This window comes from Leclercia sp. Colony189, from assembly GCF_009740165.1.
GTDB lineage: Bacteria > Pseudomonadota > Gammaproteobacteria > Enterobacterales > Enterobacteriaceae > Enterobacter.
Genome location: NZ_CP046557.1, coordinates 170,482 through 228,152, shown reverse-complemented (window position 1 = coordinate 228,152; position 57,671 = coordinate 170,482). Strand labels below are relative to the sequence as shown.

Sequence of the window (57,671 nt, the reverse complement as noted above, 5' to 3'; positions counted from 1 at the left end):
CGCGCCGATAAAGTCCTGGGCGTAGTTATTGTGCTCTTCAATCCCGGTGGCGACGGCAAAGATGTTCGGGTCAAAGATGATGTCTTCCGGCGGGAAGCCCACTTCTTCGGTCAGGATCTTGTACGCACGGCGGCAAATCTCAATTTTGCGCTCGCGGGTATCCGCCTGGCCCACTTCGTCAAAGGCCATCACCACCACGGCGGCACCGTAGCGGCGCACCATCTTCGCGTGATGGATAAAGGGCTCAACCCCCTCTTTCATGGAGATGGAGTTAACAATCCCCTTACCCTGAATGCACTTCAGCCCTTTTTCGATCACTTCCCACTTCGAGGAGTCGATCATAATCGGCACGCGGGCAATGTCCGGCTCACCGGCGATCAGGTTGAGGAAACGCACCATCGCCGCTTCGGCGTCGAGCATCCCCTCATCCATGTTGATATCAATAATCTGCGCCCCGCTCTCAACCTGCTGGCGGGCAACGTCCAGCGCTTCGCTGTACTTCTCTTCTTTGATCAGGCGTTTGAACTTCGCGGAGCCGGTCACGTTGGTACGTTCGCCAACGTTCACAAACAGGCTCTCATCGCCAATGTTCAGCGGCTCAAGACCAGACAGTCGACAGGCCACCGGCAGGTCGGGGAGCTTACGTGGTGCCAGGCCCGCCACCGCGTTGCTCATGGCAGCAATGTGCTCTGGCGTGGTGCCGCAGCAGCCGCCGACGATATTCAGGAACCCGGATTCAGCCCACTCGCGGATCTGCGCCGCCATGGTGGCGGCATCGAGATCGTACTCACCAAATGCGTTTGGCAGACCGGCATTCGGGTGGGCAGTGACGTAGCACTCCGCGATGCGCGACAGCTCCTGCACATACTGGCGCAGTTCGTCCGGCCCCAGCGCACAGTTCAGACCAAAGGTCAGCGCATCGGCGTGGCGCAGGGAGTTATAAAAGGCTTCGGTCGTCTGCCCGGAAAGGGTACGGCCAGAGGCATCGGTGATGGTGCCGGAGATCATAATCGGCAGGTCGACACCCAGGGCTTCGAACTCCTCTTTCACCGCGTAGATGGCGGCTTTGGCGTTGAGCGTATCGAAGACCGTTTCAATCATGATCAGATCGACACCGCCTTCCACCAGCGCTTTGGTGGACTCGCGGTACGCGGTCACCAGCTGGTCAAAGGTGATATTACGAAAAGCCGGATCGTTCACATCCGGCGAGATAGAGGCGGTGCGGTTGGTCGGGCCAAGTACGCCCGCCACATAGCGCGGTTTCTCTGGCGTGCGGGCCGTCCACTCATCGGCGCAGGCGCGGGCCAGCTTCGCTGCCTCGTAGTTGATCTCCGCCGACAGGGATTCCATCTCGTAATCCGCCATGGCGATGGTTGTCGAGTTAAAGGTGTTGGTTTCAACGATATCCGCACCCGCCTCGAAATAGGCGTAGTGAATGGCGGCGATAATCTCTGGCTTGCTGAGTACCAGCAGGTCATTGTTACCTTTCAGATCGCAGGGCCAGTCGGCGAAACGGTCGCCGCGAAAGTCGTCTTCACTCAGACGATAGCTCTGGATCATGGTGCCCATACCGCCATCCAGTACCAGAATGCGTTCATTTAACTGCGCACGCAGTTGATCTACTTTGCTGCTCACACTTGCTCCCGACAACGCTCAACCAGGCCAAAAGGCCAGCAGTCCATACTGGCATAATCTTGCTAAGGGGAAAAGTCACACCGCGGTAACATGAGACATGTTCAGCATGACTCATCCGATCAGTCAGGATAACGGTTGCAAAACATCCAAATAAAACGAAAATGATTTCCACGATACAGAAAAAAGGAGCCTGCCATGGTCGCCACCGTTCCCGCTAAACGCGGCAGAAAACCCGCCGCCGCGACCGCCCAGGCGGGCGGTCAAGTCCAGTCCCTGACACGGGGGTTAAAGCTCCTTGAATGGATAGCCGAGTCGCACAGCAGCGTGGCGCTAACGGAGCTGGCCCAGCAGGCAGGTCTGCCAAACTCCACCACCCATCGCCTGCTGACCACTATGCAGCAGTTGGGCTTTGTTCGTCAGGTGGGCGAGCTCGGGCACTGGTCCGTGGGTGCCCACGCGTTTATTGTCGGCAGCAGCTTTTTGCAGAGCCGTAACCTGCTCGCCATTGTCCATCCGATCCTGCGCAAGCTGATGGAAGACTCCGGCGAGACGGTCAACCTGGCGGTGCTCGATCAGAGCGATCACCAGGCGATTATTATCGACCAGGTGCAGTGTACCCAACTGATGCGCATGTCAGCCCCGATTGGCGGCAAGCTGCCGATGCACGCCTCCGGGGCGGGAAAAGCGTTTTTATCCCAGCTCAGCGAAGAGCAGGTAACGGGTCTGCTGCACCGCAAAGGCTTACACGCCTATACCCATGCCACGCTGGTATCACCGGTCCATCTGAAAGAAGATTTAGCCCTGACGCGCAAGCGCGGCTATTCCTTCGATGATGAAGAGCATGCTCTCGGCCTGCGCTGTATTGCCGCCTGCATTTATGATGAGCACCGCGAGCCGTTTGCCGCTATCTCCATCTCCGGGCCGATCTCACGCATGACCGACGACCGGGTGACAGAGCTGGGAGCGCTGGTGATTAAGGCGGCGAAAGAGGTGACGCTGGCGTATGGTGGGATTCGTTAAGTCTTCAATGCCCGGCGGCGCTACGCTTGCACGGGCCTACAAAACTCTGTAGGCCGGATAAGGCGCAGCCGCCACCCGGCGTTAAGCCGCATACTTCACGCTAAACCGCTGCTTACGCCGGTAAGCATAAACATCTTCCACATGCCCGTTCTTAATGCGGGTCTGCAGGCCACGCCAGTAATCGGCGCGAAACAGATCGGCATGCATCTCTTCAAACAGAGCTCCGATACGCGGGTCAGCGCATAACCAGTGGCGAAACTCCTCCGGGAAGACATCCCCCGGCGAGACGCTGTACCACGGCTCGCTGGCGAGCTCATCTTCCGGGTAGCGCGGCGGCGGGATTTCACGAAAATTCACTTCCGTCATGTAGCAGATTTCGTCGTAGTCATAGAATACGACCCGCCCGTGACGGGTGACGCCAAAGTTTTTAAACAGCATGTCGCCCGGGAAGATATTGGCTGCCGCCAGCTGCCGGATGGCATTGCCGTACTCTTCAATCGCATCGTGCAGCGCCTGCCCCTCTGACTGCTCCAGCCAGATATTGAGCGGCACCATGCGCCGTTCAATGTAGAGATGGCTGATGACGATTTTATCCCCCAGATCGCTGATTTTTTCTGGCGCTTCCTGGAGCAACAGCGCCATCAGCTGCGGCGCAATCTGTCGCTTATCGAGAACAAAATTCTCAAACTCCTGGGTATCCGCCATGCGCCCGACGCGATCGTGCTCCTTAACCAGCTGGTAGCAGGCGCGCACATGGGCGGCAGACATCTCTTTCTGCGGGGCGAATTTATCCTTTATCACCTTAAACACCCGGTCAAAACCCGGCAGGGTAAAGACCAGCATCACCATGCCGCGAATGCCTGGCGCCTCGATAAACTGCTCATCCGCATGGGTGATATAGTGCAGATATTCCCGGTAGCTCTCGGTTTTCGCATGTTTCTGGCACCCTATCGCCATATACAACTCAGCGGTGGTTTTACCGGGCAGGATCTCACGCAGCCACTCCACCAGCGCGCCTGGCAGGGGGGCGTAAACCATAAAGTAGGAACGGGCGAAGCCGAAAACAATGCTCGCTTCGGCGCTGGTAGTCAGGCAGGTATCCACCACCAGTTCACCTTCATCGCTGCGGTGAATGGGCAGTAAAAACGGCAGCGTGGCGCCCGGGGTAATCAGTTTCCCCACCAGCCAGGCGGCTTTGTTGCGGTAGAAAAGTTCGTTAGCCACCTGCAGATGGCAGTTGCGCAGGTTGTCTGCACCGAGCGTTTCGCAAAGATGGGCGATGATATACCCGACATCTCGAGGGCGATTTTGCCACGGCAGGCGCAGGGGAAGGTCGGCTAACACTTTGGTTAACAACGCCTCCCATCCCTGTTCAGGATAGAAATCTTTCGCCAGCGGACGCGGCAGGGTGCGGAAACGTTGCCCCGGCTGAGAGCTGAAAATAAAAAGCCGCTCCGGTGACAGCGAGCGGTGATCAAACAGCCGACAGTAGACGGAGTTAAAAAAGCTTTCTGCAATCTCATAGCGCGGATAGTCCGGCATAAGCTGGGTGTAATGGCTTTTCACCCGCAGCAAAAAAGCGGCATTGATATCGATGCTGCCGGTGATGCAGCGCAGCTGCTCTACCACCAGACCCACATGATGATCGTAGAGATGAATACGCTGTTTCATGGCCTGCTGCACGGCGTGCCAGTCTGCCTGCTCGAAGCGCTGCTGCGCCCCGCCCGTCACTTCCAGAAAACGGCCATACTGAGCATCAAAGCCCTGCAAAATGGTCTGCGCAATCAGCAATTCCAGGCCACGCGACATAGATGTCCCTCACCCCAGGAAACAGAACCGTAGGCCCGGTAAGCGCAGCGCCACCGGGCGTTTCCGTTATCAGAACTGCGCTTCTTCGGTCGACCCGGTCAGGGCGGTGACGGAGGAGGCACCGCCCTGAATGATGGTGGTCACTCTGTCGAAGTAGCCTGTTCCCACCTCCTGCTGGTGCGAGACGAAGGTATAGCCCTTTTGGCTTGCCGCGAACTCCGGCTGCTGGACCTTCTCGACGTAGTGCTTCATGCCCTCGCCCTGCGCGTAGGCGTGCGCCAGGTCGAACATGTTGAACCACATGCTGTGAATGCCGGCCAGGGTGATGAACTGGTATTTGTAGCCCATCTCCGACAGTTCCTGCTGGAAGCTGGCGATCGTTTTATCGTCCAGGTTTTTCTGCCAGTTAAAGGAGGGCGAGCAGTTGTAGGCCAGCAGCTTGCCCGGGTATTTCGCATGGATGGCATCGGCAAAGCGTTTCGCCAGCGCCAGATCCGGGGTGGAGGTTTCGCACCACACCAGGTCAGCATAGGGAGCATACGCCAGACCGCGGCTGATCGCCTGCTCAATGCCGGCATGGGTACGGTAGAACCCTTCGCTGGTGCGTTCGCCGGTAATAAACTGACTGTCGTAAGGGTCGCAGTCGGAGGTGATCAGATCTGCGGCATCGGCATCGGTACGGGCAATCACCAGCGTCGGGACGCCCATGACGTCAGCGGCCAGACGGGCAGCTACCAGTTTCTGGATCGCCTCCTGAGTCGGAACCAGCACTTTGCCGCCCATGTGTCCACACTTCTTCACGGACGCCAGCTGATCTTCGAAATGGACAGCCGCTGCACCGGCTTCAATCATCGATTTCATCAGCTCAAAGGCATTCAGAACCCCACCAAAGCCCGCCTCGGCGTCGGCCACAATCGGCAGGAAGTAATCTACGAAGCGCGGATCGTTTGGCTCAATACCGGATGCCCACTGGATCTGATCCGCACGACGGAAGGTATTGTTGATTCGCTCCACCACGGCCGGGACGGAATTCGCCGGATAGAGGGACTGATCCGGGTACATGCTGGACGCGAGGTTGGCATCTGCCGCCACCTGCCAGCCTGACAGATAGACCGCTTCAATGCCCGCTTTCGCCTGCTGCAACGCCTGGCCACCGGTCAGCGCGCCGAGGCTGTTGATGTAGCCTTTCTTCGACTCGCCGTGCAGCAGACGCCACATTTTGGCGGCACCCAGCTGCGCCAGGGTGCATTCCGGGTTTACCGAGCCGCGCAACTTCACCACATCCTCAGCGCTATAAGGGCGTTCAATGCCTTCCCAGCGCGGCTGAGTCCACTCGTTCTGTAATGCTTCGATCTGTTGGGTACGGGTTTTCATGTGCAGATGCTCCATATTGTTATGTGGTGAAATCAGGCCAGCAGGCGGTAGCCCGGCAGCGTCAGGAAGTCGATTAAGTCATCTGAGGTGGTGATCTGTTCCATCAGGCGCGCGGCGGCGTCGAAGCGGCCGCTGCTGAAGCGGTGCTCGCCCAGCTCTTCCTGAATGTTCAGCATCTCTTCCGACAGCATCTGGCGGAACAGGGCTTTGGTGACGGGCTTGCCGTTGCTGAGCGTTTTCTGATGATGGATCCACTGCCAGATAGAGGTGCGGGAGATCTCGGCGGTGGCGGCATCCTCCATCAGACCGTAAATCGGTACACAGCCGTTACCGGAGATCCACGCTTCGATGTACTGGACGGCCACGCGGATGTTGGCGCGCATCCCCTCTTCGGTGCGCTCGCCCTCGCACGGCTCGAGGAGCTGTGCAGCGGTAACGGGCGCATCATCTTCGCGGGTTACGTGCAGCTGGTTTTTGTTATCGCCCAGGATGCGGTTGAACACCTCCATGGCGGTATCTGCCAGGCCGGGGTGCGCCACCCACGTGCCGTCATGGCCGTTGCTGGCTTCCAGCTCTTTATCGGCCTTCACTTTATTCAGCACCTGGGTGTTACGTTCGCTGTCTTTGCTGGGAATAAACGCTGCCATTCCGCCCATCGCGAAGGCGCCGCGTTTGTGGCAGGTTTTGATCAGCAGACGCGAATAGGCATTGAGGAAAGATTTATCCATCGTCACCACCTGACGATCGGGCAGAACGCGATCCGGGTGGTTCTTCAGGGTCTTGATGTAGCTGAAGATGTAATCCCAGCGGCCACAGTTCAGGCCAACAATGTGGTCACGCAGGGCATGCAGAATCTCATCCATCTGGAAGACCGCAGGCAACGTTTCAATCAGCAGCGTGGCCTTGATGGTGCCGCGCGGCAGTTCAAAACGGTCCTCAGTGTAACTAAAGACCTCACTCCACCAGGCCGCTTCCTGCCATGACTGGGTTTTTGGCAGATAGAAGTAAGGTCCGCTGCCTTTTGCCAGCAGGTTTTTATGGTTATGGAAGAAGTAGAGCGCAAAATCGAACAGGCTGCCGGGGATCGCCTCATTGTTCCAGGTGACATGCTTTTCCGGTAAATGCAGGCCACGTACGCGGCAAACCAGTACCGCCGGGTTGGGCTTAAGCTGGTAGATTTTGCCCGCTTCGTTGGTGTGGCTGATGGTGCCATCAACCGCATCACGCAGGTTGATCTGCCCATCAATCACTTTATTCCAGTCGGGTGCCAGTGAATCTTCAAAATCGGCCATAAAGACCTTCACATTGGCGTTCAGCGCGTTGATCACCATCTTGCGTTCTACCGGGCCGGTGATTTCAACGCGTCGGTCCTGTAGATCCTGCGGGATACCGCGGATCGTCCAGTTTCCTTCTCGAATGGAATCGGTTTCCGAAATAAAGTCAGGCACCTTGCCGTTATCAATGTCTTGCTGCTGCTGAATGCGTGCCGCCAGTAATTTATTGCGTTTTGGCGTGAAGCGGGTCACCAGCTCGGTGAGGAACTCTACGGCATCGGCGGTCAGGATCTGCTTCTCCTGCTCACCATGCGGTTGAGTAAAGGACAGTTCATCGATAATGGTTGCCTGTTGATTCATTGCGCTGCTCCTCGTCATTGATCCGAATTTATTTCCCCCACGCGAACGAAAGATCCTTGTGTAGTTTTCGTTCAGCAGAGTTAAGACTATCTCGCTCTACGATAAAATCAAAAACAATTTCCATTTTTAATTAAAATGCTATGTAACTTACTGATAAAGATGGGTTTAAAAATATATCTACAGACGGAGTTAATTTCGGAAATAAAAAAGGCACCCAAAGGTGCCTTAACTGGAGAGCTGAAACGCTACAGGATGAGGATCGTCAGAAGATTAATCCAGGGTCGGATTCATGTGGCGCAGATCGTACGGCGTGATCTGATAGACGTAGTAGTTAAGCCAGTTGGTAAACAGCAGATTGCCGTGGCTGCGCCAGGTGGCACGCGGTTTGTTTTGCGGATCGTTTTGCGGGAAATAGTTGTACGGTACGTCCGGATTTAAACCCGCTTCCACATCGCGGAAATATTCGCTCGCCAGGGTATCGGGATCGTATTCCGGATGACCGGTGACAAAGGCAATACGCTTGTCTTTGCTGGCAAACAGATAGGCATCGCCCTCTTCGGTTTCCGCGAGGATCTCAAGATCGGTGTAGTCACGAATCAATGCAGCCGGGAAATCGGCATAGCGCGAATGCGGCGCCAGGAAGGAGTCATCAAACCCGCGAGTCAGCAGCGCATGAGGATGCAGAATATGATGCTCATAGACACCAGAGAGCTTTTCGGTACGGGTTTGTTTAGGGATGCCGTACAGAATGTTGAGCGCCGCCTGGACCGCCCAGCAGACGAACAGGGTTGAAGTGACATGATCTTTGGCCCACTCCAGCACCTGCTTGATTTGCGGCCAGTAGGCCACGTCGTTGAATTCAACCAGGCCAAGCGGCGCACCGGTAACGATCAAGCCATCAAAGTTCTCGTTACGGATATCTTCAAAGTTGCAGTAGAAGTTATTGAGATGCTCAGAAGGCGTATTACGGGACTCGCGCGCATCAATACGCAGCAGCTGAATATCGACCTGCAGCGGGGAGTTTGAGAGCAAGCGGAGGAACTGATTTTCCGTCTCAATCTTCTTTGGCATCAGGTTCAGGATAAGCACCTTCAAAGGGCGAATTTCCTGACCTGTAGCGCGCGAAGCCGTCATGACAAAGACATTTTCTTCACGCAAGAAATTGACGGCTGGTAGCTCGTCCTGCACCCGAATCGGCATAACCTTACATCCTCACAGCATACGTATAAACGTTTAGACATCCAGATAGCTGACAATAACCAGGAATCGGGCAAATGTCGAGTCTGCATGTGAAAGGTGAGAAAGTTTCAAGAAAGGGATAGCCGTAGGCCGGGTAAGGCGAAGCCGCCACCCGGCTTTTTTAACGCCCAACGCAAAAAGCCCATCCGTGAGGATGGGCTTTCGGCTTTAATTGATGCCTGGCAGTTCCCTACTCTCGCATGGGGAGACCCCACACTACCATCGGCGCTACGGCGTTTCACTTCTGAGTTCGGCATGGGGTCAGGTGGGACCACCGCGCTACAGCCGCCAGGCAAATTCTTGGTGCTCTGTACGCAATACTTTATCGCATCAGCCGCGTTGGCCGCGCTCGTAAAGTCAGTCACATACTTCAGTATGCTCCTTCCTTTCCTTCGCTTGCCGCCTTGCTGCTGCGCAAACTATTGTGTACTTAACTCTGAATCAATGCTGAAAATCTCTCAAATCCACCGAAACAGCTTCGGCGTTGTAAGGTTAAGCCTCACGGTTCATTAGTACCGGTTAGCTCAACGCATCGCTGCGCTTACACACCCGGCCTATCAACGTCGTCGTCTTCAACGTTCCTTCAGGACCCTCAAAGGGTCAGGGAGAACTCATCTCGGGGCAAGTTTCGTGCTTAGATGCTTTCAGCACTTATCTCTTCCGCATTTAGCTACCGGGCAGTGCCATTGGCATGACAACCCGAACACCAGTGATGCGTCCACTCCGGTCCTCTCGTACTAGGAGCAGCCCCCCTCAATTCTCCAGCGCCCACGGCAGATAGGGACCGAATGTCTCACGACGTTCTAAACCCAGCTCGCGTACCACTTTAAATGGCGAACAGCCATACCCTTGGGACCTACTTCAGCCCCAGGATGTGATGAGCCGACATCGAGGTGCCAAACACCGCCGTCGATATGAACTCTTGGGCGGTATCAGCCTGTTATCCCCGGAGTACCTTTTATCCGTTGAGCGATGGCCCTTCCATACAGAACCACCGATCACTATGACCTGCTTTCGCACCTGCTCGAGCCGTCACTCTCGCAGTCAAGCCAGCTTATGCCATTGCACTAACCTCCTGATGTCCGACCAGGATTAGCTGACCTTCGTGCTCCTCCGTTACTCTTTAGGAGGAGACCGCCCCAGTCAAACTACCCACCAGACACTGTCCGCAACCCGGGTAACGGGTCTACGTTAGAACACCAGCCATTAAAGGGTGGTATTTCAAGGACGGCTCCACGCAGACTGGCGTCCACGCTTCAAAGCCTCCCACCTATCCTACACATCAAGGACCAGTGTTCAGTGTCAAGCTATAGTAAAGGTTCACGGGGTCTTTCCGTCTTGCCGCGGGTACACTGCATCTTCACAGCGATTTCAATTTCACTGAGTCTCGGGTGGAGACAGCCTGGCCATCATTACGCCATTCGTGCAGGTCGGAACTTACCCGACAAGGAATTTCGCTACCTTAGGACCGTTATAGTTACGGCCGCCGTTTACCGGGCTTCGATCAAGAGCTTCGCGTTGCCGCTGACCCCATCAATTAACCTTCCGGCACCGGGCAGGCGTCACACCGTATACGTCCACTTTCGTGTTTGCACAGTGCTGTGTTTTTAATAAACAGTTGCAGCCAGCTGGTATCTTCGACTGATTTCAGCTCCACCCGCAGGGGCTTCACCTACATATCAGCGTGCCTTCTCCCGAAGTTACGGCACCATTTTGCCTAGTTCCTTCACCCGAGTTCTCTCAAGCGCCTTGGTATTCTCTACCTGACCACCTGTGTCGGTTTTGGGGTACGATTGATGTTACCTGATGCTTAGAGGCTTTTCCTGGAAGCAGGGCATTTGTTGCTTCAGCACCGTAGTGCCTCGTCATCACACCTCAGCGTTAACAAGGTACCGATTTACCTGGAACCTCCGCCTACATGCTTAAACCGGGACAACCGTCGCCCGGCCAACATAGCCTTCTCCGTCCCCCCTTCGCAGTAACACCGAGTACAGGAATATTAACCTGTTTCCCATCGACTACGCCTTTCGGCCTCGCCTTAGGGGTCGACTCACCCTGCCCCGATTAACGTTGGACAGGAACCCTTGGTCTTCCGGCGAGCGGGCTTTTCACCCGCTTTATCGTTACTTATGTCAGCATTCGCACTTCTGATACCTCCAGCATGCCTCACAGCACACCTTCGCAGGCTTACAGAACGCTCCCCCTACCCAACAACACATAGTGTCGCTGCCGCAGCTTCGGTGCATGGTTTAGCCCCGTTACATCTTCCGCGCAGGCCGACTCGACCAGTGAGCTATTACGCTTTCTTTAAATGATGGCTGCTTCTAAGCCAACATCCTGGCTGTCTGTGCCTTCCCACATCGTTTCCCACTTAACCATGACTTTGGGACCTTAGCTGGCGGTCTGGGTTGTTTCCCTCTTCACGACGGACGTTAGCACCCGCCGTGTGTCTCCCGTGATAACATTCTCCGGTATTCGCAGTTTGCATCGGGTTGGTAAGCCGGGATGGCCCCCTAGCCGAAACAGTGCTCTACCCCCGGAGATGAATTCACGAGGCGCTACCTAAATAGCTTTCGGGGAGAACCAGCTATCTCCCGGTTTGATTGGCCTTTCACCCCCAGCCACAGGTCATCCGCTAATTTTTCAACATTAGTCGGTTCGGTCCTCCAGTTAGTGTTACCCAACCTTCAACCTGCCCATGGCTAGATCACCGGGTTTCGGGTCTATACCCTGCAACTTAACGCCCAGTTAAGACTCGGTTTCCCTTCGGCTCCCCTATACGGTTAACCTTGCTACAGAATATAAGTCGCTGACCCATTATACAAAAGGTACGCAGTCACACCCCGAAGGATGCTCCCACTGCTTGTACGTACACGGTTTCAGGTTCTTTTTCACTCCCCTCGCCGGGGTTCTTTTCGCCTTTCCCTCACGGTACTGGTTCACTATCGGTCAGTCAGGAGTATTTAGCCTTGGAGGATGGTCCCCCCATATTCAGACAGGATACCACGTGTCCCGCCCTACTCTTCGAGTTCACAGCATGTGTGCTTTCGTGTACGGGAGTATCACCCTGTACCCTGCGACTTTCCAGACGCTTCCACTAACACACAAGCTGATTCAGACTCCGGGCTGCTCCCCGTTCGCTCGCCGCTACTGGGGGAATCTCGGTTGATTTCTTTTCCTCGGGGTACTTAGATGTTTCAGTTCCCCCGGTTCGCCTCGTTAGCCTATGTATTCAGCTAACGATAGTGCAACGGATTGCACTGGGTTTCCCCATTCGGACATCGCCGGGTCAAGGGTTCATATCACCTCGCCGGCGCTTTTCGCAGATTAGCACGTCCTTCATCGCCTCTGACTGCCAGGGCATCCACCGTGTACGCTTAGTCGCTTAACCTCACAACCCGAAGCTGTTTCACTTCGTGTTGTGAAAATTTGAGAGACTCGAACACACCTTCATCTGTTCTTATTACGGAGAACAGACACAGTGTGTCGTTTCAATTTTCAGCTTGATCCAGATTTTTAAAGAGCAAAACTTCTTAATGCACTCAAAAGTACATTCAGAAGTTCATCATTCATCAGACAATCTGTGTGAGCACTGCAAAGGCAGGTTCTTTAAGGTAAGGAGGTGATCCAACCGCAGGTTCCCCTACGGTTACCTTGTTACGACTTCACCCCAGTCATGAATCACAAAGTGGTAAGCGCCCTCCCGAAGGTTAAGCTACCTACTTCTTTTGCAACCCACTCCCATGGTGTGACGGGCGGTGTGTACAAGGCCCGGGAACGTATTCACCGTAGCATTCTGATCTACGATTACTAGCGATTCCGACTTCATGGAGTCGAGTTGCAGACTCCAATCCGGACTACGACGCACTTTATGAGGTCCGCTTGCTCTCGCGAGGTCGCTTCTCTTTGTATGCGCCATTGTAGCACGTGTGTAGCCCTACTCGTAAGGGCCATGATGACTTGACGTCATCCCCACCTTCCTCCAGTTTATCACTGGCAGTCTCCTTTGAGTTCCCGGCCGGACCGCTGGCAACAAAGGATAAGGGTTGCGCTCGTTGCGGGACTTAACCCAACATTTCACAACACGAGCTGACGACAGCCATGCAGCACCTGTCTCAGAGTTCCCGAAGGCACCAAGCCATCTCTGGCAAGTTCTCTGGATGTCAAGAGTAGGTAAGGTTCTTCGCGTTGCATCGAATTAAACCACATGCTCCACCGCTTGTGCGGGCCCCCGTCAATTCATTTGAGTTTTAACCTTGCGGCCGTACTCCCCAGGCGGTCGACTTAACGCGTTAGCTCCGGAAGCCACGCCTCAAGGGCACAACCTCCAAGTCGACATCGTTTACGGCGTGGACTACCAGGGTATCTAATCCTGTTTGCTCCCCACGCTTTCGCACCTGAGCGTCAGTCTTTGTCCAGGGGGCCGCCTTCGCCACCGGTATTCCTCCAGATCTCTACGCATTTCACCGCTACACCTGGAATTCTACCCCCCTCTACAAGACTCAAGCCTGCCAGTTTCAAATGCAGTTCCCAGGTTGAGCCCGGGGATTTCACATCTGACTTAACAGACCGCCTGCGTGCGCTTTACGCCCAGTAATTCCGATTAACGCTTGCACCCTCCGTATTACCGCGGCTGCTGGCACGGAGTTAGCCGGTGCTTCTTCTGCGAGTAACGTCAATCACTGCGGTTATTAACCACAATGCCTTCCTCCTCGCTGAAAGTACTTTACAACCCGAAGGCCTTCTTCATACACGCGGCATGGCTGCATCAGGCTTGCGCCCATTGTGCAATATTCCCCACTGCTGCCTCCCGTAGGAGTCTGGACCGTGTCTCAGTTCCAGTGTGGCTGGTCATCCTCTCAGACCAGCTAGGGATCGTCGCCTAGGTGAGCCATTACCCCACCTACTAGCTAATCCCATCTGGGCACATCCGATGGCAAGAGGCCCGAAGGTCCCCCTCTTTGGTCTTGCGACGTTATGCGGTATTAGCTACCGTTTCCAGTAGTTATCCCCCTCCATCAGGCAGTTTCCCAGACATTACTCACCCGTCCGCCACTCGTCACCCGAGAGCAAGCTCTCTGTGCTACCGTTCGACTTGCATGTGTTAGGCCTGCCGCCAGCGTTCAATCTGAGCCATGATCAAACTCTTCAATTTAAGTTTGATGCTCGTGAATTAAACTTCGTAATGAATTACGTGTTCACTCAGAGACTTGGTATTCATTTTTCGTCCGAGGACGTTAAGAATCCATGTCACTTTGAGTGCCCACACAGATTGTCTGATAAATTGTTAAAGAGCAGTGCAACGTGGCTTTCGCTCACCGTTGCGAGGTGGCGTATATTACGCTTTCCTCTTTCAGAGTCAAGCGATTATTTTCGCTTTTCTCCTCAACCGGCCCGGCTGTTAGTGTGAAGTGATTCACATCTGCCGTGTCGATGGAGGCGCATTATAGGGAGTTCTCCGGCGCCCGCAACCCTTAAATGTCATAAAAATGACTGACTGCTGCATTCCCCAGCAAAAGCCCGCCTTATACCTGATTACACACAGACTTATCCACAACGTGACGAAAAAGTGAAAATGTGCGAGCGTTGCGCAAACGTTTTCGTTAAAATGCTCGCGCTAAATAAAGCGCCCCGCCAGGTGTGTTAGTTGAGTTTTTATCGGGAAAATTCACCTAACGCTCTCTGTAATCGTCAAATCCAGGGGATTTACCATGCAACAACGTCGTCCAATCCGCCGCGCTCTGCTCAGTGTTTCTGATAAAGCCGGTATCGTTGAATTCGCTCAGGCACTTTCTGCACGTGGCGTAGAGCTGCTGTCCACAGGCGGTACTGCTCGCCTGTTAGCAGATAAAGGCCTGCCGGTAACCGAAGTGTCTGATTACACCGGCTTCCCGGAAATGATGGATGGACGCGTCAAAACCCTGCACCCGAAAGTCCACGGCGGCATTCTGGGACGTCGCGGTCAGGATGACGGCATTATGGATCAGCACGGGATTGCGCCAATCGACATGGTGGTTGTTAACCTTTATCCATTCGCCCAGACCGTTGCCCGTGAAGGCTGCTCTCTGGAGGATGCGGTAGAGAATATCGATATCGGTGGGCCGACCATGGTGCGCTCCGCCGCCAAGAACCATAAGGATGTGGCCATCGTCGTAAAGAGCAGCGACTACGACGCCATTATTAAAGAGATGGATGCCAACGAAGGCTCACTGAATCTCGAGACCCGTTTCGACCTCGCCATTAAGGCCTTTGAACATACCGCCGCTTACGACAGCATGATCGCCAACTACTTCGGTAGTCTGGTCCCTGCCTACCATGGCGAAAGCAAAGATCCCTCTGGTCGCTTCTCCCGCACCTTAAACCTCAACTTCATTAAGAAGCAGGATATGCGCTACGGCGAGAACAGCCACCAGCAGGCTGCCTTCTATATAGAAGAAGAGGTAAAAGAAGCCTCCCTTGCCACTGCGCAGCAGGTGCAGGGTAAAGCACTCTCCTATAACAACATTGCGGATACCGACGCGGCACTGGAGTGCGTGAAAGAGTTCAGCGAGCCCGCCTGCGTTATCGTGAAGCATGCGAACCCATGCGGCGTCGCGGTAAGCACCTCTATTCTGGATGCTTACGATCGTGCGTACAAAACTGACCCGACCTCAGCGTTTGGCGGCATTATCGCGTTTAACCGCGAGCTGGATGCCGAAACCGCTCAGGCGATCATCTCCCGTCAGTTTGTTGAAGTGATTATTGCCCCTTCGGCCACCGAAGACGCCCTGAAAATCACCGCGACAAAACAGAACGTGCGCGTGCTGGTCTGCGGTCAGTGGGCGGAACGCGTTCCGGGTCTCGACTTCAAGCGTGTGAACGGTGGCCTGCTGGTTCAGGATCGTGACCTGGGCATGGTCAGCGAGAAAGATCTGCGTGTCGTCACCAAACGTCAGCCTACGGAGCAGGAGCTGCGTGACGCGCTGTTCTGCTGGAAAGTGGCGAAGTTCGTGAAATCCAACGCCATCGTCTATGCGAAAGAGAACATGACCATCGGTATAGGCGCGGGCCAGATGAGCCGCGTTTACTCTGCGAAAATCGCCGGGATTAAAGCGGGCGACGAAGGTCTGGAAGTTAAAGGCTCCGCCATGGCGTCCGACGCGTTCTTCCCGTTCCGTGACGGTATCGATGCAGCTGCGGCAGTGGGCATCACCTGCGTGATCCAGCCTGGCGGCTCAATCCGCGACGACGAAGTCATTGCCGCCGCCGATGAACATGGCATCGCGATGATCTTCACCGACATGCGTCATTTCCGCCATTAATTCCCGGAGCAGAGAATGAAAGTATTAGTGATTGGTAACGGCGGGCGCGAGCACGCCCTGGCGTGGAAAGCGGCGCAGTCTGCGCAGGTTGAAACCGTCTTTGTGGCACCGGGTAACGCCGGTACCGCCCTGGAGCCTACCCTGCAGAACGTCGCTATCGGCGTAACCGATATCCCGGCGCTGCTGAGCTTTGCCCAGAGTGAAAAAATCGATCTGACCATTGTGGGTCCGGAAGCGCCGCTGGTCATTGGCGTGGTAGACGCATTCCGTGCCGCGGGCCTGACCATCTTCGGCCCGACCGAAGGCGCCGCGCAGCTCGAAGGCTCCAAAGCCTTCACCAAAGATTTCCTCGCGCGTCACAACATTCCGACCGCGGAATATCAGAACTTCACCGAAGTGGAGCCCGCGCTGGCCTACTTACGTGAAAAAGGCGCGCCGATTGTGATCAAAGCCGACGGTCTGGCAGCGGGTAAAGGCGTTATCGTGGCGATGACGCTCGAAGAAGCAGAAGCTGCCGTTCAGGATATGCTGGCAGGTAACGCTTTTGGTGATGCAGGCCACCGTATCGTTATCGAAGAGTTTCTTGATGGCGAAGAGGCGAGCTTTATCGTCATGGTCGACGGCGAGCATGTGCTGCCGATGGCCACCAGCCAGGATCATAAGCGCGTTGGCGATGCCGATACCGGCCCGAATACCGGCGGGATGGGGGCTTACTCCCCTGCTCCTGTGGTGACGGATGAAGTTCACCAGCGCACCATGGACCGCATCATCTGGCCTACCGTTAAAGGAATGGCGGCGGAAGGCAATACCTACACTGGTTTCCTCTATGCTGGCCTGATGATCGACAAACAGGGCAACCCGAAGGTTATCGAGTTCAACTGCCGCTTTGGCGACCCAGAAACGCAGCCAATCATGCTGCGCATGAAATCCGATCTGGTGGAGCTGTGCCTGGCGGCCTGCGAAGGCAAGCTGGACGAAAAGCGCTCGGAGTGGGATGAGCGTGCTTCTCTGGGCGTGGTAATTGCGGCGGGCGGTTATCCGGGCAACTACAACACCGGCGATGAGATCCACGGCCTGCCGCTGGAAGCCATCGAAGGCGCGAAGGTATTCCATGCGGGGACTAAGCTCTCCGATGACGAACGCGTGCTGACTAACGGTGGCCGCGTCCTGTGCGCCACGGCGCTGGGCAACACCGTCGCAGAAGCGCAGCAACGCGCCTATGCCCTGATGGCGGATATTCACTGGAACGGTAGCTTCAGCCGTAACGATATTGGTTACCGCGCCATTGCGCGCGAGCAAGGGAAGTAACTCCCCCCTTCACCAGTCCCTCTCCCGCAAGGGAGGGGGATTTTCAGAAACTCTTCTCTGTCGGCTGCCAGGTACAAAAATCTTCGTTCGCCACCAGCAGCAGCTGTGATCCTTCAGGCGCTTCCAGCCACGCCACGCTCACTGCCATGGAGGAGTGACTCTGCCGGCGTGCAATATGTTCCGTTGCCCAGCTATCGAGATCCGGCTTCAGGGTCTGGCCTTCACACGTTGTCACGGAGCCGTCAACATGCCAGCGCCCCTGATGTAGCACGACCCTTCCCTGTCGCAGCGCGTCGCTGGTCTGGCGAATCTGCGCGGCGCGGTAGCGGTAAAGCTCGATTTGATCGGTAGAGAGTTGCTGTTTAAGGCCACCGGTTTCGTGCTGCATAAAGCTCAGCTCACCGTGGTCGTCAAAGCGTACCCGCACATGCTCGGGGACTTTGCTGTAGATGTTTACGTCGATCCAGACGAGCGTATCGCCCTGCCAGCGATATTCACTGGTGGTGGTACTGCCGCTGTGCCAGGGGCTAAACGCGGAGAGGAGATGCACTTCGTCATCTGAATCTTTACGCCAGACGCGTACCGCGCCCTGATCGTCAGCGTAGCCGCTGGCGGTAAAAGGCGGCAGGGAGGAGTCATGGCTACAGGCGGTTAATACAAATATGCCTGCCAGCACCGTCACCTGGCGCCAGACAGACAAAAGGGGCGAAACCGCCCCCTCGATAAAACTGTTCACTGCTACGCGGCTTACTTAACTGCGTCTTTCAGTGCTTTGCCAGAAACAAATGCTGGCACGTTAGCTGCAGCGATTTTGATTTCGTTACCGGTCTGCGGGTTGCGGCCAGTACGCTCAGCGCGGTGGTTCACTTTGAAGGTACCGAAACCTACCAGTTGTACAGCATCGCCTTCTTTCAGAGACTCAGTAATTGCAGCCAGGGTGGATTCCAGAGCAGCTTTAGCCTGTACTTTAGACAGGTCAGCTTTGTCCGCAATTACATCAATCAGTTGAGTCTTGTTCATAAGTTATCCTTTCAATGTGTTTATCGCTTGCTAAGCATCGAGTGCGACGAAAATGCCAAAAAAGCACTCTCCTGCATACACGCACCGATAGCCACTTTTTTTCGCCCCCCAAATGTAGACCAGACGGGGGGCAGAAGGGAAGAGTAGAGGCATGACAAAACAGGCGTTAAATCACGTTTTGTTGTCTCACTGGTTAAGATTTATACCAATGTTACTCTCGCCTGCCTCACGCAAGTCTGCGCGTAGACCTTTAATCAGTTCGATATCGCGTTCTTCGCACTCCGCCAGCAAACGGAAAATTTCCCACTGGATGTCCCATTCCTGCTCAATGGCCGGGTTCAGACGGAGCTCTTCATCGGTCATTTCACGCCCTTCCTGGGTCATCTCCAGCATCGCTACGGTAGTAATAGAGGCCTTACTGACTTCGATGGCATGTTCCAGCGTTTCACCACTCAGACGCGAGTGAATCAGTTCACTTAGCGCTACACAGGCATCAATTGCCGGATAGACGCCATAGACATCATAGTCATCGGCAACCGGGATCGCCTCTTCCAGCTTATCGAGCTGGGAGTCGAAGTTTACCTTCGCATCTTTAACCGTCAGCGTTTCCCACACCAGATCGAGAATACGACGATAGAGTTGACCATCACCAAATTCGGTCTGCTTGCAGAACATGGCATAGTTCGGATACATACGTTCGCACAGACAGGCCATAAATGTGACGTGCTGCCAGCTTTCCAGCTTCTCAAGGCGCAGGTGAATCGGGTTTTGTAACATGATGATGTCTCGAATCGAAAATTGGCCGCAGTTTACCTGATTCAGCGCTGAATTTCCTGCCAACGAACAAACGCCGGACGCCCGGACGCTACCGCATCGGCCCAGCGGGTCGGCTCCGGTAGCCGGTAGCCCCGCATACAGCGCTGCACCCACGCCAGCGCGGTGTCGGTACTGACGCGATGGCCGGTGGCGACGAACAGTGGATTACACCGGGCTTTGCTGCGCCAGACCCACGCCAGCTGTTCGCCTTTATCCATTAACGGTGCCAGCGCGCCGGGTTCGGGCGACAGGGGATCAAACTTACCGCAGAGGCGTTTTTTCGCCACGCCGATGGTCGGGACATCCACCAGCAGCCCAAAATGGCTGGCGACGCCGAGACGGCGCGGGTGGGAGATGCCATGCCCGTCAACGAACAGCAGATCGGGTCTTTGCGAGAGCTGATCCCACGCCGCCAGCAGCGCGGGATATTCACGAAAAGAGAGGAAGCCGGGGATATACGGCATGGTAGTGGCGATCCGCGCTACCTGATACTCAACCAGTTCCAGGTCGGGGTACGTCAGCAGCACTATCGCCGCCCGCGTCACCTCTCCCCCCTGCTCAAACCCCACATCGGCCCCCGCAATCAGCGAGGGTGGGTCTTTATCCAGACGATCCTCACGGGATACAGACGCAGCGAGTTTAAGTTGTTGAGCGCGAAGTGACGCAAGATCCATAACGACTCCTTACGGGTGGTACTGGGCAGAAAGTCGGTGCACCGCCTCCACAAACACGCCTGCATGCTCTGGCGGTACATCCTGATGAATACCGTGCCCCAGGTTAAAGACATGGCCCTCGCCCTGACCGAAGCCCGCCAAAATGGTCGCGACTTCTTCTTCAATTCGGGCGGCCGGAGCATACAGCATAGACGGATCCATGTTGCCTTGCAGGGCGACTTTGTCACCCACGCGGCGGCGGGCATCGGCAATATCGGTGGTCCAGTCGAGGCCCAGCGCATCACAGCCGGTTTCTGCCATCGCCTCCAGCCACTGGCCGCCGCCTTTGGTGAACAGCGTTACCGGCACGCGACGGCCTTCGTTTTCACGCAGCAGGCCATCAACGATTTTATGCATGTAGTAGAGCGAGAACTGCTGATAGTCGCGACCCGTCAGTACCCCACCCCAAGTGTCGAAGATCATCACCGACTGAGCGCCCGCTTTGATCTGGGCATTCAGATAGAGGGTGACGCTTTTCGCCAGCTTGTCGAGCAGAGCATGGAGCGCCAGCGGATCGGCGTACATCATCTTCTTGATCACGGTAAAGGCTTTGCTGCTGCCCCCTTCGACCATGTAGGTCGCCAGGGTCCACGGGCTGCCGGAGAACCCAATCAGCGGCACGTCGCCTTTCAGCTCGCGGCGAATGGTGCGCACCGCGTTCATCACATAACCGAGTTCCTGCTCCGGGTCCGGGACAGGCAGGTTGTCGATCTCCGCTTTGCTCTTAATCGGCGAGCTAAAGCGCGGGCCTTCGCCGGTTTCGAAGTACAGGCCAAGCCCCATCGCGTCCGGGATGGTCAGGATGTCGGAGAAGAGGATCGCCGCGTCCAGCGGGTAGCGGCGCAGCGGCTGAAGCGTTACCTCACAGGCCAGCTCCGCGTTTTTGCACAGGGACATGAAATCGCCTGCCTGCGCCCGGGTGGCTTTATATTCCGGTAGATAGCGACCCGCCTGGCGCATCATCCATACCGGGGTGACATCAACGGGTTGGCGCAGCAGCGCACGCAGATAACGATCGTTCTTCAGTTCGGTCATTTTTGCAGTTCCTTAAGCGTCTTGTCCCCAGTGTATCACGTCATTCATAGTCGGCCCGACACATTGCCACGGTATCTTCTATCAGGCGACGCGCCACGGTGCCTGGCGGCGGGAGCAGCGGTAAATCGTCGTAGCGATACCAGTCGGCTGACAGCAGCTCTTTCGGGTCGATGACGATCTCGCCGCTGTCATATTCGGCCATAAAAGCGGTCATCAACGACTGCGGGAACGGCCACGGCTGGGAGGTGACATAGCGCAGGTTCTTCACCTTGATGCCGCTCTCTTCCATCACTTCCCGGGCGACAGCCTGCTCCAGCGTTTCGCCCACTTCGACAAACCCGGCCAGCACGGTATGCACCCCGTTACGATGACGCGTGTGTTGCGCCAGCAGGATAGTCTCTTCACGACGAATGGCGACGATGATGCACGGCGCGATTTGCGGGTAGTAACGTTCGCGGCAGTGGCCGCAGAGCATGGCCCACTCGGTTTTGCTTGGGTGCATGGTGTGACCACAGTAGCCGCAGTATTTATGCGAGCGATAAAACTCGGCCAACTGCACAGCACGTCCGGCCAGCTGGAACAGACCCACATCAAGATCGAGCACCTGGCGTACCGATCCCATATCGTGACGGCGATTTTGTTGGATCAACCACACAGGATCGCCCTGCCACTCCCCGATATTAAGTGCGGGTTGACCCGCAAGATCGAAATTTCCGGCCTCGCCATGTGGTAATTCACCACCGGGCAACCATAATTTTTGTTCATGGCTGACTAACCACCAGCCGCGATCCGATTTTTCAATTATACGATCCATATCTATTGCACTACCTTTGCTTCACAGGCATGTTGGTAACAATACTATTACATTTTGGGCGGGCAGAATTTAATCTTAACCTTGCGGAGTCAAACATGCTAAACCAGCTAGAAAACCTGACAGAACGCGTTGGCGGATGTAACAACCTGGTCGATCGCTGGCTGCACGTGCGGAAACATCTGCTTGTTGCCTACTACAACCTTGTTGGCATTAAACCGGGCAAAGAGTCCTATATGCGCCTGAACGAAAAAGCGCTGGACGATTTCTGTCAGAGCCTGGTCGATTACCTTTCTAACGGCCATTTCAATATTTATGAGCGTATTATCGGTGAAATGGAAGGTAACAGCCCGTTTTTAGCGGCCACCAAACTCTATCCTCTGCTGGAAGCCAATACCCAGCAAATCATGGATTATTACGACTCCACGCTCGAGAATGCCATCGATCAGGATAATTATCTGGAATTTCAGCAGGCCCTCTCTGATATCGGCGAGGCGCTGGAGCAGCGGTTTACGCTGGAAGACAACCTGATCGCCCTTGCGCTGGATCACAATTTGAAAGCGAGTAACGAAGATAACGTCACCCGACCGGCTTGAGTTATTTATCGTTAACGCGTAATTTACATTTACTGCTCCCGCTGTAGGGGAGCACATTCTTGTCGGAGTGCCCAGTGCGAAAGCCGGGCTGAGACCGTTAATTCGGGATCCGCGGAACCTGATCAGGTTAAAACCTGCGAAGGGAACAAGAGTCAATCTGTTCATGTATCGCCGCCGGGCGATCCTCTCTTGCTTCATCCGTCGTCTGACAAGCCACTTCCTCACTTTCTGGAACGAGCTATGTCTGCCACAAAATTGACCCGCCGCGAACAGCGCGCACAAGCCCAACACTTTATCGACACCCTGGAAGGCACCGCTTTCCCTAACTCAAAACGCATCTATCTGACCGGTTCCCGGGAGGATATTCGCGTGCCCATGCGCGAGATCCAGCTCAGTCCGACGCTCGTCGGCGGCAGCAAAGAGGCTCCCCAGTTTGAAGAGAACGAAGCAGTGCCGGTCTACGACACGTCCGGCCCGTACGGCGATCCGGCGATAACCATCAACGTGCAGCAGGGGCTGGCGAAACTGCGCCAACCCTGGATTGACGCACGTAACGATTGCGAAGCGCTAACCGAACAAAGCTCAGCTTACACCCGGGAGCGCCTGGCCGATGATGGTCTGGACGAGCTGCGCTTCACCGGCCTTCTTACGCCGAAACGTGCCAGAGCGGGCAAATGCGTCACCCAGCTGCACTACGCCCGTCAGGGGATCGTAACCCCGGAGATGGAGTTTATCGCCATTCGCGAAAACATGGGCCGCGAGCGCATCCGTACCGACGTGCTGCGCCACCAGCATCCGGGCGAAGGGTTTGGTGCCCGCCTGCCGGAGAACATCACCCCGGAGTTTGTCCGTGACGAAGTCGCTGCCGGGCGCGCCATTATCCCGGCCAACATTAACCACCCGGAGTCGGAGCCGATGATTATCGGCCGTAACTTCCTGGTGAAAGTGAATGCCAACATCGGTAACTCAGCGGTCACCTCGTCTATCGAAGAGGAGGTGGAGAAACTGGTCTGGTCGACCCGCTGGGGCGCGGACACGGTGATGGACCTCTCTACCGGGCGCTATATTCACGAAACCCGCGAGTGGATCCTGCGTAACAGCCCGGTGCCCATTGGTACGGTGCCCATCTACCAGGCGCTGGAGAAAGTGAACGGCATCGCCGAAGATCTCACCTGGGAGGCCTTCCGGGATACCCTGCTGGAGCAGGCCGAGCAAGGCGTCGACTACTTCACCATCCACGCCGGCGTGCTGCTGCGCTACGTGCCGATGACGGCTAAGCGCCTGACCGGTATCGTCTCCCGCGGCGGTTCAATCATGGCGAAATGGTGCCTCTCCCACCATCGGGAAAACTTCCTCTATGAACACTTCCGCGAAATCTGCGAGATCTGCGCCGCGTACGACGTGTCGCTGTCGCTGGGCGATGGCCTGCGTCCGGGCTCCATTCGCGATGCCAACGACGAGGCGCAGTTTGCCGAGCTGCACACCCTGGGCGAGCTGACCAAAATCGCCTGGGAGTATGACGTGCAGGTGATGATCGAAGGCCCGGGCCACGTGCCGATGCAGATGATCCGCCGCAACATGACCGAAGAGCTGGAGCACTGCCACGAAGCGCCGTTCTATACCCTGGGGCCGTTGACCACCGATATCGCACCGGGTTATGACCACTTCACCTCGGGGATTGGCGCGGCGATGATCGGCTGGTTCGGCTGCGCCATGCTCTGCTACGTCACGCCGAAAGAGCACCTCGGCCTGCCAAACAAAGAGGATGTAAAGCAGGGGCTGATCACCTACAAAATTGCCGCCCACGCTGCCGATCTGGCGAAGGGCCATCCGGGGGCGCAGATCCGCGATAACGCCATGTCAAAAGCGCGCTTCGAGTTCCGCTGGGAAGATCAGTTCAACCTCGCCCTCGACCCGTTCACCGCCCGCGCCTACCACGACGAAACCCTGCCGCAGGAGTCCGGCAAAGTGGCGCACTTCTGCTCCATGTGCGGGCCAAAATTCTGCTCGATGAAAATCAGCCAGGAGGTACGTGACTACGCCGCCGCGCAGACCATCGAAGTGGGCATGGCCGATATGTCGGAAACCTTCCGCGCCCGGGGCGGCGAAATCTACCTCAAAAAAGAGGAGGCGTAATGTATCAACCCAACTTTCCGCCGGTGCCCTTTCATCTGGGGCTCTATCCGGTGGTCGACAGCGTGGCGTGGATCGAACGCCTGCTCGCTGCGGGCGTAAAGACGATCCAGCTGCGCATTAAAGATAAACAGGACGATGAGGTAGAAGCCGACGTCATCACGGCCATTGCTCTGGGGCGTCGCTACGACGCCCGCCTGTTTATCAATGACTACTGGCGCCTGGCGATCAAGCACCAGGCTTACGGTGTCCATCTGGGCCAGGAGGATCTGGAGACCACCGAGCTTGAGGCCATTCGGGCTGCCGGGTTGCGTCTCGGCGTGTCGACCCACGACGATATGGAGATCGACGTGGCGCTGGCGGCGCGTCCCTCCTACATCGCGCTGGGGCACGTTTTCCCGACCCAAACCAAGCAGATGCCATCGGCCCCGCAGGGGCTGGAACAGCTGGCCCGCCATATCGACCGGCTCGGGGATTACCCCACCGTCGCCATCGGCGGTATCAGTCTCGAACGCGCGCCCGCGGTTCTGGCGACCGGTGTAGGGAGCATCGCGGTGGTGAGCGCCATTACTCAGGCCGACGACTGGCAGGCGGCGACAACACAGCTATTGCAACTGGCGGGGGCGGGCGATGAATGACCGTGACTTTATGCGCTACAGCCGCCAGATCCTGCTGGAAGATATCGCCATCGACGGGCAGCAAAAGCTGCTCGCCAGCCGGGTGCTGGTGGTCGGCCTGGGCGGGTTAGGCGCCCCGGCGGCGCTCTACCTGGCCGGCGCCGGGATCGGCACCCTGGTGCTGGCCGACAATGATGAGGTGCATCTGAGTAATTTGCAGCGCCAGATCCTCTTTACCACCGACGATATCGCCCAGCCAAAAGCGCAGGTGACAGAGCGTCGCCTGCAGCAGCTTAATCCCGACATCCGGCTGATCGCCCTGCAGACCCGCCTGGCAGGCAGCGCGCTGCAGGAGGAGATTGCTCGCGCCGACGTGGTGCTGGACTGCACCGATAACATGGCTACCCGTCAGGCGATCAATGCCGCCTGTGTGATGCTCAATACGCCACTTATCACCGCCAGCGCCGTGGGCTTTGGCGGACAGATGATGGTGCTCACGCCCCCCTGGACCCAGGGCTGCTACCGCTGCCTGTGGCCGGATGATGAAGAGCCGCAGCGTAACTGCCGCACCGCGGGTATTGTCGGGCCGGTGGTTGGCGTGATGGGCACCCTGCAGGCGCTGGAGGCGATCAAGCTGCTCAGCGGCATCGAGGCCACGCGCAATACGCTACGCCTGTTCGACGCCCGGGCGGGAAGCTGGCGGCAGCTGGCTTTGCAGCGCGCCAGCGGATGCCAGGTGTGTGGAGGGCGGCATGCGGATCCTGTTTAACGACGAACCGATGCAGTGCGTGGAGGGATTGACCATCGCCACCCTGCTCTCCCAGCTATGCCAGTTAAAACCCGGGGTCGCGCTGGCCCTGAATCAACAGATCCTGCCGCGCGAGCAGTGGGAAAAACAGCAGGTGCGCGAAGGCGATCAGATCCTGCTCTTTCAGGTGATTGCCGGAGGCTAAGATGTTACGTATTGCTGATAAAACCTTTGATTCACATCTGTTTACCGGCACGGGAAAATTCGCCTCGCCGCAGCTGATGGTGGACGCGATCCGGGAGAGCGGCAGCCAGCTGGTGACGCTGGCCATGAAGCGGGTCGATCTGCGTAATCACAACGACGCCATTCTGGCGCCGCTGCTGGAGGCGGGCGTCAGCCTGCTGCCCAATACCTCCGGCGCCAAAACCGCGGAAGAGGCGCTATTCGCGGCCCGACTGGCGCGCGAGGCGCTGGGAACGCACTGGCTCAAACTGGAGATTCATCCCGACGCCCGCTGGCTGCTGCCCGATCCCATCGAGACGCTAAAGGGGGCAGAGATGCTGGTGAAAGAGGGATTCACCGTGCTGCCCTACTGCGGCGCCGATCCGGTGCTGTGCAAACGGCTCGAAGAGGCAGGCTGTGCGGCAGTGATGCCGCTCGGGGCACCGATAGGCTCCAATCAGGGGCTGGAAACCCGCGCGATGCTGGAGATCATTATTCAGCAGGCGACCGTGCCGGTGATCGTCGATGCCGGGATCGGCGTACCCAGCCACGCCGCGCAGGCGCTGGAGATGGGTGCCGACGCCGTACTGGTCAACACTGCCATTGCGGTCGCGGACGATCCGGTGATGATGGCGCGGGCGTTTCGTCTGGCGGTGGAGGCTGGCGTGCTGGCACGGCAGTCTGGCCCCGGCGCCCGGAGCGTTGAAGCCCATGCCACCAGCCCGTTAACCGGCTTTCTGGAGGCGTTATCATGAAAACCTTTACCGATCGCTGGCGCCAGCTCGACTGGGACGATATTCGCCTGCGCATCAACAGTAAAACTCCTGCGGATGTGGAGCGCGCGTTAAACGCCCGCCAGCTTACCCGCGAAGATATGATGGCCCTGCTCTCCCCCGCCGCCAGTGGCTATCTGGAGCCGATGGCGCAGCGAGCCCAGCGGCTGACCCGCCAGCGCTTTGGTAACACGGTGAGCTTTTATGTTCCGCTCTATCTCTCCAACCTCTGCGCGAACGACTGCACCTACTGCGGCTTCTCCATGAGCAACCACATCAAGCGCAAAACGCTGGATGAAAACGAAATTGCCCGGGAGTGCGCTGCGATCCGCGAGATGGGGTTTGAGCACCTGCTGCTGGTCACCGGTGAGCACCAGACCAAGGTCGGAATGGACTATTTTCGCCGCCATATCCCGGCGATTCGCCGCCAGTTCGCCTCGTTGCAGATGGAAGTACAACCGCTGTCAGAAGCAGAATATGGCGAACTGAAAACGCTGGGGCTGGACGGCGTACTGGTCTATCAGGAGACCTACCATGAAACGGTATACGCCCAGCACCATCTGAAAGGTAAAAAGCAGGATTTCTTCTGGCGGCTGGAGACCCCGGATCGGCTGGGACGCGCCGGGATCGATAAGATCGGCCTCGGGGCGCTAACCGGGCTTTCCGACAGCTGGCGCGTCGATAACTTTATGGTGGCGGAACATCTGCTGTGGCTGCAGCAGCACTACTGGCAGAGCCGGTATTCAATCTCTTTTCCCCGGCTGCGCCCCTGCGCCGGCGGGATCCAGCCCGCGTCGATCATGGATGAACGCCAGCTGGTGCAGACTATCTGCGCGTTTCGTCTGCTGGCACCGGAGGTGGAGCTGTCGCTCTCCACCCGGGAATCCCCCGCGTTTCGCGATCGCGTCATTCCTCTGGCGATTAATAACGTCAGCGCCTTTTCAAAAACCCAGCCCGGCGGCTATGCCGATGATCATCCCGAGCTGGAGCAGTTTGCGCCGCACGACAACCGTCGCCCGGAGGCTGTCGCCGAGGCGCTCAGTCTGCAGGGATTGCAGCCGGTCTGGAAAGACTGGGACAGCTGGCTGGGACGCGCCTCGCAATCAGGCTGAAAAAAACGGTAATCCGGTGAAGTTATTACGAGGCGTCACGTAACCTCATCAACGGGCCGTTGCTGTAACGCGCCCGGATTTTTACGCTTGTTTCGTCAGCAGAGGATGCTGACCAGGGCGGAAAGCTTCTTCCTCGTTTCGCCCTGCCTTCCCCATTCTGTAACAGTTGTAACCGGTTTCAGAAAATGCAGGTTTCTTTGTGATGCTTCACACACAATCGCGGTAATGCGGTTGTCGTAACGGACAGTGCGGGATAATTATCAATAAACACATGTACATTGGGGCTGACTATGAAGAACATCGTTTTATGCTGTGCAGCGGGAATGTCCACCAGCATGCTGGTTCAACGCATGAAAGACGCCGCACAGAAAAAAGGGGTCGACGTAACCATTAAAGCCGTACCGGTTGCTGAGTTTAAAGATGAAATCGCCGCAGCCGACATTGTGTTGCTTGGCCCGCAGGTCAAATATGAACTGAATAATCTTCAGGCCCAGGCGGAACCGCTGGGTAAGAAGGTCGCGGTTATCGACATGATGGATTACGGCATGATGAAAGGTGATGCCGTACTGGAAAAAGCCCTTAAACTGCTGGAGTGAGCCATGGAAGATTTAGAAACGATTATTATGGAACTGCTGGTGAATGCCGGTGCAGCCCGTAGCTCAGCATTAACCGCGCTGCAGATGGCGCGAAAAGGTGATTTTGCCGAGGCTGAAAAAGCGATGGAAGAGTCACGGGAGTTCGTCAAACAGGCGCATTCCATCCAGACTAAATTGATTGGTCTTGATGAAGGCACCGGCAAGCTGCCGGTAAATCTGATCACCGTTCACTCGCAGGATCACCTGATGAACGCGATGGTAATTCAGGATCTGGCCGGGGATATGATCGAGCTGTATCGCCGTTTGCCGCTGGTGAACTAACACCGAACCGTAGGCCGGGTAAGCGTAGCGCCACCCGGCAACAACCGCACCAGACTGCCGTACATCAGACAAAAAAAAACCCGCCGAAGCGGGTTTTTTAATGGGCTGACTTAACGATTACTCGTTGTCAGAACCGCCCAGGCCTGCGTTCAGCAGCTCTGCCAGGCTGGCAGAGGCATCTTCAGCAGTTACCTGCGGTGCAGCAGGGATTTCGCCCGCTGCGCGACGGCGCATACGATCCTGGTGGTAGGCATAACCGGTACCCGCCGGGATCAGACGACCCACGATAACGTTCTCTTTCAGACCGCGCAGTTCGTCGCGTTTGCCCGCAACGGCTGCTTCGGTAAGCACACGAGTGGTCTCCTGGAACGATGCCGCGGAGATGAAGGACTCGGTTGCCAGAGACGCTTTGGTGATACCCAGCAGATCGCGTGCGTAGGTCGCACTGAGTTTGCCGTTCGCTTCCAGATCGCGGTTAGCAATCTTAACGCGAGAGTATTCAACCTGCTCACCTTCGAGGAAGTCGGAGCTACCGGCATTCACGATGGTGGCTTTACGCAGCATCTGACGAACGATAACTTCGATGTGCTTATCGTTGATCTTAACGCCTTGCAGACGGTAAACGTCCTGTACTTCGTTGGTGATGTAACGCGTTACCGCGTGTACGCCACGAAGACGCAGAATGTCGTGCGGTGCTTCCGGACCGTCGGAAACCACGTCACCACGTTCTACACGTTCACCTTCAAACACGTTGAGCTGACGCCATTTTGGAATCATCTCTTCGTACGGATCGCTGCCATCCAGCGGCGTGATCACCAGACGGCGCTTCCCTTTGGTCTCTTTACCGAAGGAAATAATACCGCTGATTTCAGCCAGGATTGCCGGCTCTTTCGGACGACGTGCTTCGAACAGGTCCGCAACGCGCGGCAGACCACCGGTGATATCTTTGGTACCGCTGGATTCCTGAGGAATACGCGCCAGAGCATCACCCGCGCCGATCTGAATACCGTCTTCCAACTGGACAATCGCTTTACCTGGCAGGAAGTACTGAGCCGGCATATCGGTGCCTGGGATCAGAACGTCGTTGCCGTTAGCATCAACGATTTTCAGTGCTGGACGCAGATCTTTACCACCCGCGGTACGTTCTGCAGAGTCCAGAACCACCAGGGAAGAGAGACCGGTCAGTTCGTCGGTCTGACGAGTAATCGTCTGGCCGTCGATCATATCGGTAAAGCGAATGAAGCCCGCCACTTCGGTGATAACCGGCATGGTGTGCGGATCCCAGTTTGCTACGGTTTCGCCGCCTGCAACCTGCTCGCCGTCGCCTTTCGCCATTACCGCACCGTAAGGCACTTTATAGCTCTCTTTGGTACGACCGAATTCGTCGATCAGTTTCAGCTCGGTGTTACGGGACGTGATAACCAGTTTACCGCTGGAGTTCACAACCGACTTCGCGTTGCTGAGCTTGATGCTACCTTTGTTTTTCACCTGGATGCTGGATTCAGCAGCCGCACGAGATGCCGCACCACCGATGTGGAACGTACGCATCGTCAGCTGTGTACCCGGTTCACCGATGGACTGTGCCGCGATAACACCGATTGCTTCACCTTTGTTGATGATGTGGCCACGCGCCAGGTCACGACCATAGCAGTGCGCACATACACCAAAGTCGGTGTCACAGGATACAACGGAACGTACTTTCACGGAGTCAACAGAGTTCACTTCCAGCAGATCACACCACTGCTCGTTCAGCAGGGTGTTACGTGGAACCAGAATGTCTGCAGTGCCCGGCTTCAGAACGTCTTCCGCGGTCACACGACCCAGTACGCGATCGCGCAGCGGCTCTTTAACATCACCACCCTCGATAACCGGGGTCATGGTGATACCTTCGAGGGTGCCACAATCGTCTTCGGTAACAACCAGGTCCTGCGCAACGTCTACCAGACGACGCGTCAGATAACCGGAGTTAGCTGTTTTCAGTGCGGTATCCGCCAGACCTTTACGCGCACCGTGCGTGGAGATGAAGTACTGGAGTACGTTCAGACCTTCACGGAAGTTCGCGGTGATTGGCGTTTCGATGATGGAGCCATCTGGCTTCGCCATCAGACCACGCATACCTGCCAGCTGACGAATCTGTGCTGCAGAACCACGCGCACCGGAGTCGGCCATCATGTAGATGCTGTTGAAGGAGACCTGCTGCTCTTCTTTACCTTCACGGTTGATTACCGTTTCAGTCTGCAGGTTGTCCATCATCGCTTTGGATACACGATCGTTCGCCGCTGCCCAGATATCGATAACTTTGTTATAGCGTTCGCCTGCGGTTACCAGACCAGACTGGAACTGCTCCTGGATCTCAGCAACTTCAGCTTCCGCTTCAGAGATGATCTCGTGTTTCTTCTCTGGGATGACCATGTCATCAATACCAACAGATGCACCTGAACGCGCTGCATAAGCAAAGCCGGTGTACATTGTCTGGTCAGCGAAGATAACGGTCGGCTTCAGACCCAGAATGCGGTAACAGGTGTTCAGCATTTTGGAGATCGCTTTCTTACCCAGCGCCTGGTTGACGATGGAGAAAGGCAGACCTTTCGGTACGATCATCCACAGAATGGCACGGCCAATGGTCGTGTCTTTCAGACTGGTTTTCGCAACGAATTCGCCGTTTTCATCTTTTTCATATTCGGTGATACGCACTTTAACGCGCGCATGCAGAGAGGCCAGGCCAGCGCGATAGATACGCTCAGCTTCTTTCGGGCCAGTCAGCACCATGCCTTCGCCTTTGGCGTTAACACAGTCACGGGTCATGTAGTACAGACCCAGTACAACGTCCTGAGAAGGAACGATGATTGGTTCACCGTTCGCTGGAGACAGGATGTTGTTAGTAGACATCATCAGCGCACGCGCTTCGAGCTGGGCTTCCAGCGTCAGCGGTACGTGAACAGCCATCTGGTCACCATCGAAGTCGGCGTTATAGGCCGCACAAACCAGCGGGTGCAGCTGGATAGCTTTACCTTCGATCAGTACTGGCTCAAATGCCTGGATACCCAGACGGTGCAGGGTTGGTGCACGGTTCAGCAGTACCGGGTGTTCGCGGATCACTTCGTCCAGGATATCCCAAACGACAGCTTCTTCACGCTCAACCATTTTCTTAGCGGCTTTGATGGTGGTGGCGAGGCCACGCAGTTCCAGCTTGCCGTAGATGAACGGTTTGAACAGCTCCAGCGCCATTTTCTTCGGCAGACCGCACTGATGCAGACGCAGGTATGGACCTACGGTGATTACAGAACGACCGGAGTAGTCAACACGCTTACCGAGCAGGTTCTGACGGAAACGACCCTGCTTACCTTTGATCATGTCGGCCAAAGATTTCAGAGGACGTTTGTTAGAACCGGTGATCGCACGACCGCGACGACCGTTATCCAGCAGGGCATCTACCGCTTCCTGCAGCATACGTTTTTCGTTGCGTACGATGATATCTGGCGCAGCCAGATCCAGCAGACGTTTCAGACGGTTGTTACGGTTAATGACGCGACGATAGAGATCGTTCAGGTCAGACGTCGCGAAACGACCACCATCCAGCGGAACCAGCGGACGCAGATCTGGCGGCAGAACCGGCAGAACGGTCAGGATCATCCACTCTGGTTTGTTACCAGACTGAACGAACGCTTCCAGCAGTTTGATACGCTTGGTCAGCTTTTTACGCTTGGTTTCGGAGTTGGTTTCGTTCAGCTCTTCACGCAGCTGCTCGCACTCTTGCTCCAGATCCATGCTCTTCAGCAGGGCCTGGATCGCTTCCGCACCCATCTTCGCGTCGAATTCGTCACCGAACTCTTCCAGCGCGTCCAGATACTGCTCTTCGGTCAGGATCTGGTTACGTTCCAGATTGGTCATGCCGCCTTCGATAACCACATAGGATTCGAAGTAAAGAACACGCTCGATATCGCGCAGTGGCATATCGAGCAGCAGGCCGATACGGGACGGCAGAGATTTCAGGAACCAGATGTGGGCAGTCGGAGACGCCAGCTCGATGTGGCCCATGCGCTCACGACGCACTTTAGTCTGGGTCACTTCAACGCCGCACTTCTCACAGATCACACCACGGTGTTTCAGGCGCTTGTACTTACCGCACAGGCACTCGTAATCTTTTACTGGCCCGAAAATACGCGCACAGAAAAGGCCGTCACGCTCAGGTTTGAACGTACGGTAGTTGATGGTTTCCGGCTTTTTAACTTCACCGAAAGACCATGAACGGATCATGTCTGGCGAGGCCAGAGCAATTTTGATCGCATCAAACTCTTCGGTTTTAGTTTGCGCTTTCAGAAACTTTAATAAGTCTTTCACGGATTTGCTCCCGTCGGAGTTAGCACAATCTGGTGTCGGGAGTTACCCCGACACCAGTGACCTGTTTGAGCGAGAGTTACTCGTCTTCCAGTTCGATGTTGATACCCAGCGAACGAATTTCTTTCAACAGTACGTTGAAGGACTCTGGCATGCCCGGCTCCATCTGATGGTTGCCGTCCACGATGTTTTTATACATCTTGGTACGACCGTTCACGTCATCAGACTTAACGGTGAGCATTTCCTGCAGGGTGTATGCTGCGCCATATGCTTCAAGCGCCCACACTTCCATCTCCCCGAAGCGCTGACCACCGAACTGCGCCTTACCACCCAGCGGCTGCTGAGTAACCAGGCTGTAAGAACCGGTAGAACGCGCGTGCATCTTGTCATCAACCAGGTGGTTCAGTTTCAGCATGTACATGTAGCCAACGGTTACCTGGCGCTCGAACTGCTCACCGGTACGACCGTCGAACAGAGTGATCTGGCCAGAACTTGGCAGGCCACCCAGCTGTAACAGTTCCTTGATTTCAGACTCTTTCGCACCATCGAAGACAGGCGTTGCGATTGGCATACCCTTACGCAGGTTTTCAGCCAGACGCATCACTTCTTCATCGCTGAAGGTGTTCAGGTCGACTTTCTGGCAAACGTCGGTACCCAGATCGTACGCACGCTGGATGAATTCGCGCAGTTTCGCGACTTCCTGCTGCTGTTTCAGCATGGCGTTAATCTTGTCGCCGATACCTTTCGCAGCCATACCCAGGTGGGTTTCAAGGATCTGACCGATGTTCATACGAGACGGTACGCCCAGTGGGTTCAGTACGATGTCTACCGGCGTGCCGTTTTCATCGTAAGGCATATCTTCGATCGGGTTGATCTTAGAGATAACACCCTTGTTACCGTGACGACCCGCCATCTTATCACCAGGCTGGATCTGACGTTTAACGGCCAGATAAACCTTAACAATCTTCAGCACGCCCGGTGCCAGATCGTCGCCCTGAGTGATTTTGCGGCGTTTCGCTTCGAGTTTCTTCTCGAACTCGTGTTTCAGTTCGTCATACTGCTCAGCCAGCTGTTCCAGCTGATTTTGTTTCTCTTCGTCGGCCAGGCCCAGTTCCAGCCAGCGGTCACGCGGCAGCTTGTCGAGCTTCTCAGCTTCAACACCACCGGAAACCAGCACCGCGTAGATACGACCAAACAGGCCAGCTTCAAGGATCTGCAGCTCTTCAGACAGGTCTTTCTTAGCCTGCTTCAGCTGCATCTCTTCGATTTCCAGCGCACGTTTGTCTTTTTCTACGCCATCGCGAGTAAAGACCTGTACGTCGATAACCGTACCGGAAACACCGTTCGGTACGCGCAGAGAAGAGTCTTTAACGTCAGACGCTTTCTCACCGAAGATCGCGCGCAGCAGTTTCTCTTCTGGCGTCAGCTGGGTTTCACCTTTCGGCGTTACCTTACCAACCAGAATGTCGCCGCCGGTCACTTCCGCACCGATGTAAACGATACCGGATTCATCCAGTTTGGAGAGCGCAGCTTCACCCACGTTAGGGATGTCAGCGGTGATCTCTTCTGGCCCCAGCTTGGTGTCACGGGAGACACAGGCCAGTTCCTGGATGTGAATAGTGGTGAAACGATCTTCCTGAACCACACGCTCGGAGACGAGGATGGAGTCTTCGAAGTTGTAACCGTTCCACGGCATGAACGCTACGCGCATGTTCTGACCGAGCGCCAGTTCACCGAGGTCGGTGGACGGACCGTCTGCCAGCACGTCGCCGCGCTCAACTGGCTCACCCAGAGATACGCAAGGCATCTGGTTGATACAGGTGTTCTGGTTAGAACGGGTGTATTTGGTCAGGTTGTAGATGTCGATACCCGCTTCGCCTGGGTACATCTCGTCTTCGTTAACTTTGATAACGATACGGGATGCATCCACGTACTGAACGGTACCGCCACGTTTAGCAACTGCAGTTACACCGGAGTCAACGGCAACAGCACGTTCCATACCGGTACCAACCAGCGGCTTATCAGCGCGCAGAGTCGGAACCGCCTGACGTTGCATGTTCGCACCCATCAATGCACGGTTGGCGTCATCGTGTTCCAGGAACGGGATCAGGGACGCACCGACGGAAACCACCTGCTGGGTGGAAACGTCCATGTAGTCAACCTGGTCGTTGCTGAACAAGCTGGATTCACCTTTGCTACGGCAGGTAACGAGGTCATCAACAAAGCGACCTTCTTCGTCCAGGTTGGTGTTCGCCTGGGCGATAACGTAGTTACCTTCTTCGATAGCAGACAGGTAGTGAATTTCGTCGGTTACAACACCGTCAGTCACTTTACGGTACGGGGTCTCGAGGAAGCCGTATTCGTTCGTCTGTGCGTACACGGACAGGGAGTTGATCAGACCGATGTTTGGACCTTCAGGCGTTTCGATTGGACATACGCGACCGTAGTGGGTCGGGTGTACGTCTCGAACTTCGAAGCCTGCGCGCTCACGGGTCAGACCGCCTGGGCCGAGTGCAGAGATACGACGCTTGTGCGTGATCTCAGACAGCGGGTTGTTCTGGTCCATAAACTGAGACAGCTGGCTGGAACCAAAGAACTCTTTCACTGCTGCGGAGATCGGCTTGGCGTTGATCATATCCTGAGGCATCAGGGTATCCAGATCGCCCAGAGACAGACGCTCTTTCACCGCACGCTCTACACGTACCAGGCCAACGCGGAACTGGTTTTCCGCCATTTCGCCTACGGAACGGATACGACGGTTGCCGAGGTGGTCGATATCGTCCACTTCGCCTTTACCGTTACGGATATCGATGAGCTTCTTCATCACTTCGATGATGTCTTCTTTGCTCAGGATACCGGAACCTTCGATCGTGTCACGCAGCAGAGAACGGTTGAACTTCATACGACCAACCGCGGAGAGATCGTAGCGGTCTTCGGAGAAGAACAGGTTCTCGAACAGGCTTTCAGCCGCTTCGCGAGTTGGTGGCTCACCAGGGCGCATCATGCGGTAGATTTCTACCAGCGCGCTCAGACGATCGGTGGTTGGGTCGACACGTACGGTTTCGGACATGTACGGACCGTGGTCCAGATCGTTGGTGAACAGCGTTTCGATACGCTTGTGGCCAGACTGGCTCAGCTTAGCCAGCAGATCCAGGCTCAGCTCCATGTTCGCTGGGCAGATCAGCTCGCCAGTAGATGCATCAACGTAGTCTTTTGCTGCAACTTTGCCAGCAATGTACTCAACCGGAACTTCGATGTGTTTGATTTCATCTTTTTCCAGCTGACGGATGTGGCGCGCAGTAATACGGCGGCCTTTTTCCACATACACTTTGCCGTTGGCTTCGATGTCGAACGACGCGGTATCACCACGCAGACGCTCTGGCACCAGTTCCATTTGCAGCTTGTTGTCGCGAATTTCAAAGACAACTTTCTCAAAGAACAGATCAAGAATCTGCTCAGTGGTGTAGTTCAGCGCACGCAGAATGATGGTCGCAGGCAGTTTACGACGACGGTCGATACGGACAAACAGGTTGTCTTTCGGATCGAACTCGAAGTCCAGCCAGGAACCACGGTAAGGAATGATACGCGCGTTATACAGTACTTTACCGGAAGAGTGCGTTTTACCTTTATCGCTGTCGAAGAAGACGCCCGGGCTACGGTGCAGCTGGGAAACGATAACACGCTCAGTACCGTTGATAACGAAAGTACCGTTGTCGGTCATGAGCGGAATTTCGCCCATGTAGACTTCTTGTTCTTTGATGTCTTTAACGGTGCCTTCCGGCGCTTCGCGCTCGTAGATCACCAGACGCAGTTTAACGCGCAGCGGTGCCGAGTAGGTCACGCCACGGATTTGACATTCCTGAACGTCAAATACCGGTTCGCCAAGGCGGTAGCTGACGTATTGCAGCTCGGAGTTACCGCTGTAGCTCTTAATCGGGAATACGGAACGGAAGGCTGCTTCCAGGCCGTACTGCCCTTCAGGATCTTGCTCGATAAACTTCTGGAACGAGTCAAGCTGGATAGAAAGGAGATATGGAATGTCCAGAACTTGTGGACGTTTACCAAAATCCTTACGAATACGTTTTTTCTCGGTATAGGAGTAAACCATAGGGTTCCTCAGCTCGCTGACAAGTCGACCCATCTGTCCATTGGCGGACAGTTTGTGCAACACCATTTTGTTGATCGGAAAATCGAACACTTTCCGCAATGCCTGTTGCTATCACGCTTAAACCATTTCATTGCGATTTACCCAGAGCGAGCACCCTGTCGCAGTATATTAAGTCGTCGATAGAAACAAGCATTGTCAGGACAACCAGCAGTCAAACAGTGTGAAACGCTACTGGCGCCTTACAGCGCAAAAAGGCTGGTGACCAAAAAGTCACCAGCCATCAGCCTAATTTCTCAGGCTGCAACCGGAAGGGTTGGCTTATTTAACTTCAACTTCAGCGCCAGCTTCTTCCAGAGATTTTTTCAGTGCTTCTGCGTCGTCTTTGCTCACGCCTTCTTTCAGCGCAGCTGGAGCAGATTCTACCAGGTCTTTAGCTTCTTTCAGACCCAGGCCAGTTGCAGCACGTACTGCTTTGATTACAGCAACTTTGTTCGCGCCAGCAGCTTTCAGAACTACGTCGAATTCAGTTTTTTCTTCAGCAGCTTCAACCGGGCCAGCAGCTACAGCTACAGCAGCAGCAGCGGAAACACCGAATTTTTCTTCCATTGCAGAGATCAGTTCTACAACGTCCATTACGGACATAGCGGATACTGCTTCAATGATTTGATCTTTAGTGATAGACATTTAAATTGTTCCTGAAAATCAGAATAAGTTTATACGTAAGCGAATACTTGATAAAGAGGACTGCTATTAAGCAGCTTCTTTCGCATCGCGAACAGCAGCCAGAGTGCGAACCAGTTTGCCAGCCGAAGCTTCTTTCATGGTTGCCATCAGGCGTGCAATTGCTTCTTCGTAGGTCGGCAGGGTTGCCAGGCGATCGATTTGCGATGCCGGGATCAACTCACCTTCAAAGGCTGCAGCTTTAACCTCGAATTTTGCATTCGCTTTCGCGAACTCTTTGAACAGACGAGCAGCAGCGCCCGGGTGTTCCATAGAGTATGCAATCAAGGTTGGACCAACAAACGTGTCTTTCAGGCACTCGAAAGGAGTACCTTCAACTACGCGGCGCAGCAGGGTGTTACGAACAACACGCATGTAAACGCCAGCTTCACGACCTGCTTTACGCAGTTCAGTCATTTTATCTACAGTAACGCCACGGGAATCCGCAACTACTGCAGACAGCGCGCCTTTGGCTACTTCGCTGACTTCAGCAACAATCGCTTGTTTGTCTTGAAGATTTAAAGCCATTAGCTTTGCTCCTGGATGTTTGCCAGGGCTCATGCCCTGGAACTCACTTCACTCTTCCCAACGGGAAGAGCGTCTAAATACGGTGAGCAGAAACAAGCCAGAGTATCAAAAAATAATCTTAGCGTTCTGTCACCGTCTACGCAGGGGATTAAGCCTCTTGCGAGACACCTGCGGTCTTCGACGGAGGCCTGGATAGGCCAGGCTCCAACGAACAATTCGGTTACCCGCTAACCTGAGTTAGCAAACGTGGGCGAAGATTGTAGACAAATTCGCCGCCCACGTAAAGGTATTAGTTTGCAGCAGCGCTCAGGCCAGCCTGGTCAACTGCAACACCTGCACCCATGGTGGTGGAGATGCTAACTTTCTTGATGTACACGCCTTTCGCCTGAGTTGGTTTTGCTTTTTTCAGCGCAACCAGCAGAGCTTCCAGGTTTTCTTTCAGTTTGTCAGCGTCGAAGTCCACTTTACCGATGGTGGTGTGGATGATGCCGTTTTTGTCGTTACGATAACGAACCTGACCTGCTTTAGCGTTCTTAACCGCTTCAGCAACGTTAGGAGTTACAGTACCCACTTTCGGGTTTGGCATCAGGCCGCGTGGACCCAGAACCTGGCCCAGCTGGCCAACAACGCGCATTGCATCTGGAGATGCGATAACAACGTCAAAGTTCATTTCGCCTTTCTTGATCTGGTCAGCCAGATCTTCCATACCTACCAGCTCAGCGCCTGCAGCTTTAGCAGCTTCAGCGTTTGCGCCCTGGGCAAATACGGCTACGCGAACGGAACGGCCAGTACCGTGTGGCAGTACAGTTGCACCACGTACGTTCTGATCAGATTTACGAGCGTCGATACCGAGGTTTACAGCAACGTCAACGCTTTCAACGAACTTAGCGGTAGCCAGTTCTTTCAGCAGAGCGATAGCTTCGTTGATTTCGTACTGTTTGGTCGCATCAACTTTGTCACGGATCACGGACATGCGCTTGGTCAGTTTAGCCATTTCTTAGTCCTCCACTACCAGGCCCATGGAACGTGCAGTACCTTCGATGGAGCGAGTCATCGCTTCAATGTCGGAACCAGTCATGTCGGCAGCTTTGGTCTGCGCAATTTCCTGCAGCTGAGCGCGGGAAATTTTACCTACTTTGTCTTTGTTCGGCTTGCCGGAACCAGACTTGATACCAGCCGCTTTTTTCAGCAGAACTGCTGCCGGCGGGGTCTTGGTAACGAAAGTGAAAGAACGGTCAGCGTAAACAGTGATTACGACTGGGATTGGCAGACCTTTTTCCAGGGATTCGGTTTTGGCGTTGAACGCTTTACAGAATTCCATGATGTTCACACCCTGCTGACCCAGAGCTGGACCAACTGGTGGACTTGGGTTCGCCATACCAGCTGCAACCTGCAGCTTGACGTAGGCTTGTACTTTCTTAGCCATTCTAAAATCCTCTGATTGGGTTATAGCGCCTCAAGGAGGCTCCCCGTGATAAAATTCGTTTTACGGATTGCATCCATAAAAACAAAAGGCGCGAAATTGTATTCCAATCTCGCGCCCTGTGCAACGTTTAAATCGTCGCTTTTTTGATCGCTGCTTAGGCTTTTTCTACCTGGGCGAAGTCCAGCTCTACCGGGGTCGCACGACCGAAGATAGAAACAGAAACTTTCAGGCGGGACTTCTCGTAGTCCACTTCTTCAACCACACCGTTAAAGTCAGCAAACGGACCGTCATTAACACGTACCATTTCACCCGGTTCAAACAGCGTTTTCGGACGCGGCTTATCACCCACCTGCTGCAGGCGGTTCATAATCGCATCAACTTCTTTATCGCTGATTGGCGCCGGACGGTCAGACGTGCCGCCGATAAAGCCCATTACGCGCGGTACGCTGCGCACTAAGTGCCAGCTTGCGTCGTTCATCACCATCTGAACAAGCACGTAACCCGGGAAGAATTTGCGCTCGCTTTTGCGACGCTGGCCGCCACGGATCTCGACCACTTCTTCGGTCGGAACCATAACTTCACCAAACAACTCTTCCATGTTGTGTAATTTGATATGCTCACGCAGCGACGTTGCTACGCGGCCTTCAAAACCGGAAAACGCCTGAACGACGTACCAGCGCTTTTTAGGGGCTTCAGACATCTCAGAACCTCAGGCCAGTGATAAAGGATACCAGGCGAACCAGAATACCATCCAGTCCCCACAGGATCAGTGACATTACAGCGGTAACCGCAGCTACAATCAGCGTGGTGTGCAATGTTTCCTGGCGAGTCGGCCAAATGACCTTACGGACTTCCGTTCTCGCTTCGCGGGCAAAAGCGACGGTCGCTTTACCTTTGGTCGTCAACAGCGCGACACCACCCGCTGCAGCAATCAGAATTACCACTGCCAGCGCGCGTAGCGGCAGCATCATGTCACGATAAAGGTAGTTGCCCACGATTGCTACGATCAACAATACGGCTACTACTACCCATTTCATCGCTTCCAGGCCGCGCCCGCTCCCTTGAGCTTCGGTATTCGCACTCATAAACCAACCTGTCAGAAGTATTCTACAAACATTTTCACCCCGCGAGCGCGAGGCAAACCAAATCGAAATGCTAATTCGCTTTTCGGATTATACGCTCTCTGCAGAGCCTGTCTCAGCAATGATTATGACAAAAATAATCACTGATGAGCCAGGTTCTGATGTGAAAGCGTGCAAAAAGGGCATCAAATGATGCCCTTTTCATGCGCATTGCGTCAAATGTTATCAGCAATTAGCCGAGAACTTTAGCAACCACGCCCGCGCCAACGGTACGGCCGCCTTCGCGGATTGCGAAACGCAGACCATCGTCCATTGCGATTGGGTGGATCAGGGTAACAACCATTTTGATGTTGTCGCCTGGCATTACCATCTCAACGCCTTCTGGCAGTTCGATGGTACCGGTCACGTCAGTAGTACGGAAGTAGAACTGTGGACGGTAGCCTTTGAAGAACGGAGTATGACGGCCGCCTTCGTCTTTGGACAGGATGTACACTTCAGATTCGAACTTGGTGTGTGGCTTGATTGAGCCTGGCTTCGCCAGAACCTGACCACGTTCGATTTCTTCACGCTTGATACCACGCAGCAGAACACCAACGTTCTCACCAGCACGGCCTTCGTCCAGCAGTTTGCGGAACATTTCAACGCCAGTACAGGTAGATTTCGCAGTATCTTTGATACCAACGATTTCAACTTCTTCACCAACTTTGATGATACCGCGCTCTACACGACCGGTAACAACGGTACCACGACCGGAGATGGAGAATACGTCTTCGATTGGCAGCAGGAACGGCTTGTCGATAGCACGCTCTGGTTCTGGGATGTAAGAATCCAGGTAGCCAGCCAGTTCGATGATTTTCTCTTCCCACTCAGCTTCGCCTTCCAGCGCTTTCAGAGCAGAACCACGAACGATTGGGGTATCGTCGCCTGGGAAATCGTACTGAGACAGCAGTTCACGAACTTCCATCTCTACCAGTTCCAGCAGTTCTTCGTCATCAACCATGTCGCATTTGTTCAGGAACACGATGATGAAAGGAACGCCTACCTGACGACCCAGCAGGATGTGCTCACGGGTCTGAGGCATTGGGCCGTCAGTCGCAGCAACAACCAGGATCGCGCCGTCCATCTGCGCAGCACCGGTGATCATGTTTTTAACATAGTCGGCGTGGCCTGGGCAGTCTACGTGTGCGTAGTGACGAGTCGGGGTGTCGTATTCAACGTGAGAAGTGTTGATGGTGATACCACGAGCTTTTTCTTCTGGTGCGTTATCGATCTGGTCGAATGCACGAGCAGAACCACCGTAGGTTTTTGCCAGAACGGTAGTGATTGCAGCGGTCAGCGTTGTTTTACCATGGTCAACGTGGCCGATAGTACCGACGTTAACGTGCGGTTTTGTACGTTCAAACTTTTCTTTAGACATCGATTGTCCCTCTAAGACACGGATAAATCGGTGATATCACCACATCAACCAGGCGAAATGCCTGAACTGTTGAATACATTTAAATTGAAACAGAGAGAAATGGGAGGGAGAAGTGAAGTGGTGCTGATACCCAGAGTCGAACTGGGGACCTCACCCTTACCAAGGGTGCGCTCTACCAACTGAGCCATATCAGCACGTATTGGAGCGGGCAGCGGGAATCGAACCCGCATCATCAGCTTGGAAGGCTGAGGTAATAGCCATTATACGATGCCCGCATCCTGAAACTCGGCTACCCAGTTCTTTCTGTAACAAAAAAAGAGATTTCTCTCTTTTTAAGTTCGAGCTGGTTAATTTTTTCAACCAACTCCGGCGGCGTTAACGCTGCCAGAAAGTGGTGGTGGGGGAAGGATTCGAACCTTCGAAGTCTGTGACGGCAGATTTACAGTCTGCTCCCTTTGGCCGCTCGGGAACCCCACCGGACTTGATGGTGCCGACTACCGGAATCGAACTGGTGACCTACTGATTACAAGTCAGTTGCTCTACCTACTGAGCTAAGTCGGCATCAAGTAGCGCGCATTCTATGGAGACATGGGCAGTCATGCAACTAAAAATTTGCATAAATTGTTCTTTCGCTCACATTTTGTGCTGGAAGAGTGAATAACGCTGTATTTTCAGGCAGACGCGCGCAAATATTCACCATATGCGGTCCCGTAATAGGCTCAAACCCGGTCTGTGACGATTCCCGCTTAACGCAACACGGGGCCACTTTTTTTCTTATTATTCGGCTCATCTGGTGTTAACCTCCTGCCCATTGTCCAAAATTAACTAATCAATGATGTGCCACTCCCCCCTACCCAGCCTCTGTTGTGGGATGCGATGGCTCATTCAAGCATGCTTATGAGCAAAAAAGAGCAAACGTTAATGACGCCTTATCTCCAGTTTAGCCGCAGCCAGTGGGCTGCTCTGCGTGACTCCGTCCCGATGACCTTAACGGAAGGCGAAATCGCACGGTTAAAAGGGATAAACGAAGACCTGTCGCTTGAAGAAGTGGCTGAAATTTATTTGCCTCTGTCACGTTTGCTGAATTTCTATATCAGTTCCAACCTTCGTCGACAGGCCGTGCTGGAACAGTTCCTCGGGACTAACGGACAGCGCATCCCTTATATCATCAGTATTGCCGGCAGCGTGGCCGTGGGTAAAAGTACCACTGCGCGCGTACTGCAGGCGCTGCTGAGCCGCTGGCCAGAGCATCGCAGCGTTGAGCTGATCACCACCGACGGCTTCCTGCACCCTAACGAGGTGTTAAAGGAGCGCGGTCTGATGAAGAAGAAAGGCTTCCCGCTCTCTTATGATATGCACCGTCTGGTGAAATTCGTGTCGGATCTGAAATCCGGCGTGCCGAACGTTACGGCCCCGGTCTATTCGCACCTGATTTATGACCGTATCCCTGACGGGGACAAAACCGTGGTCCAGCCGGACATTTTGATTCTGGAAGGGTTAAACGTTCTGCAAAGCGGGATGGACTATCCTCATGACCCGCATCATGTCTTTGTCTCCGACTTTGTCGACTTCTCTATTTATGTCGATGCCCCGGAAGATTTACTGCAAAGCTGGTACATCAACCGCTTCCTGAAGTTCCGCGAAGGGGCATTCACCGATCCTGACTCCTACTTCCACAACTACGCCCAGCTCTCGAAAGAGGAGGCGGTGAATGTGGCGACCGCACTGTGGAATGAGATCAACTATGTGAACCTGAAAGAGAACATTCTGCCAACGCGCGAGCGGGCCAGCCTGATCCTCACCAAGAGCGAAAAACACGCTGTCGATCAAATCCGTTTACGAAAATAGCGTCCCGCAAACCAATAAAAAAAACCGGCGAATTCGCCGGTTTTTTTTCACTTACGCGTGGGGCTTCTCGCCATTTTCGTCCTGGTCCACCGCAAAGCAGGCCACCAGTTGTCCGCCGTAGTCTTTCAACTGCGGTTGCAGTTGGGTACATGGTCCAAAACGACGGCGGCAGCGGGCGTTGAATGCACACCCCGGCGGCGGATTGAGTGGGCTTGGCAGCTCACCGGTCAGCTTAATACGCTCCCGGCGGTCATCCGGGTTCAGACGCGGGGTCGCAGAGAGCAACGCCTGGGTATATGGATGGCGCGGGTTATTAAAGATCTGATCCTTGGTGCCCTTCTCGACGCAACGGCCCAGATACATCACCATCACTTCATCCGCGATATGCTCTACCACTGAGAGGTCGTGCGAGATGAAGACATACGACAGGCCTAAATCCTGCTGCAGATCCATCATCAGGTTCAGCACCTGCGCACGGACGGAAACGTCCAGCGCGGAGACCGGTTCATCGGCGATCACCACATCCGGATCGAGCATCAGACCACGGGCAATAGCGATACGCTGACGCTGACCGCCAGAGAACATATGTGGATAGCGATCGTAGTGCTCGGTCTTAAGCCCCACTTTCGCCATCATCGCCAGCGCCTTTTCGCGACGCTGCTCTTTACTCAGCGTGGAGTTGATCTGCAGCGGCTCCTCCAGAATCTGCCCCACTTTTTTACGCGGGTTCAGCGAACCATAGGGGTTCTGGAAGACAATCTGGATTTTCTGGCGACGCAGCTTCTGCGCGTCGGGATCGTGCTTCAGCAGATCCTGCCCTTGATAGTACAGCTCGCCCCCGGTCGGGGTTTCAATCATGGTCAGCAGGCGACCCAGCGTGGATTTCCCGCAGCCAGACTCGCCTACCACCGCCAGCGTTTTGCCGCGCTCGAGGGTAAAGGAGACGCCGTCCAGCGCTTTCACCAGGCGCTCAGGGGCAAACAGCCCCTTCTTCACCGGGTAGTGTTTTTTCAGATCGATAGCCTGCAACAGGGGCTGTTGCACGGTGGCCTCATGCGTACTCATAGTTCGGCCTCCCGGCGTCATCAAGTGGGTAGTGACATTTAGACTGGCGACCGCCGTCCACGGTGTTCAGCGCCGGCTCGTCAACGCGACATTTGTCCGTAGCATACGGGCAGCGCGGGTTCAGCAGACAGCCGGTCGGGCGGTCATATTTACCCGGTACCACGCCCGGCAGTGACGCCAGGCGCGCCTTATCCTGGGCAAACTCCGGCAGTGCGCGCAGCAGCGCCTGGGTATAGGGGTGACGCGGCGCGCGGAAGATATCGTGCGAGCTGCCGGTTTCCACAACCTGCCCGGCATACATCACGATGATTTTATGCGCCGCTTCGGCCACTAACGCCAGGTCATGGGTGATCAGGATCAGCGCCATGTTCTCTTTCTGCTGTAACTCCAGCAGCAGCTCGATGATCTGTGCCTGAATGGTCACGTCCAGGGCGGTTGTCGGTTCATCGGCAATCAGCAGTTTTGGCCGACAGGCGATCGCCATGGCGATCATCACGCGCTGGCTCATCCCGCCGGAGAGCTGGTGCGGATAGACATCCAGACGCGAGGCCGGGTCCGGAATACCCACCTGGGTCAACAGATCGATTGCCCGCTGGCGGCGGGTTTTCTTGTTTCCGCCCTGGTGCACCTTAATGGCTTCCATAATCTGGAAGCCCACGGTGTAGCACGGGTTAAGGCTGGTCATCGGATCCTGGAAGATCATCGCCACTTCGGCACCGACCAGGTTGCGGCGCTCTTTTTCGGAAATGCGCTTCAGATCCTGCCCGTTAAATTCCAGGTTTTCCGCCATCACGCGGCCTGGAAAATCAATCAGTCCCATGATTGCCAGGGAGCTTACCGATTTACCGGAACCGGACTCGCCCACAATGCCGACCACTTCACCCTGATTTACGCTGTAGCTGACCCGATCTACGGCGCGAAACTCGGAGCCTACGTCACCGAAGTGCACCGATAATTTATCTACATTTAATAACGCCATCTCGTGCCTCTTACTGCTTCAGTTTGGGATCAAGTGCATCACGCAGACCATCACCCATCAGGTTAAATGCCAGCACCGTCAGCAGGATCGCCAGACCCGGGAAGGTCACGACCCACCAGGCGCTTTGCGCGAACTGCAACACGTCGGAGAGCATGGTGCCCCACTCCGGTGTTGGCGGCTGCGCACCCATGCCAAGGAAGCCAAGGGCGGCCATATCGAGAATGGCGTTAGAGAAGCCGAGCGACGCCTGAACAATCAGCGGCGCAAGGCAGTTTGGAAGAATGTTGATGAACATCTGACGCATCGCGCCAGCGCCCGCCACGCGAGAGGCGGTAACGTAGTCACGGTTCACTTCCACCAGCACCGCCGCACGGGTTAATCGCACGTAGTGAGGAAGGGCAACAAAGGTCAGGGCCAGCGCGGCGTTGCCGATTGACGGGCCGAAGATCGCCACCAGCACCAGCGCCAGCAGCAGGCTTGGCAGAGCCAGCATGATGTCGACGATACGCATGATGGTGTTATCAATCAGGCCGCCAAAGTAACCAGCGATCAGGCCCAGCACCACGCCGAGGATCAGCGACAGCACCACCACCAGACAGCCAACCAGCAGCGACAGACGTGCGCCGTACATCAGACGGGAAAGCACATCACGGCCCACGTCATCGGTACCCAGCAGATGCGTCAGGGTGCCGCCGTCCTGCCATACCGGGGGTGCAAGCAGCGCATCACGGAACTGCTCCGCCGGGTTATGCGGCGCGAGCACGTTCGCAAACACGGCGATCAGGATCATGATGGAAACGTATACCAGCCCTACCACCGCGCCTTTGTTGCGTTTGAAGTAGTGCCAGAACTCCTGCATCGGCGTCATTGGCACCGGTGCAGCTTTATTTACAGTAACTTGTGACATGATGGCCCCTTACTTCTTATGACGAATACGCGGGTTCACCACGCCGTACAGCAAATCGACCAGCAGGTTGACGAGGATAATCATCGTCGCCACCAGCAACACACCGCCCTGAACCACCGGATAGTCACGGCGCTGCAGCGCGTCAATCAACCAGCGGCCCAGGCCCGGCCAGGAGAAGATGGTTTCGGTCAGAATCGCCCCTGCCAGCAGCGTCCCCACCTGCAGACCGATAACCGTGACCACCGGCAGCATGGCGTTGCGCAGTGCATGAATGATGATCACCCGCATACGGGTCAGCCCTTTGGCGCGGGCAGTACGGATGTAGTCCTCGCCCAGCACTTCCAGCATCGACGAACGGGTCATACGCACGATGACCGCCAGCGGGATTGTCCCGAGCACCATCGCAGGCAGGATCATGTGTGCCAGCGCATCAATAAAGTTGCCCTCTTCACCCCAGATAGCCGTGTCGATCAGCATAAAGCCGGTCAGCGGATTGGTGTCATCGAGGAAGACCATATCGCTGACGCGTCCTGAGACAGGCGTCAGGTTCAGCTGCACCGAAACCAGCATAATCAGCATCATGCCCCACCAGAAGATAGGCATGGAGTAGCCGGTCAGCGCCAGGCCAACGGCAGTATGATCAAAGATGGAGCCACGTTTTACCGCAGCCAGCACGCCCACCGGAATACCAACGGCGACGGCAAAAATCATGGCGCAGACACCGAGCTCCAGCGTCGCTTTAAAACGTGGTACGAACTCTTCCCACACCGGAAGACGGCTTTTCAGCGAAATGCCCAAATCACCATGCATCACACCCCAGATATAGTGGAGGTACTGCTGCCACATCGGCTTATCCAGCCCCAGTTCGGCCAACAGCTGTGCATGACGTTCAGGAGAAATGCCACGCTCGCCCGCCATAATCATTACCGGGTCACCGGGGATCATATGGACGAAAGCGAAGGTGAGAAGGGTGATACCGATAAACGTAGGGATAACAAGTCCCAGACGTCGGAGGATGAACTGCAACATAACCCGGATTCTCTCTAATGACGTACGCCTGGAGGCGCGACGTCTGTATTGCTCACAAAACTACTGCCGGGTGGCGCTGCGCTTACCCGGCCTACATTTGTAGGCCCGCGCAAGCGCAGCGCCGCCGGGCATGGGGTGCTGTCGCACCCCTTACGCTTTTAATTATTCAACAGAGACGTTTTCGAAGTGGTGTTTGCCCAGTGGATCAACCACATAGCCTTTAACTTCTTTACGCACTGGTTCGTACACGGTTGAGTGAGCCACGATCAGCGCTGGCGCCTGCTCATGCATGACAACCTGAGCCTGTTTGTACAGTTCGATACGCTTGTTGTGATCTTCTGCGGCACGCGCCGGCTGAATCAGATCTTCAAACGGCTTGTAGCACCAGCGAGAGTAGTTAGAACCATCCTTCGCCGCGGCGCAGCTGAACAGGGTCGCGAAGAAGTTATCCGGATCCCCGTTGTCACCGGTCCAGCCCATCATCACAGCCTGGTGCTCACCCGCTTTAGCACGCTTGAGGTACTCGCCCCACTCGTAGGTCACGATCTTGGCCTGAACGCCGATTTTCGCCCAGTCAGCCTGAACCATTTCTGCCATACGGCGCGCGTTCGGGTTGTAAGGACGCTGTACTGGCATCGCCCACAGCTCAACGGTAAAGCCTTTATCCTGGCCCGCTTCTTTCAGCAGCGCTTTCGCTTTCTCAACGTCATAGGTGTAATCCTTAACGTCGTCGTTGTAGCCCCACATGGTTGGTGGGATCAGGTTCTTCGCGGCAACGCCAGCGCCCTGATAAACGGCCTTGATGATCGCTTCTTTGTTCACCGCGTAGGTCAGCGCCTGACGTACTTTCACGTCATCAAACGGTTTCTTCTCGGTGTTGAAGGAGAGATAGCCGACGTTCAGACCCGCCTGCTCCATCAGGTTGATGTTTTTATCCTGCTTCATGCGCGCGATGTCAGCCGGGTTCGGGTACGGCATAACCTGGCACTCGTTCTTCTGCAGCTTGGCGTAACGCACGGAGGCGTCAGGCGTGATGGAGAAGACCAGACGGTCGATCTGCGGCTTGGTGCCCCAGTAACCTTCAAACGCTTTGTAAAGAATGCGGGAGTCTTTCTGATACTGCAGCAGCTGGAACGGACCGGTACCGATTGGGTTCAGGTCAACTTTCTCCGGGGTGCCAGCTTTCAGCATGTTGTCCGCATACTCTTTAGAGAGAATAGAGGCGAAGTCCATAGCCAGGTCAGCCAGGAATGGCGCTTCCGGACGGGTCAGCACGAACTGAACGGTGTTGTCGTCCACTTTTTTGATTTCGCTGATCAGATCCGGCAGACCCATCCCTTCAAAGTATTCATAGCTGCCGCCGGATACTTTGTGGTACGGGTTCTGGGCATTTTTCTGACGGTCAAAGGAGAACACCACGTCGTCGGCGTTAAAGTCGCGCGTAGGTTTAAATTCTTTGCTGTCCTGCCACTTCACGCCCGGGCGCAGGTGGAAGGTGTAGGTCTTGCCGTCTTCGCTGATGTCCCACTTCTCTGCCAGACCCGGAATAACTTCCGTAGTACCGGTTTTGAATTCAACCAGACGGTTATAGATAGGTACAGAGCTTGCGTCGTACGTTGTACCAGAGGTAAAGAGCTGTGGGTTAAAGCCTTCCGGCGAGCCTTCAGAACAGTAGACCAGGGTTTTTGCCTGTACGCTTGCTGCGACAGTCATGGCTACCAGGCTCAGACCAAGCTTCAGCATCCCTGACTTCTTCAAGGAAATACTCATTGTTATTCTGCTCCAATGTGATGTTTTTGTTGTGTTACTCCGCCTGACCTTTAATTTTTTTTTACCCGGTCTGGTCGGTGTTGCCCTAAGGCGTGATAAGGGATGGAGATTCCTTTCAGAAGAGCGACTGAGTTGCAGCGCAGATCCTCCCTGAAATGCCCCTCGTGCCCTACAATCTGTCAACAGAATGTGAAAACGTCAATACAGGTGACGGGGATTTACGCTAAGTGTGAGAATTGGCAAACAAAGATTAAAAAAACCACCGGGGCCTATTTTCAGCAGGGAAATTTATGCTACCCGCCATGATGCAGCACAACTCTCTATGCATTCTGCTACAACCAGTGATTAACATTTATTCAACCGGGGTAAATTTTCTTACAAAATGGCGATTATCTGCGCACTAAATGCCGTGAACGTTAAAACGCACAGGGGAAAATGCTGAGGTTATGTATAAGCAACGCGAAAAAAGATCATTCCATATATAAAAAAATACAATGGAATATGTCACATAATCGTTAACAGGCAGGGGGAAAGCGCGGTAACCGCTATTTTAATTACTTTTGAATAATAACGTTCTGATGGGGTGTATTACTGTAACCCATAAAAGCAAAAAACCCCGCTCAAAGAGCGGGGTTTCGAATGTGGTCGGCGAGAGAGGATAACTCGTCACTCCGTGACTCGCCCTGCGGGCCGTTGCTGAAGCAACGTTCTCTCGCTTCGCTCGAGTCGAACCTCCTGCCCCGGAGGTTCTCATCCTCATAACCTTCAGATGCAAAAAACCCCGCTCAAAGAGCGGGGTTTCGAATGTGGTCGGCGAGAGAGGATTCGAACCTCCGACCCACTGGTCCCAAACCAGTTGCGCTACCAAGCTGCGCTACTCGCCGAATGCGGAGCGCATCTTACTGCTACGCTCTGCCTCCGTCAATCCCTTATTTTGCAAAAGCCTTTCGATCGGCTATAAAGTCGCCAGGCCCGTTACTTTGCGGCTTTCGCGGCGCTGTCCGGCACTTTACACCAGTTGTTATTCTCGTTAATCCCGCCGTCCGGCGAGGTGTAACCGAGGCAACCGAGAATGGTGTCGTACAGTTCCACATGACGACGAGCCACCTTCATATCCGCCTGCGCTTTAAGATGCGCAAACATTTTGGCTTTCTCCGGGTTCTCCAGATACTTATCAGACATCCACACCATCATCGGTACGCGGAACTGCTCCGGCGGGGCCATCTTGCGCGGCGTACCATGCAGGTGCTCTTTCTCGTTAATCGACTCACCGTGGTCGGCGGCATAGAAAACAATGGCTTTCTTATCGCGCAGCTGGTCAATCACGCTGTCGATAAAGTGATCCACATAGGTCACCGAGTTGTCGTAAGAGTTGATCAGCTGCTGTTTACTGCAGTCTTTATCCACGCCTTTACACTCCGGCGTCCATTTCGCAAAGCTACGCGGATAACGCTGGGTATAGTTAAAGTGCGACCCTTTGGTATGCAGGATAATCAGATGTTTACCGTTCGGGTTGCTCTCCAGCGAGCGTTGCATCTCGTCGATCAGCAGCATGTCGTCCACGCTTTTACCGCGGTTACGCGGCTCAGCGCCAATCTGTTCACGGTAGGCAATGTTGTTGGCCATGGTATTGCTGTAGAACCACATCTCGCTCTGCATCGCATAGAGGTCGGAGGTAAAGCCCAACTGACGCAGCACTGAGAAGACGTTCTGCTCTTTCAGCGTTCGCTGTGGGTTATCGCTCGCCCCGCCCTCACGCACGAACATGCAGCGCAACGAGAGTTTGGTCGCGGTATCGCAGGAGTAACCGCGGAAGGCGACAAGGTTTTTCTCCTGCGCCAGTTTCGGTGTGGTATCCCGCTCATAGCCCAGAATGCCCATGTGATCCCAGCGCGTGGTTTCACCGATAATGAAGACAACGTAGGTGTCATCCAGATCCGAAGGCGCCTGATAGGTGAATTTCTTCGCCGGATTCAACAGCGATTTATTGTCGGAAGATTCATCCACCTGCGCCCAGGCGTATAACCCCAGCGCGGAGATCCAGTTTGAAGGCAGATAGGAGTTCGCCACCACGCCGCCATAGCTCGGCATATCCACGCCGGAGGTACGCTCGACATTCTTCTGCTGTAAATCCAGCAGGCGGATAGGTCCCCAGACCATTAAGCCTGCCAGCACCACCACCGCAGCGCTTCTGGTGCGCTGTCCGGGGGTACGCAGCTGGCGCAACAACGTATAGCGGCAGCGGTTGTTCCAGATAAGCAGTAGCGGCAGGATGCTGACGCAAACCAGCCAGAGAATAAAGTGTAAACCGACCACCTCTTTCGAGAGGTCGATATCTGTGGTCATCACCGAAGCAATAATGCCGTAGCCGATCACCACGTTCATAAAGGTCATGTAATAGCTGGCACCTGCCGAGCACAGCACCACCAGCGTGGCGAGTACCCGCCAGACACGGCGGCCAAACAGCGACAGCAAACGCAGTAAAAAGAAGGTAACCAGTACAGTAGCAACCAGTTCAACGACCGCAGCGATTCCTTTCCAGGCGGTAAAGTCTTGCGCATAACCGTCAAACCGACGGAAAAAAACCGCGCCATTCATAAACAGACCGATGTACAACGCAAGTAAAAAGCTGAGCTTTTGTTGCGTCATCGCTTTGATATATTTCATTAATGCAACCTGGAAAAAGGTAAAGTAGAGCCGCTTCACTCTTGGTCAAAAAGTGAACAGGTTATTTCATTGCCTGGGAGTACGTTATAAGAAACGTCTTTAAGCGCGGTAAGTAGACCACAGGGAAAAGAAAAAGTGGCAGCAGAGAATGTGATCCCTGCAAATATTTACAAAAAAACAAGTCCGATGGCCTACAACCGGCCTGTTCTTTACAGTTTATAAAAACAAAAAGGGCCGGAATATCCGGCCCTTAGAGGTAGTTTTAATCAAGCATGCGCTTGTTGCAACACTTCACGCTGCGGCTGGCGAATAGTGGTGGACAGGGCCAGAGACAGGATAAGTAAGGCGAATATTACGCAGAAAGTCACATAAAAACCGCCGAACAGCGAAGCAATAAGCGAACCGCAAATACTGCCGATACCAAAACCTAAATAAATAACGCCATAGTTTTTCGCCAGATTATTCAGGCCGAAGAACTCACTGACCAGCGACGGGAAGACGGTGATGGTGCCGCCGAAGTTAAACGCGACGCAGGCGATAGCCGCAAAGAAGGTCACTTCGTTGAGCGGGGCGAAAAGCAGAGCCGCCATTCCCACCAGGGAAACCACCTGGCCGAGGGTAATGACACGGATACGGGCAATTTTATCGGAGAGGATCCCCAGCACCAGGCGACCAGAGAGGTTGGCGATAGAGATAATGGTTACCGCGTTGGCCGCTGTTGCCGCATCCAGTTTTACCATCCCCTGGGCGATATCTTTCGCTACGCCAATCACATACAGACCGCTCATGCAGGCCGTCAGGAACATCACAGCCAGCATCCAGTACTGCGGCTTACGCATCGACTGGGCCAGCGTAAAGTCATTCTCGACAACGCCATTGACCGTCTGCACCTCCTGCTGCGGCGCATCTTTCATCAGGGTAGCGCCAAACAGGATCATCACCAGCACGATTGCGCCCCAGATCATAAAGGTCTTTTCAAGGCCGACGGTGGCGAGTAACTGGCTGTCGATAAATTTGAAGCCCAGGCTGCCAAGGCCATAAGAACCGATGGCAAAGGCGGAGATCAGCCCTTTACGCTCCGGGAACCATTTCACACAGTTCGACAGGGTTAAGAGATAGCCTGCACCATCCGCCAGCCCGACCAGCACCCCGGCGCTCAGCCACAGCATCATCAGATTGTTGGAATAGGCGGTCAGGAAGAAGCCCAGCCCCAGCAACACACCGGAAGCCATCGTGACGCGCTTCACGCCGAAGCGTTCCTGTAATTTACCGGCGATGGACGAAGAGAGCGCCAGGCCCAGGCTCAGCAAACCAAAGGAGAAAGCCACCTGGCTTATCGGGGCATTGAGTTTGTCGGAAAGGGCGCTGTTAAACAGGCTCCAGGTATAGACCGACCCCAGAGCGAACTGGGTCACGATAGTACCGAAGAGGGTCAGCCAGCGGGTGCGGTTGTAAGTTGAAGTGTTCATGGCAGTTGTCCTGCAGCAGAAAAAAGGGAAATTCACTGCTGACAACGTTATCCAAAACCTTACCTTACCAGGGGTAAAACGGCATGAAATGCAGAGGGCGTGGAATGAAATGCCGAAAATCAGGAATGAATGGCCTGGACAACCGTCTGAACCGCACCGGAGAAGGCTCGCTTCCGGCGCTGCACAGGCGATTTACGTGCCTAATTCAGAACCTGGCGCTGACGCCGAGGGTATAAAGGTAATCCTCGCCGGTGGTCATATTTTCAGCCTGCGACATCGAGGCATAGGCCGCCATATGAGGATTGATCAGCATATCGGCCCCGACGGTGACATCCATCCAGTTACCGTATTGGGTGGACGGCACCAGGCGTCCCAGGCCGGACTGCATTTTCCACTGATTATCACCGAACTGCTGGTTATAACTGATTTGCGCCCACGGTCGCACATCGCCCACGCGCGTATCCACGCGCCAGCCGAGCGTACTTACGCTGGCGTGCCACAGCGGGTCGATCAGCGACTGCGTGTTCACGCTATCGCCAAACTCGTTGTACATATTGGGCGTGGAGCCGTCATAGTGCCAGGCGGCAACCGGTCCGGTCGTGAAACGGCGGGCCACGGGAATACTCCAGCCCACACTCATTGAGCTGGTAGCCTCCACAGGAGAGGAATCAGGTAAATTCAGCGCTAAACCGGGCGTATTCTGCGAGGAGAGGATCCGCTCTTTGAGAATGTCCTCATACCGCGGTTGGTGATCGTCGTCCCATGTATAACGCTCGGTGGTATTACTTTTTGTATCCGAAACGATATATTCCTGTTGCCAGGCGTTTGCTGTGTTGCCTGAAATCAGACAGGCCAACAAGCTCGCCATACCTGTCACGGCATGGCGGCCACTGATATTTTTTATCATCATCAAAGCGACTCCAGAGAAGAGCCGAGTTCGGCGATATTTGTGTTTGTTTAATTGAGGCCAGGTTGCAACATGAGGGATGTTGCGTATCAACCTGTATTAACTATTGTCTCTTTAGGTGACACGTCAAGCCGGGTCGATTGAAATTTTTGTAATTTCAGGAGCAAATAGGGAGAGAAACGATGCAACGTTGTGGCTGGGTTAGCCAGGATCCGCTTTATATCGCCTATCACGATCAAGAGTGGGGCGTACCGGAAACTGACGGAAAGCATTTATTCGAGATGATCTGTCTCGAAGGTCAGCAGGCCGGTTTATCCTGGATCACCGTGCTTAAAAAACGGGAAAACTATCGTCAGGCCTTTCACCAGTTTGATCCGGTCCTTGTCGCCGGGATGACCTCTGCCGATGTCGACAGGTTAGTGCTGGACGCGGGGATTATCCGCCATCGCGGCAAAATCGAAGCCATTATCGGCAACGCCCGGGCCTATCTGGCGATGGAAGAGAACGGCGAGCGCTTTTCCGATTTCGTCTGGTCTTTTGTCGATAACATCCCGCAGGTGACCCAGGCGGCGACGCTTGCAGAGATCCCCACCTCTACGCCAGCCTCAGATGCCCTGTCGAAGGCGCTGAAAAAGCGCGGCTTTAAATTCGTGGGCACCACCATCTGTTACTCCTTTATGCAGGCCTGCGGGCTGGTCAACGATCACGTCACCGCCTGCCACTGTCACCCCGGAGGTCAACATGATCCGCAAATGGCTCAATGACGATGTCGAGCCCCTGCTGACACTCTGGCTGGAGAGCACCACCGTCGCCCATCCCTTTATCGATGCGCAATACTGGCTGGAGAGCAAAGCGGTGGTGCGAGAGGTTTACCTGCCGTCGGCCGAGACATGGGTATGGGAAGAGAAAGGCCAGCTTCGCGGGTTTATCAGCGTGATGGAATCCCGGTTTATCGGCGCGCTGTTTGTCGATCCGGCCTTTGCGGGCAAAGGGATCGGGCATGCGCTGATAAAACATGTTCAGCAGCGCTACCCCTCTTTAAGTCTCGAGGTCTACCAGAAGAACAATCGGGCGGTGAATTTCTACCACGCTCAGGGCTTTCGCATTGAAGACAGCGCCTGGCAGGAAGATACCCAACACCCGACCTGGCTTATGAGCTGGCAGGCGGATCAAACGCCGTCAGCGTAAGCGCCGGCCCCTGATATTTTTCCAGCCACGCCAGCGCAGTATTTCCCGCGCAGCCATTCCCCAGCTTCGAGCTGGGGAGATCTTTGGTCAGCACGTTGACCGCCCCGTTCTTACAAATCCCGTCGTTATCAGGATCCAGATCCGGCCATGCCCCCTGATGAATGCAGATCACCCCCGGCTTGATGCCCTCGCTGACCACCGCGCCTGCCAGGACCTGCCCGCGATGGTTCCAGACGCGGACCACGTCGCCATCGGCAATACCGCGCGCGCTGGCGTCATCCGGGTGGAGCGTCACCGGCTCGCGTCCGGCCACCGCATACTGCTCGCGCAGTGAGGAGTAGTTCAACTGGCTGTGCAGACGATGCGCCGGATGGGCAGAGAGAATTTGTAACTGCCCCGGCTCAGCATTGCCATGCCACTCGTCCGGCGCCAGCCACATCGGGTGCGGCGGACAGTCGGCATACTGGAAGCTGGCGATCCGCTCGGAGTAAATCACGATTTTGCCGCTCTCGGTTTTAAGCGGATGGCCCTCGGGATCGCGACGGAAATCCGCGAAGCGCACGAATCTGGCGTTCACCTCAGATTCCGGCATTTCGACGATATCATTGGCTTCCCAGAACTCGGCGAAGGGTGCTAAGGTCACTCCCTGTGCCGCGCCGCGCTGCCCGGCAATCTCATAGAACGTCTCCAGCCACTCCAGATCGGTTTTACCTTCGGTGAAACGCTCGCCGCCGCCCGGCTCCCAGCGCTCGCTCAGCTCGGCAAACACATCAAGATCGTCACGCGCTTCATCGCGCGGCGCCACAACCCGCTTCATCGGCACCATATGCTGGTTGCTGTAGTCGCCGGTCATGGTCATGTCGTTGCGTTCAAACGAGGTGGTCGCCGGCAGCACGATATCGGCATGCTTCGCCGCCGCCGTCCAGAAACATTCGGAGATTACCACCAGCTCCGGTTTTTGCCAGGCGCGGATCAGGCGGTTGGTATCCTGATGATGGGTAAAGTTAGCCCCGCCTGCCCACCAGACAAAGCGGATATCCGGGAAGTGGCGATCCAGGCAGTTGTGCTGATAAAAACCGCCGGGATTTTCCAGGGCTTCCACAATGCGGGCGACCGGGATCTTATCCACCGCGTCGGTACCGCCCTTGACCGAACCCTGCATCGAGGCCAGCACCGCCGCCCGACGCGTCGGGTTACCGCCATTAGCAAAGTGATACGACAGGCCAAAGCCGCCACCCGGCGTACCAATCTGGCCGAGCATCGCCGCGAGGGTGACCAGCATCCAGTGTTTTTGCTCACCAAACTGCTGGCGCTGCATCCCCCACCCCGCCATCAGCATGGTGGTGTTATTGTGGAATAACGCCGCCAATTCACGAATTTTATCTGCCGG

Annotated in this window: 44 protein-coding genes, 5 tRNA genes, 3 rRNA genes, 1 other RNA gene and 1 riboswitch (2 of these 54 only partly in view); of the genes, 15 read left to right on the top strand and 38 right to left on the bottom strand. The window is 55.2% G+C overall.

Annotation, left to right across the window (positions count from 1 at the left end; all coding sequences use genetic code 11):
* Positions 1-1,635: the 5' portion of a methionine synthase gene (gene metH, locus GNG29_RS01070; RefSeq protein WP_156653715.1), read on the bottom strand. It extends 2,049 nt beyond the left edge of the window; the window shows 1,635 of its 3,684 coding nt (coding positions 1-1,635); its start codon is at positions 1,633-1,635; its stop codon lies beyond the left edge, outside the window.
* Positions 1,636-1,830: 195 nt separating this feature from the next.
* On the opposite strand from metH, the gene iclR reads away from it, so the two are divergent.
* Positions 1,831-2,655 (top strand): glyoxylate bypass operon transcriptional repressor IclR, encoded by an 825-nt coding sequence (gene iclR, locus GNG29_RS01065; RefSeq protein WP_103177822.1) that lies wholly within the window; start codon positions 1,831-1,833, stop codon positions 2,653-2,655.
* Positions 2,656-2,736: 81 nt separating this feature from the next.
* On the opposite strand, the gene aceK is transcribed toward iclR, so the two are convergent.
* The 7 genes from aceK to GNG29_RS01030 form a co-directional block, all read right to left on the bottom strand.
* Entirely contained in the window at positions 2,737-4,464 is a 1,728-nt protein-coding gene (gene aceK / locus GNG29_RS01060; protein ID WP_156653714.1) for a bifunctional isocitrate dehydrogenase kinase/phosphatase, read from the bottom strand.
* A gap of 69 nt (positions 4,465-4,533) precedes the next feature.
* On the bottom strand, positions 4,534-5,838 hold the full coding sequence (aceA, locus tag GNG29_RS01055; RefSeq protein WP_103177820.1) for an isocitrate lyase: 1,305 nt from the start codon (positions 5,836-5,838) through the stop codon (positions 4,534-4,536).
* Positions 5,839-5,870: 32 nt separating this feature from the next.
* Positions 5,871-7,472: a malate synthase A gene (gene aceB / locus GNG29_RS01050; protein ID WP_156653713.1), complete on the bottom strand. Its 1,602-nt coding sequence runs from the start codon at positions 7,470-7,472 to the stop codon at positions 5,871-5,873.
* Positions 7,473-7,742: 270 nt separating this feature from the next.
* Positions 7,743-8,672, bottom strand: coding sequence for a homoserine O-succinyltransferase (metA, locus tag GNG29_RS01045; protein WP_103177818.1), 930 nt, complete (start codon positions 8,670-8,672; stop codon positions 7,743-7,745).
* A 216-nt stretch (positions 8,673-8,888) separates the two neighbouring features.
* Positions 8,889-9,004, bottom strand: a 5S ribosomal RNA gene (gene rrf, locus GNG29_RS01040).
* Between the two features lie 195 nt (positions 9,005-9,199).
* Positions 9,200-12,102: ribosomal RNA gene (locus tag GNG29_RS01035) — 23S ribosomal RNA — on the bottom strand.
* Positions 12,103-12,326: 224 nt separating this feature from the next.
* Positions 12,327-13,866, bottom strand: a 16S ribosomal RNA gene (locus GNG29_RS01030).
* Together the 16S, 23S and 5S rRNA genes form the textbook arrangement of a ribosomal RNA operon.
* A gap of 556 nt (positions 13,867-14,422) precedes the next feature.
* Here GNG29_RS01030 and purH point away from each other — a divergent pair.
* Both purH and purD read left to right on the top strand, forming a co-directional pair.
* The gene (gene purH, locus GNG29_RS01025) at positions 14,423-16,012 is read left to right on the top strand and encodes a bifunctional phosphoribosylaminoimidazolecarboxamide formyltransferase/IMP cyclohydrolase (RefSeq protein ID WP_156653712.1); all 1,590 of its coding nucleotides are present in this window, start codon (positions 14,423-14,425) and stop codon (positions 16,010-16,012) included.
* Between the two features lie 15 nt (positions 16,013-16,027).
* The gene (gene purD, locus GNG29_RS01020; RefSeq protein WP_103177816.1) at positions 16,028-17,320 is read left to right on the top strand and encodes a phosphoribosylamine--glycine ligase; all 1,293 of its coding nucleotides are present in this window, start codon (positions 16,028-16,030) and stop codon (positions 17,318-17,320) included.
* Between the two features lie 43 nt (positions 17,321-17,363).
* Here the strand turns inward: purD and GNG29_RS01015 are convergent, their stop codons facing one another.
* The 6 genes from GNG29_RS01015 to nudC all read right to left on the bottom strand — a co-directional run bounded on the left by GNG29_RS01015 (position 17,364) and on the right by nudC (position 21,718).
* A complete protein-coding gene (locus tag GNG29_RS01015) occupies positions 17,364-18,056 on the bottom strand; it encodes a DUF1481 domain-containing protein (RefSeq protein WP_103177815.1) in 693 nt (230 codons plus the stop codon).
* Positions 18,057-18,067: 11 nt separating this feature from the next.
* The gene (gene hupA / locus GNG29_RS01010; RefSeq protein WP_032615913.1) at positions 18,068-18,340 is read right to left on the bottom strand and encodes a nucleoid-associated protein HU-alpha; all 273 of its coding nucleotides are present in this window, start codon (positions 18,338-18,340) and stop codon (positions 18,068-18,070) included.
* Between the two features lie 186 nt (positions 18,341-18,526).
* Entirely contained in the window at positions 18,527-19,117 is a 591-nt protein-coding gene (locus tag GNG29_RS01005) for a YjaG family protein (RefSeq protein ID WP_103177814.1), read from the bottom strand.
* A 41-nt stretch (positions 19,118-19,158) separates the two neighbouring features.
* Complete coding sequence (nfi, locus tag GNG29_RS01000; protein WP_103177813.1) at positions 19,159-19,830, bottom strand: deoxyribonuclease V; 672 nt, start codon at positions 19,828-19,830, stop codon at positions 19,159-19,161.
* A gap of 9 nt (positions 19,831-19,839) precedes the next feature.
* Complete coding sequence (gene hemE / locus GNG29_RS00995; RefSeq protein ID WP_103177812.1) at positions 19,840-20,904, bottom strand: uroporphyrinogen decarboxylase; 1,065 nt, start codon at positions 20,902-20,904, stop codon at positions 19,840-19,842.
* 40 nt (positions 20,905-20,944) lie between these two features.
* Positions 20,945-21,718 (bottom strand): NAD(+) diphosphatase, encoded by a 774-nt coding sequence (gene nudC / locus GNG29_RS00990; protein ID WP_103177811.1) that lies wholly within the window; start codon positions 21,716-21,718, stop codon positions 20,945-20,947.
* 95 nt (positions 21,719-21,813) lie between these two features.
* Here nudC and rsd point away from each other — a divergent pair, with 95 nt between their 5' ends.
* From rsd to GNG29_RS00945, 9 genes are all read left to right on the top strand, one after another.
* Positions 21,814-22,311 (top strand): sigma D regulator, encoded by a 498-nt coding sequence (rsd, locus tag GNG29_RS00985; protein ID WP_103177810.1) that lies wholly within the window; start codon positions 21,814-21,816, stop codon positions 22,309-22,311.
* Between the two features lie 53 nt (positions 22,312-22,364).
* A riboswitch (TPP riboswitch) is annotated at positions 22,365-22,473 on the top strand.
* A gap of 78 nt (positions 22,474-22,551) precedes the next feature.
* Entirely contained in the window at positions 22,552-24,447 is a 1,896-nt protein-coding gene (thiC, locus tag GNG29_RS00980; protein WP_103177809.1) for a phosphomethylpyrimidine synthase ThiC, read from the top strand.
* Positions 24,447-25,082: a thiamine phosphate synthase gene (gene thiE / locus GNG29_RS00975; RefSeq protein ID WP_103177808.1), complete on the top strand. Its 636-nt coding sequence runs from the start codon at positions 24,447-24,449 to the stop codon at positions 25,080-25,082. The genes thiC and thiE overlap by 1 nt, the downstream gene beginning before the upstream one ends.
* On the top strand, positions 25,075-25,830 hold the full coding sequence (locus GNG29_RS00970) for a HesA/MoeB/ThiF family protein (RefSeq protein WP_156653711.1): 756 nt from the start codon (positions 25,075-25,077) through the stop codon (positions 25,828-25,830). Before thiE ends, GNG29_RS00970 begins: the two co-directional genes overlap by 8 nt.
* Positions 25,814-26,014, top strand: a complete 201-nt coding sequence (gene thiS, locus GNG29_RS00965) for a sulfur carrier protein ThiS (protein WP_156653710.1) — start codon at positions 25,814-25,816, stop codon at positions 26,012-26,014. Before GNG29_RS00970 ends, thiS begins: the two co-directional genes overlap by 17 nt.
* A 1-nt stretch (position 26,015) precedes the next feature.
* Positions 26,016-26,786 carry a thiazole synthase gene (gene thiG, locus GNG29_RS00960; RefSeq protein ID WP_103177805.1) on the top strand — a complete coding sequence of 257 codons (771 nt, stop codon included), beginning with the start codon at positions 26,016-26,018 and terminating at the stop codon, positions 26,784-26,786.
* On the top strand, positions 26,783-27,916 hold the full coding sequence (gene thiH / locus GNG29_RS00955) for a 2-iminoacetate synthase ThiH (protein WP_103177804.1): 1,134 nt from the start codon (positions 26,783-26,785) through the stop codon (positions 27,914-27,916). The genes thiG and thiH overlap by 4 nt, the downstream gene beginning before the upstream one ends.
* Before the next feature lie 290 nt (positions 27,917-28,206).
* A complete protein-coding gene (locus tag GNG29_RS00950) occupies positions 28,207-28,512 on the top strand; it encodes a PTS sugar transporter subunit IIB (protein ID WP_103177803.1) in 306 nt (101 codons plus the stop codon).
* Between the two features lie 3 nt (positions 28,513-28,515).
* The gene (locus GNG29_RS00945) at positions 28,516-28,833 is read left to right on the top strand and encodes a PTS lactose/cellobiose transporter subunit IIA (RefSeq protein ID WP_039028884.1); all 318 of its coding nucleotides are present in this window, start codon (positions 28,516-28,518) and stop codon (positions 28,831-28,833) included.
* A 117-nt stretch (positions 28,834-28,950) separates the two neighbouring features.
* On the opposite strand, the gene rpoC is transcribed toward GNG29_RS00945, so the two are convergent.
* The 13 genes from rpoC to GNG29_RS00880 form a co-directional block, all read right to left on the bottom strand.
* Complete coding sequence (gene rpoC / locus GNG29_RS00940) at positions 28,951-33,174, bottom strand: DNA-directed RNA polymerase subunit beta' (RefSeq protein ID WP_103177802.1); 4,224 nt, start codon at positions 33,172-33,174, stop codon at positions 28,951-28,953.
* Between the two features lie 76 nt (positions 33,175-33,250).
* Positions 33,251-37,279, bottom strand: a complete 4,029-nt coding sequence (gene rpoB, locus GNG29_RS00935; protein ID WP_103177801.1) for a DNA-directed RNA polymerase subunit beta — start codon at positions 37,277-37,279, stop codon at positions 33,251-33,253.
* A gap of 318 nt (positions 37,280-37,597) precedes the next feature.
* Positions 37,598-37,963: a 50S ribosomal protein L7/L12 gene (rplL, locus tag GNG29_RS00930; protein ID WP_103177800.1), complete on the bottom strand. Its 366-nt coding sequence runs from the start codon at positions 37,961-37,963 to the stop codon at positions 37,598-37,600.
* Between the two features lie 66 nt (positions 37,964-38,029).
* Positions 38,030-38,527: a 50S ribosomal protein L10 gene (gene rplJ, locus GNG29_RS00925; RefSeq protein ID WP_004097644.1), complete on the bottom strand. Its 498-nt coding sequence runs from the start codon at positions 38,525-38,527 to the stop codon at positions 38,030-38,032.
* A 289-nt stretch (positions 38,528-38,816) separates the two neighbouring features.
* Positions 38,817-39,521, bottom strand: a complete 705-nt coding sequence (gene rplA / locus GNG29_RS00920) for a 50S ribosomal protein L1 (protein WP_103177798.1) — start codon at positions 39,519-39,521, stop codon at positions 38,817-38,819.
* Between the two features lie 3 nt (positions 39,522-39,524).
* Positions 39,525-39,953, bottom strand: coding sequence for a 50S ribosomal protein L11 (gene rplK / locus GNG29_RS00915; RefSeq protein ID WP_004097640.1), 429 nt, complete (start codon positions 39,951-39,953; stop codon positions 39,525-39,527).
* Between the two features lie 154 nt (positions 39,954-40,107).
* The gene (gene nusG, locus GNG29_RS00910; RefSeq protein ID WP_003862341.1) at positions 40,108-40,653 is read right to left on the bottom strand and encodes a transcription termination/antitermination protein NusG; all 546 of its coding nucleotides are present in this window, start codon (positions 40,651-40,653) and stop codon (positions 40,108-40,110) included.
* A gap of 1 nt (position 40,654) precedes the next feature.
* Positions 40,655-41,038, bottom strand: coding sequence for a preprotein translocase subunit SecE (secE, locus tag GNG29_RS00905; RefSeq protein WP_003862342.1), 384 nt, complete (start codon positions 41,036-41,038; stop codon positions 40,655-40,657).
* Positions 41,039-41,267: 229 nt separating this feature from the next.
* Positions 41,268-42,452, bottom strand: coding sequence for an elongation factor Tu (tuf, locus tag GNG29_RS00900; RefSeq protein ID WP_059307073.1), 1,185 nt, complete (start codon positions 42,450-42,452; stop codon positions 41,268-41,270).
* A gap of 118 nt (positions 42,453-42,570) precedes the next feature.
* Positions 42,571-42,646 (bottom strand) — tRNA-Thr (locus GNG29_RS00895).
* Positions 42,647-42,652: 6 nt separating this feature from the next.
* A tRNA-Gly gene (locus GNG29_RS00890) sits at positions 42,653-42,727 on the bottom strand.
* A 117-nt stretch (positions 42,728-42,844) separates the two neighbouring features.
* Positions 42,845-42,929 (bottom strand) — tRNA-Tyr (locus tag GNG29_RS00885).
* A gap of 8 nt (positions 42,930-42,937) precedes the next feature.
* Positions 42,938-43,013, bottom strand: a tRNA-Thr gene (locus tag GNG29_RS00880).
* Between the two features lie 336 nt (positions 43,014-43,349).
* On the opposite strand from GNG29_RS00880, the gene coaA reads away from it, so the two are divergent.
* Positions 43,350-44,300 (top strand): type I pantothenate kinase, encoded by a 951-nt coding sequence (gene coaA, locus GNG29_RS00875; protein WP_103177797.1) that lies wholly within the window; start codon positions 43,350-43,352, stop codon positions 44,298-44,300.
* Between the two features lie 51 nt (positions 44,301-44,351).
* On the opposite strand, the gene dppF is transcribed toward coaA, so the two are convergent.
* The 10 genes from dppF to GNG29_RS00825 form a co-directional block, all read right to left on the bottom strand.
* Positions 44,352-45,365, bottom strand: coding sequence for a dipeptide ABC transporter ATP-binding subunit DppF (gene dppF / locus GNG29_RS00870; RefSeq protein ID WP_156653709.1), 1,014 nt, complete (start codon positions 45,363-45,365; stop codon positions 44,352-44,354).
* The gene (dppD, locus tag GNG29_RS00865; RefSeq protein WP_103824372.1) at positions 45,352-46,344 is read right to left on the bottom strand and encodes a dipeptide ABC transporter ATP-binding protein; all 993 of its coding nucleotides are present in this window, start codon (positions 46,342-46,344) and stop codon (positions 45,352-45,354) included. Before dppD ends, dppF begins: the two co-directional genes overlap by 14 nt.
* A gap of 10 nt (positions 46,345-46,354) precedes the next feature.
* Positions 46,355-47,251, bottom strand: a complete 897-nt coding sequence (gene dppC, locus GNG29_RS00860) for a dipeptide ABC transporter permease DppC (RefSeq protein ID WP_103177794.1) — start codon at positions 47,249-47,251, stop codon at positions 46,355-46,357.
* A gap of 9 nt (positions 47,252-47,260) precedes the next feature.
* Positions 47,261-48,280: a dipeptide ABC transporter permease DppB gene (dppB, locus tag GNG29_RS00855; RefSeq protein WP_103177793.1), complete on the bottom strand. Its 1,020-nt coding sequence runs from the start codon at positions 48,278-48,280 to the stop codon at positions 47,261-47,263.
* A 162-nt stretch (positions 48,281-48,442) separates the two neighbouring features.
* Positions 48,443-50,050 carry a dipeptide ABC transporter periplasmic-binding protein DppA gene (dppA, locus tag GNG29_RS00850; protein WP_103177792.1) on the bottom strand — a complete coding sequence of 536 codons (1,608 nt, stop codon included), beginning with the start codon at positions 50,048-50,050 and terminating at the stop codon, positions 48,443-48,445.
* A 642-nt stretch (positions 50,051-50,692) separates the two neighbouring features.
* Positions 50,693-50,824: non-coding RNA, RtT sRNA (locus GNG29_RS00845), on the bottom strand.
* A 33-nt stretch (positions 50,825-50,857) separates the two neighbouring features.
* Positions 50,858-50,934 (bottom strand) — tRNA-Pro (locus tag GNG29_RS00840).
* 91 nt (positions 50,935-51,025) lie between these two features.
* Entirely contained in the window at positions 51,026-52,717 is a 1,692-nt protein-coding gene (eptB, locus tag GNG29_RS00835) for a kdo(2)-lipid A phosphoethanolamine 7''-transferase (RefSeq protein WP_103177790.1), read from the bottom strand.
* A 266-nt stretch (positions 52,718-52,983) separates the two neighbouring features.
* Positions 52,984-54,186 carry an MFS transporter gene (locus GNG29_RS00830; protein WP_103177789.1) on the bottom strand — a complete coding sequence of 401 codons (1,203 nt, stop codon included), beginning with the start codon at positions 54,184-54,186 and terminating at the stop codon, positions 52,984-52,986.
* A gap of 205 nt (positions 54,187-54,391) precedes the next feature.
* Complete coding sequence (locus GNG29_RS00825) at positions 54,392-55,096, bottom strand: autotransporter domain-containing protein (protein WP_103177788.1); 705 nt, start codon at positions 55,094-55,096, stop codon at positions 54,392-54,394.
* Between the two features lie 179 nt (positions 55,097-55,275).
* Between GNG29_RS00825 and tag the strand changes: the two genes are divergently transcribed.
* Both tag and GNG29_RS00815 read left to right on the top strand, forming a co-directional pair.
* Positions 55,276-55,857, top strand: a complete 582-nt coding sequence (tag, locus tag GNG29_RS00820; protein WP_103177787.1) for a DNA-3-methyladenine glycosylase I — start codon at positions 55,276-55,278, stop codon at positions 55,855-55,857.
* Positions 55,835-56,281, top strand: a complete 447-nt coding sequence (locus GNG29_RS00815) for an N-acetyltransferase (RefSeq protein ID WP_103177786.1) — start codon at positions 55,835-55,837, stop codon at positions 56,279-56,281. The genes tag and GNG29_RS00815 overlap by 23 nt, the downstream gene beginning before the upstream one ends.
* Here the strand turns inward: GNG29_RS00815 and GNG29_RS00810 are convergent.
* Positions 56,244-57,671: the 3' portion of a molybdopterin guanine dinucleotide-containing S/N-oxide reductase gene (locus GNG29_RS00810; protein WP_156653708.1), read on the bottom strand. Its footprint extends 900 nt past the window's final position; the window shows 1,428 of its 2,328 coding nt (coding positions 901-2,328); the start codon falls outside the window, past its right edge; its stop codon occupies positions 56,244-56,246. The genes GNG29_RS00815 and GNG29_RS00810 overlap by 38 nt on opposite strands.

Coding starts and splice junctions, on each gene's coding strand:
- thiE (WP_103177808.1), top strand. CDS start 24,447: ATGTATCAACCCAACTTTCCGCCGGTGCCCTTTCATCTGGGGCTCTAT.
- rplA (WP_103177798.1), bottom strand. CDS start 39,521: ATGGCTAAACTGACCAAGCGCATGTCCGTGATCCGTGACAAAGTTGAT.
- thiG (WP_103177805.1), top strand. CDS start 26,016: ATGTTACGTATTGCTGATAAAACCTTTGATTCACATCTGTTTACCGGC.
- dppF (WP_156653709.1), bottom strand. CDS start 45,365: ATGAGTACGCATGAGGCCACCGTGCAACAGCCCCTGTTGCAGGCTATC.
- rpoB (WP_103177801.1), bottom strand. CDS start 37,279: ATGGTTTACTCCTATACCGAGAAAAAACGTATTCGTAAGGATTTTGGT.
- thiC (WP_103177809.1), top strand. CDS start 22,552: ATGTCTGCCACAAAATTGACCCGCCGCGAACAGCGCGCACAAGCCCAA.
- GNG29_RS00945 (WP_039028884.1), top strand. CDS start 28,516: ATGGAAGATTTAGAAACGATTATTATGGAACTGCTGGTGAATGCCGGT.
- secE (WP_003862342.1), bottom strand. CDS start 41,038: ATGAGTGCGAATACCGAAGCTCAAGGGAGCGGGCGCGGCCTGGAAGCG.
- GNG29_RS00830 (WP_103177789.1), bottom strand. CDS start 54,186: ATGAACACTTCAACTTACAACCGCACCCGCTGGCTGACCCTCTTCGGT.
- purH (WP_156653712.1), top strand. CDS start 14,423: ATGCAACAACGTCGTCCAATCCGCCGCGCTCTGCTCAGTGTTTCTGAT.
- dppB (WP_103177793.1), bottom strand. CDS start 48,280: ATGTTGCAGTTCATCCTCCGACGTCTGGGACTTGTTATCCCTACGTTT.
- eptB (WP_103177790.1), bottom strand. CDS start 52,717: ATGAAATATATCAAAGCGATGACGCAACAAAAGCTCAGCTTTTTACTT.
- aceA (WP_103177820.1), bottom strand. CDS start 5,838: ATGAAAACCCGTACCCAACAGATCGAAGCATTACAGAACGAGTGGACT.
- nusG (WP_003862341.1), bottom strand. CDS start 40,653: ATGTCTGAAGCCCCTAAAAAGCGCTGGTACGTCGTTCAGGCGTTTTCC.
- purD (WP_103177816.1), top strand. CDS start 16,028: ATGAAAGTATTAGTGATTGGTAACGGCGGGCGCGAGCACGCCCTGGCG.
- thiS (WP_156653710.1), top strand. CDS start 25,814: ATGCGGATCCTGTTTAACGACGAACCGATGCAGTGCGTGGAGGGATTG.
- aceK (WP_156653714.1), bottom strand. CDS start 4,464: ATGTCGCGTGGCCTGGAATTGCTGATTGCGCAGACCATTTTGCAGGGC.
- nudC (WP_103177811.1), bottom strand. CDS start 21,718: ATGGATCGTATAATTGAAAAATCGGATCGCGGCTGGTGGTTAGTCAGC.
- hemE (WP_103177812.1), bottom strand. CDS start 20,904: ATGACCGAACTGAAGAACGATCGTTATCTGCGTGCGCTGCTGCGCCAA.
- rplL (WP_103177800.1), bottom strand. CDS start 37,963: ATGTCTATCACTAAAGATCAAATCATTGAAGCAGTATCCGCTATGTCC.
- iclR (WP_103177822.1), top strand. CDS start 1,831: ATGGTCGCCACCGTTCCCGCTAAACGCGGCAGAAAACCCGCCGCCGCG.
- GNG29_RS00970 (WP_156653711.1), top strand. CDS start 25,075: ATGAATGACCGTGACTTTATGCGCTACAGCCGCCAGATCCTGCTGGAA.
- GNG29_RS01005 (WP_103177814.1), bottom strand. CDS start 19,117: ATGTTACAAAACCCGATTCACCTGCGCCTTGAGAAGCTGGAAAGCTGG.
- aceB (WP_156653713.1), bottom strand. CDS start 7,472: ATGAATCAACAGGCAACCATTATCGATGAACTGTCCTTTACTCAACCG.
- dppA (WP_103177792.1), bottom strand. CDS start 50,050: ATGAGTATTTCCTTGAAGAAGTCAGGGATGCTGAAGCTTGGTCTGAGC.
- dppD (WP_103824372.1), bottom strand. CDS start 46,344: ATGGCGTTATTAAATGTAGATAAATTATCGGTGCACTTCGGTGACGTA.
- hupA (WP_032615913.1), bottom strand. CDS start 18,340: ATGAACAAGACTCAACTGATTGATGTAATTGCGGACAAAGCTGACCTG.
- tuf (WP_059307073.1), bottom strand. CDS start 42,452: ATGTCTAAAGAAAAGTTTGAACGTACAAAACCGCACGTTAACGTCGGT.
- rsd (WP_103177810.1), top strand. CDS start 21,814: ATGCTAAACCAGCTAGAAAACCTGACAGAACGCGTTGGCGGATGTAAC.
- tag (WP_103177787.1), top strand. CDS start 55,276: ATGCAACGTTGTGGCTGGGTTAGCCAGGATCCGCTTTATATCGCCTAT.
- GNG29_RS00825 (WP_103177788.1), bottom strand. CDS start 55,096: ATGATGATAAAAAATATCAGTGGCCGCCATGCCGTGACAGGTATGGCG.
- coaA (WP_103177797.1), top strand. CDS start 43,350: ATGAGCAAAAAAGAGCAAACGTTAATGACGCCTTATCTCCAGTTTAGC.
- dppC (WP_103177794.1), bottom strand. CDS start 47,251: ATGTCACAAGTTACTGTAAATAAAGCTGCACCGGTGCCAATGACGCCG.
- metA (WP_103177818.1), bottom strand. CDS start 8,672: ATGCCGATTCGGGTGCAGGACGAGCTACCAGCCGTCAATTTCTTGCGT.
- GNG29_RS00950 (WP_103177803.1), top strand. CDS start 28,207: ATGAAGAACATCGTTTTATGCTGTGCAGCGGGAATGTCCACCAGCATG.
- nfi (WP_103177813.1), bottom strand. CDS start 19,830: ATGGATCTTGCGTCACTTCGCGCTCAACAACTTAAACTCGCTGCGTCT.
- rplK (WP_004097640.1), bottom strand. CDS start 39,953: ATGGCTAAGAAAGTACAAGCCTACGTCAAGCTGCAGGTTGCAGCTGGT.
- thiH (WP_103177804.1), top strand. CDS start 26,783: ATGAAAACCTTTACCGATCGCTGGCGCCAGCTCGACTGGGACGATATT.
- rplJ (WP_004097644.1), bottom strand. CDS start 38,527: ATGGCTTTAAATCTTCAAGACAAACAAGCGATTGTTGCTGAAGTCAGC.
- GNG29_RS00815 (WP_103177786.1), top strand. CDS start 55,835: ATGATCCGCAAATGGCTCAATGACGATGTCGAGCCCCTGCTGACACTC.